42 protein-coding genes and 2 pseudogenes (1 of these 44 running past the window's edge) are annotated in these 57,671 nt (G+C 42.9%); 21 read left to right on the top strand and 23 right to left on the bottom strand.

Annotation, left to right across the window (positions count from 1 at the left end; translation table 11 throughout):
• The 5 genes from BGL89_RS16430 to BGL89_RS16410 all read right to left on the bottom strand — a co-directional run.
• Positions 1 to 3,167, bottom strand: the 5' portion of a protein-coding gene (locus tag BGL89_RS16430) for a beta-ketoacyl synthase N-terminal-like domain-containing protein (RefSeq protein WP_286826616.1). Its footprint begins 865 nt before the window's first position; only the first 3,167 of its 4,032 coding nucleotides appear in the window; it begins with the start codon at positions 3,165 to 3,167; its stop codon lies beyond the left edge, outside the window.
• Between the two features lie 40 nt (positions 3,168 to 3,207).
• Entirely contained in the window at positions 3,208 to 8,649 is a 5,442-nt protein-coding gene (locus tag BGL89_RS16425; RefSeq protein ID WP_286826615.1) for a type I polyketide synthase, read from the bottom strand.
• Positions 8,650 to 8,834: 185 nt separating this feature from the next.
• The gene (locus tag BGL89_RS16420) at positions 8,835 to 12,629 is read right to left on the bottom strand and encodes an AMP-binding protein (RefSeq protein ID WP_286826614.1); all 3,795 of its coding nucleotides are present in this window, start codon (positions 12,627 to 12,629) and stop codon (positions 8,835 to 8,837) included.
• A 93-nt stretch (positions 12,630 to 12,722) separates the two neighbouring features.
• The gene (locus tag BGL89_RS16415) at positions 12,723 to 13,382 is read right to left on the bottom strand and encodes a nitroreductase family protein (RefSeq protein WP_286826612.1); all 660 of its coding nucleotides are present in this window, start codon (positions 13,380 to 13,382) and stop codon (positions 12,723 to 12,725) included.
• Positions 13,383 to 13,416: 34 nt separating this feature from the next.
• Positions 13,417 to 14,346 (bottom strand): VOC family protein, encoded by a 930-nt coding sequence (locus BGL89_RS16410; RefSeq protein ID WP_286826611.1) that lies wholly within the window; start codon positions 14,344 to 14,346, stop codon positions 13,417 to 13,419.
• A gap of 254 nt (positions 14,347 to 14,600) precedes the next feature.
• Between BGL89_RS16410 and BGL89_RS16405 the strand changes: the two genes are divergently transcribed.
• Both BGL89_RS16405 and BGL89_RS16400 read left to right on the top strand, forming a co-directional pair.
• On the top strand, positions 14,601 to 15,023 hold the full coding sequence (locus BGL89_RS16405; RefSeq protein ID WP_286826610.1) for a hypothetical protein: 423 nt from the start codon (positions 14,601 to 14,603) through the stop codon (positions 15,021 to 15,023).
• Between the two features lie 45 nt (positions 15,024 to 15,068).
• Positions 15,069 to 16,511, top strand: coding sequence for an AAA-like domain-containing protein (locus BGL89_RS16400; RefSeq protein WP_024970310.1), 1,443 nt, complete (start codon positions 15,069 to 15,071; stop codon positions 16,509 to 16,511).
• On the opposite strand, the gene BGL89_RS16395 is transcribed toward BGL89_RS16400, so the two are convergent.
• Both BGL89_RS16395 and BGL89_RS16390 read right to left on the bottom strand, forming a co-directional pair.
• Positions 16,508 to 19,225, bottom strand: coding sequence for an AAA-like domain-containing protein (locus BGL89_RS16395; protein WP_286826609.1), 2,718 nt, complete (start codon positions 19,223 to 19,225; stop codon positions 16,508 to 16,510). The two genes, BGL89_RS16400 and BGL89_RS16395, sit on opposite strands and share 4 nt — an antisense overlap.
• 262 nt (positions 19,226 to 19,487) lie before the next feature.
• Positions 19,488 to 20,381, bottom strand: coding sequence for a helix-turn-helix domain-containing protein (locus BGL89_RS16390; protein WP_286826608.1), 894 nt, complete (start codon positions 20,379 to 20,381; stop codon positions 19,488 to 19,490).
• A 197-nt stretch (positions 20,382 to 20,578) separates the two neighbouring features.
• On the opposite strand from BGL89_RS16390, the gene carA reads away from it, so the two are divergent.
• The 5 genes from carA to BGL89_RS16365 all read left to right on the top strand — a co-directional run bounded on the left by carA (position 20,579) and on the right by BGL89_RS16365 (position 23,878).
• On the top strand, positions 20,579 to 21,727 hold the full coding sequence (gene carA / locus BGL89_RS16385; RefSeq protein WP_286826607.1) for a glutamine-hydrolyzing carbamoyl-phosphate synthase small subunit: 1,149 nt from the start codon (positions 20,579 to 20,581) through the stop codon (positions 21,725 to 21,727).
• A 74-nt stretch (positions 21,728 to 21,801) separates the two neighbouring features.
• Positions 21,802 to 22,152: an STAS domain-containing protein gene (locus BGL89_RS16380; RefSeq protein ID WP_286826606.1), complete on the top strand. Its 351-nt coding sequence runs from the start codon at positions 21,802 to 21,804 to the stop codon at positions 22,150 to 22,152.
• Positions 22,153 to 22,155: 3 nt separating this feature from the next.
• Positions 22,156 to 22,572, top strand: a complete 417-nt coding sequence (locus BGL89_RS16375; RefSeq protein WP_286826605.1) for a Mini-ribonuclease 3 — start codon at positions 22,156 to 22,158, stop codon at positions 22,570 to 22,572.
• Positions 22,573 to 22,603: 31 nt separating this feature from the next.
• Positions 22,604 to 23,470 (top strand): 23S rRNA (guanosine(2251)-2'-O)-methyltransferase RlmB, encoded by an 867-nt coding sequence (gene rlmB / locus BGL89_RS16370; RefSeq protein WP_286826604.1) that lies wholly within the window; start codon positions 22,604 to 22,606, stop codon positions 23,468 to 23,470.
• Positions 23,471 to 23,593: 123 nt separating this feature from the next.
• A complete protein-coding gene (locus BGL89_RS16365; protein WP_286826603.1) occupies positions 23,594 to 23,878 on the top strand; it encodes a DUF1816 domain-containing protein in 285 nt (94 codons plus the stop codon).
• 178 nt (positions 23,879 to 24,056) lie between these two features.
• Here the strand turns inward: BGL89_RS16365 and BGL89_RS16360 are convergent, their stop codons facing one another.
• Together BGL89_RS16360 and BGL89_RS16355 are read right to left on the bottom strand one after the other, a co-directional pair.
• Positions 24,057 to 25,490: a bifunctional orotidine-5'-phosphate decarboxylase/orotate phosphoribosyltransferase gene (locus BGL89_RS16360; RefSeq protein ID WP_286826602.1), complete on the bottom strand. Its 1,434-nt coding sequence runs from the start codon at positions 25,488 to 25,490 to the stop codon at positions 24,057 to 24,059.
• 12 nt (positions 25,491 to 25,502) lie between these two features.
• On the bottom strand, positions 25,503 to 26,507 hold the full coding sequence (locus tag BGL89_RS16355) for a CHAD domain-containing protein (RefSeq protein ID WP_286826601.1): 1,005 nt from the start codon (positions 26,505 to 26,507) through the stop codon (positions 25,503 to 25,505).
• A gap of 315 nt (positions 26,508 to 26,822) precedes the next feature.
• On the opposite strand from BGL89_RS16355, the gene BGL89_RS16350 reads away from it, so the two are divergent.
• On the top strand, positions 26,823 to 28,352 hold the full coding sequence (locus BGL89_RS16350) for a glycine betaine ABC transporter substrate-binding protein (RefSeq protein ID WP_286826600.1): 1,530 nt from the start codon (positions 26,823 to 26,825) through the stop codon (positions 28,350 to 28,352).
• On the opposite strand, the gene cysS is transcribed toward BGL89_RS16350, so the two are convergent.
• Complete coding sequence (gene cysS, locus BGL89_RS16345) at positions 28,335 to 29,777, bottom strand: cysteine--tRNA ligase (protein ID WP_286826599.1); 1,443 nt, start codon at positions 29,775 to 29,777, stop codon at positions 28,335 to 28,337. The two genes, BGL89_RS16350 and cysS, sit on opposite strands and share 18 nt — an antisense overlap.
• Positions 29,778 to 30,092: 315 nt before the next feature.
• Between cysS and BGL89_RS16340 the strand changes: the two genes are divergently transcribed.
• Positions 30,093 to 30,368, top strand: a complete 276-nt coding sequence (locus BGL89_RS16340) for a hypothetical protein (RefSeq protein ID WP_002768833.1) — start codon at positions 30,093 to 30,095, stop codon at positions 30,366 to 30,368.
• Between the two features lie 258 nt (positions 30,369 to 30,626).
• Here BGL89_RS16340 and BGL89_RS16335 read toward each other — a convergent pair whose 3' ends face one another.
• Positions 30,627 to 31,784, bottom strand: coding sequence for an NAD(P)/FAD-dependent oxidoreductase (locus tag BGL89_RS16335; RefSeq protein ID WP_286826598.1), 1,158 nt, complete (start codon positions 31,782 to 31,784; stop codon positions 30,627 to 30,629).
• A 108-nt stretch (positions 31,785 to 31,892) separates the two neighbouring features.
• Between BGL89_RS16335 and BGL89_RS16330 the strand changes: the two genes are divergently transcribed.
• On the top strand, positions 31,893 to 32,534 hold the full coding sequence (locus BGL89_RS16330) for a Uma2 family endonuclease (protein WP_286826597.1): 642 nt from the start codon (positions 31,893 to 31,895) through the stop codon (positions 32,532 to 32,534).
• Positions 32,535 to 32,537: 3 nt separating this feature from the next.
• Here the strand turns inward: BGL89_RS16330 and recN are convergent, their stop codons facing one another.
• The 3 genes from recN to BGL89_RS16315 form a co-directional block, all read right to left on the bottom strand.
• Positions 32,538 to 34,265: a DNA repair protein RecN gene (recN, locus tag BGL89_RS16325; RefSeq protein WP_286826596.1), complete on the bottom strand. Its 1,728-nt coding sequence runs from the start codon at positions 34,263 to 34,265 to the stop codon at positions 32,538 to 32,540.
• Positions 34,266 to 34,315: 50 nt separating this feature from the next.
• A complete protein-coding gene (rppA, locus tag BGL89_RS16320; protein WP_286826595.1) occupies positions 34,316 to 34,996 on the bottom strand; it encodes a two-component system response regulator RppA in 681 nt (226 codons plus the stop codon).
• A gap of 102 nt (positions 34,997 to 35,098) precedes the next feature.
• Entirely contained in the window at positions 35,099 to 36,157 is a 1,059-nt protein-coding gene (locus BGL89_RS16315) for a DUF2157 domain-containing protein (RefSeq protein WP_286826594.1), read from the bottom strand.
• A 234-nt stretch (positions 36,158 to 36,391) separates the two neighbouring features.
• On the opposite strand from BGL89_RS16315, the gene BGL89_RS16310 reads away from it, so the two are divergent.
• From BGL89_RS16310 to BGL89_RS16300, 3 genes are all read left to right on the top strand, one after another.
• Positions 36,392 to 36,862, top strand: coding sequence for a DUF29 domain-containing protein (locus BGL89_RS16310; protein ID WP_286826593.1), 471 nt, complete (start codon positions 36,392 to 36,394; stop codon positions 36,860 to 36,862).
• Positions 36,863 to 37,495: 633 nt separating this feature from the next.
• Positions 37,496 to 37,936: a Fur family transcriptional regulator gene (locus BGL89_RS16305; RefSeq protein WP_286826592.1), complete on the top strand. Its 441-nt coding sequence runs from the start codon at positions 37,496 to 37,498 to the stop codon at positions 37,934 to 37,936.
• A gap of 58 nt (positions 37,937 to 37,994) precedes the next feature.
• Positions 37,995 to 39,641 (top strand): DUF3685 domain-containing protein, encoded by a 1,647-nt coding sequence (locus BGL89_RS16300; RefSeq protein WP_286826591.1) that lies wholly within the window; start codon positions 37,995 to 37,997, stop codon positions 39,639 to 39,641.
• A 46-nt stretch (positions 39,642 to 39,687) separates the two neighbouring features.
• Here BGL89_RS16300 and lysS read toward each other — a convergent pair whose 3' ends face one another.
• Positions 39,688 to 41,409 carry a lysine--tRNA ligase gene (gene lysS / locus BGL89_RS16295; RefSeq protein ID WP_286826590.1) on the bottom strand — a complete coding sequence of 574 codons (1,722 nt, stop codon included), beginning with the start codon at positions 41,407 to 41,409 and terminating at the stop codon, positions 39,688 to 39,690.
• Between the two features lie 128 nt (positions 41,410 to 41,537).
• Complete coding sequence (locus BGL89_RS16290; protein WP_286826589.1) at positions 41,538 to 42,107, bottom strand: TIGR04376 family protein; 570 nt, start codon at positions 42,105 to 42,107, stop codon at positions 41,538 to 41,540.
• A gap of 416 nt (positions 42,108 to 42,523) precedes the next feature.
• Here BGL89_RS16290 and BGL89_RS16285 point away from each other — a divergent pair, with 416 nt between their 5' ends.
• The 4 genes and pseudogenes from BGL89_RS16285 to BGL89_RS16270 all read left to right on the top strand — a co-directional run.
• The gene (locus BGL89_RS16285; protein ID WP_286826588.1) at positions 42,524 to 43,438 is read left to right on the top strand and encodes an alpha/beta fold hydrolase; all 915 of its coding nucleotides are present in this window, start codon (positions 42,524 to 42,526) and stop codon (positions 43,436 to 43,438) included.
• Positions 43,439 to 43,472: 34 nt separating this feature from the next.
• Positions 43,473 to 44,693, top strand: coding sequence for a (E)-4-hydroxy-3-methylbut-2-enyl-diphosphate synthase (gene ispG / locus BGL89_RS16280; RefSeq protein ID WP_286826587.1), 1,221 nt, complete (start codon positions 43,473 to 43,475; stop codon positions 44,691 to 44,693).
• Positions 44,694 to 44,784: 91 nt separating this feature from the next.
• Positions 44,785 to 45,831, top strand: coding sequence for a histidinol-phosphate transaminase (hisC, locus tag BGL89_RS16275; protein WP_286826586.1), 1,047 nt, complete (start codon positions 44,785 to 44,787; stop codon positions 45,829 to 45,831).
• Positions 45,832 to 45,932: 101 nt separating this feature from the next.
• Positions 45,933 to 46,193, top strand: a pseudogene (locus BGL89_RS16270) (winged helix-turn-helix domain-containing protein); the annotation flags it as partial.
• Positions 46,194 to 46,379: 186 nt separating this feature from the next.
• Here BGL89_RS16270 and truB read toward each other — a convergent pair.
• The 3 genes from truB to BGL89_RS16255 all read right to left on the bottom strand — a co-directional run bounded on the left by truB (position 46,380) and on the right by BGL89_RS16255 (position 50,277).
• Positions 46,380 to 47,261: a tRNA pseudouridine(55) synthase TruB gene (gene truB, locus BGL89_RS16265; protein ID WP_286826584.1), complete on the bottom strand. Its 882-nt coding sequence runs from the start codon at positions 47,259 to 47,261 to the stop codon at positions 46,380 to 46,382.
• Between the two features lie 99 nt (positions 47,262 to 47,360).
• Complete coding sequence (tsaD, locus tag BGL89_RS16260; RefSeq protein ID WP_286826583.1) at positions 47,361 to 48,425, bottom strand: tRNA (adenosine(37)-N6)-threonylcarbamoyltransferase complex transferase subunit TsaD; 1,065 nt, start codon at positions 48,423 to 48,425, stop codon at positions 47,361 to 47,363.
• A 298-nt stretch (positions 48,426 to 48,723) separates the two neighbouring features.
• A complete protein-coding gene (locus BGL89_RS16255) occupies positions 48,724 to 50,277 on the bottom strand; it encodes a hydantoinase B/oxoprolinase family protein (RefSeq protein WP_286826581.1) in 1,554 nt (517 codons plus the stop codon).
• Positions 50,278 to 50,496: 219 nt separating this feature from the next.
• On the opposite strand from BGL89_RS16255, the gene BGL89_RS16250 reads away from it, so the two are divergent.
• Complete coding sequence (locus BGL89_RS16250; protein WP_002763844.1) at positions 50,497 to 50,679, top strand: hypothetical protein; 183 nt, start codon at positions 50,497 to 50,499, stop codon at positions 50,677 to 50,679.
• Here BGL89_RS16250 and BGL89_RS16245 read toward each other — a convergent pair.
• A pseudogene (locus tag BGL89_RS16245) lies at positions 50,680 to 50,932 on the bottom strand (response regulator); the annotation flags it as partial.
• A gap of 251 nt (positions 50,933 to 51,183) precedes the next feature.
• Here BGL89_RS16245 and BGL89_RS16240 point away from each other — a divergent pair.
• Both BGL89_RS16240 and BGL89_RS16235 read left to right on the top strand, forming a co-directional pair.
• Positions 51,184 to 51,765, top strand: coding sequence for a DUF1997 domain-containing protein (locus BGL89_RS16240; RefSeq protein WP_286826578.1), 582 nt, complete (start codon positions 51,184 to 51,186; stop codon positions 51,763 to 51,765).
• An 8-nt stretch (positions 51,766 to 51,773) separates the two neighbouring features.
• Entirely contained in the window at positions 51,774 to 52,124 is a 351-nt protein-coding gene (locus tag BGL89_RS16235) for a Rieske (2Fe-2S) protein (RefSeq protein ID WP_271974476.1), read from the top strand.
• A 564-nt stretch (positions 52,125 to 52,688) separates the two neighbouring features.
• Here BGL89_RS16235 and BGL89_RS16230 read toward each other — a convergent pair.
• The 3 genes from BGL89_RS16230 to BGL89_RS16220 all read right to left on the bottom strand — a co-directional run bounded on the left by BGL89_RS16230 (position 52,689) and on the right by BGL89_RS16220 (position 56,039).
• Positions 52,689 to 53,501, bottom strand: a complete 813-nt coding sequence (locus BGL89_RS16230; protein WP_286826576.1) for a DUF362 domain-containing protein — start codon at positions 53,499 to 53,501, stop codon at positions 52,689 to 52,691.
• A 15-nt stretch (positions 53,502 to 53,516) separates the two neighbouring features.
• Positions 53,517 to 54,512 carry a tRNA dihydrouridine(20/20a) synthase DusA gene (gene dusA / locus BGL89_RS16225; RefSeq protein ID WP_286826575.1) on the bottom strand — a complete coding sequence of 332 codons (996 nt, stop codon included), beginning with the start codon at positions 54,510 to 54,512 and terminating at the stop codon, positions 53,517 to 53,519.
• A gap of 162 nt (positions 54,513 to 54,674) precedes the next feature.
• Positions 54,675 to 56,039, bottom strand: a complete 1,365-nt coding sequence (locus BGL89_RS16220) for a collagen-like protein (RefSeq protein WP_286826625.1) — start codon at positions 56,037 to 56,039, stop codon at positions 54,675 to 54,677.
• A gap of 206 nt (positions 56,040 to 56,245) precedes the next feature.
• Here BGL89_RS16220 and BGL89_RS16215 point away from each other — a divergent pair, with 206 nt between their 5' ends.
• Positions 56,246 to 57,535, top strand: coding sequence for a glucose-1-phosphate adenylyltransferase (locus BGL89_RS16215; RefSeq protein ID WP_286826574.1), 1,290 nt, complete (start codon positions 56,246 to 56,248; stop codon positions 57,533 to 57,535).
• Positions 57,536 to 57,671: the final 136 nt, after the last annotated feature.

Raw genomic sequence — 57,671 nt, 5'->3', positions numbered from 1 at the left:
AATATTTGCGGTAAAAACTGCTCAATACTCAATCCCGTTAGGTATTCCACGGGAACAATAATTTTTAAATCCTCCTCTAGTTGACGTCGTAATTGACTGGACATGAGAGAATCTAAGCCTAAACTAGAGAGCGGTTGCTTGGTATGTAGCTTGACCATGGATAAACCGGTAATCTGTTCTAAAACACCGATAATGTAGGTTTCTAGTTGTTTAAGCTGTTGCTCTGCGGGTGTGGCCAAAAGAGAGTCAAGGGTAATTAGATGACCAGAAGATGATGCAGTGGTGGTTTTGACAACTTCTGGCGGTTGAGGAGGTGTTTCTAGGAGATATTTCGACAATTTAGGCAATAATTGCGCTTCTTCTGCGGTCAAGTCGCCTCGGTCCAATAACTGTTCAATTGAGGGGGAAGAATTGGTAATCAGGGTTAAAGGTAAAGTGTTTTCGCCTGTTTTTAGCCAATAACTACTTCTTTCAAAGGTGTAGGTCGGTAAGATACAGGGTTTACTGTCTTGATTGGCCGTTATCTCTTGCCAATTCAGGGCGAATCCCCGCAGATAAAGCTGACTGACACTCTCGAGGATCTGTTGTCGGTCAGAGGTTTGACGACGCAAACTGGGCAACCAAAGACAGGGATGATTTTTATCCACTACGCTGCCCATGGCCGATAAAACGGGATGGGGGCCGCATTCGACAAATACCTCATAACCGTTGTCCAGTAAGGTTTTTATCCCATCGGCAAAGCGAACAGAAGACCGGAGATGACGACACCAATAATCGGCAGTAGTGACCTCAAAATTGACTAAGTTGCCATTAAGGTTAGAAATTAAGGCTCGTTGGGGGGGATGATAGGTGATAGTTTCAGCAATTTGTCGGAACTCGTCTAAAATTTCCTCCATCAGAGGGGAATGAAAAGCTTGAGAGACATTTAACGGGGTAATTTTCAGATTTTTGACCTGAAGCTGTTTTACCAGGGTTTCTATGGTCTCTGCAGCACCGGAGAGGACAATATTATCCTGACCATTAATAGCGGCAATAGCTACCTGAGATTGATAGGGAACAATTAAGGGACTAATTTCAGCTTCACTAGCGGAGATAACGACCATTGAGCCACTTTTTCCCACAGAATCCATCAATTTAGCCCGATAGAAGACTAATTTTAAGGCATCTTCTAAACTAAAGACTCCAGCAACACAGGCGGCCACATATTCCCCTAAACTATGACCCATGACCCCATGGGGGGTAATTCCCCAGGATTCCCAGAGTTTAAAAAGGGCGTATTCGAGAGCAAATAGGGCAGGTTGGGTGTAAAAAGTTTGATTGAGATGATTTTCTTGGTCAATAATCTCCGTTAGGCAATAGTCCCCATATTGACGGAGAATTTGATCACAGCGATCGAGTGTTTGACGAAATAGAGGATAGGATTGGTATAGTTCCCTTCCCATACCCGGGTATTGAGAACCCTGTCCCGGAAAGAGAAAGGCAATTTTTGCCCGATTTTTGCCACTAAATTCACTTTTTTGGCGAAAAGAACTCGGTTCACCCTGAACGAAAGCGGTTAATTTTTCTTGAAGTTGGCAGTGACTAGAGACAATACAGGTGAAACGATGGGGTAATTGGGAGCGACTGCGATTGCTAGTAGCACAAATGGAGCTTAAAGCAATATTGTTAGCATTTTCTAGGTAATTTGCGTATTTTTGGGCTAGTTTGATTAAAGCCGATTCGGTCTTGGCTGAGAGGGTGAACAGATAGGGCGATGAATCAGCTGCCGCAGTCGTTTGAGGTTCGTAAGGGTATTCTTCGAGAATAATATGGGCATTAGTGCCATTTAAGCCAAAAGAACTAACTCCAGCTAAACGAGAAGAATTTTCACTAACCCATTCACGGTTTTTAGTCGGAACTTTCAGCGGCTGATTTTCCCAGTCTAGATGGGGTGTCGGTTGCTGGAAGTGGAGATGGGGGGTAATTTGTCGATGTTGCAAGCATAAAATCACTTTCATCAGTCCGGCAATACCAGCGGCCGCTTCTAGATGGCCGATATTAGTTTTGACGGAACCAACCCAAACCGGTTGGGAATTTTTAGCAAAAACTGTCGATAATGCGCCTAATTCAATGGGATCGCCCAAAGAAGTGCCAGTTCCATGGGCTTCAATATAGCTAATGTCCTCTGGCTTTACCTGAGCATTTTTTAAAGCCTGACGAATCAATTGTTCTTGACTAAGTTGATTGGGAACTGTTAAACCGCTACTCATACCGCCATGGTTAACGGCCGAACCTTTAATTAGTCCTAAAATCAAGTTATTATCCCGAATAGCCGCAGATAAAGACTTTAAAACTATAATACCGCCGCCTTCTCCCCGCACATAGCCATTTGCTGTTTTATCAAAGGTTTTACAACGACCGTCAGGAGACAACATCTGGGCGCGGGATTCCATGATAGTAACGAAGGGAGTTAACATTAGGTTGACTCCCCCGGCTAGGGCAACTTCACACTCGTTATTGCGTAAACTTTGGCAAGCTAAATGAACAGCGACTAAAGAGGAGGCACAAGCAGTATCAACCGTTAAAGTTGGGCCATGAAATCCAAAAAGATAGGATAAACGTCCTGAAGCTACACTTTTAGCATTTCCCGTTCCCGTATAGGCATCAATCAGATCGGGATGATGGCTAAAATGGGAGTAATCTTGAGTCATCATGCCTATAAATACCCCCGTTTGACTTCCTCGCCGATTTAAGGGTGATATTCCCGCATTTTCCAGAGCTTCCCAGGCTAGTTCCAGCAGTAACCGCTGTTGCGGATCCATTTGTGCCACTTCCCGGGGAGAAAGACCAAAAAAATCAGCGTCAAATTGATCTATCGGTTGATTTAAGAAGCCACCGTGACGGGTATAGACTTTTCCCCTCGCATCGGGTTTAGGATCGTAATAATTGTCAATATTCCAGCGTTGCGGCGGAATTTCGCTGATGGCATCGGTTCCTGATTGCAATAATTCCCAAAAAGTTTCCGGGGAATTAGCTCCCTGGGGAAAGCGACAGGACATACCAATAATTGCAATTGGTTCATTCTTGGCTTTTTCTAGGGTATGTAGCTTAGTTTTTAAGACCTTAATTTGATTTAAGGCATCTTTTATTAAGCTCAGTTGATCAGGTTTGGCAGGTATTTGTGTCATGGTAAACAGGTTATTTAGATAGGGTTTGAGGTCTGCTTTTCTAACTCAAGGAATTTAACTCCTGTAGCAGTAAATCGGACAATTCTTCTAGGGATAAATCTTCTTCGTTGAGCAAATCAAGATTACTATCTTGATTTGCTCCTATTGCTAAGGGTTTTAAACTAAAGTCAAGGTCAATAACTTCAGCTACCAGATAATCGACCAAACTGGTCACTGTTGGGTATTTAAAAGTGATAGTTGCCGCCAGAGATTTACCTAAATCCTTGGCTAAACAATTGCGTAATTCCACCGTCATTAAAGAATCCATTCCCAACTCAAAAAAACCTTGGTCAACTTTGGTAAATTCTCTAGCCGGAATACCGAGAATTTCCGCTACAATCCCTTGAACATGAGCAGTCAAAGCCGCAAAACGCTCCTCAATTGGTACTGTCATTAAGACATCAATAAAATTATTGTCTGGGGTTAATTTTGGGGCTGAAAAACTCTGGAAATCTCGTAATAAAGGTGGAATTTTTTGATTCTCGAAACTGTTAAAAAAGCTATTCCAATTGAGAGAAGCGACAGTTACCTGTGTCCGAGAAGTCTTCAGCAATGTTTCGAGGAGATGCAAACATTTTTGGGGATCAAGAGGGGTAAAACCCTGTTTAATTAGCCTTTTTTTCGCTTTTTCGCCTAAATTTTCGGCCATACCACCCTCTGCCCAGGGACCCCAATTAATGGTCAGGGCCGGCAGTCCTTGCGCTTGACGATAATGGGCTAGACTATCTAAAAAGGCATTAGCACTAGCATAATTACTCTGTCCAGAAGACCCTAACACCGAGGCCATCGAGGAAAAACTAATAAACCAGTCTAAATCAACTTCTTGACTGAGGAGATGCAAATTCCAAGCGCCGAGTATTTTGGGGGAAAAGACGCGCTCAAATTTCTCCCAAGTCTGTTTGGATAAGCTGGCATCCTCTAACACCCCGGCCGTGTGAATAATTCCTTTTAAGGGGGGTAACTGTTGCTCGATTATCTCAAAAGCCCGACGCATTTGGCCAAAGTCGCTAACGTCGGCGGCAAAAACTTCTACATTGGTTCCCTCTTGTCGCCATTGGTCTATAATTGGTTGGGTTTCTGGAGTTATTCCCCGGCGACTTAGTAAGACGAGGGATGTTGCTCCTTTTTTCCTTAACCAATTAGCCACTTGCTGCCCTAAAGCGCCTAGACCACCACTAATAAGATAGGTGGCATTTTCGGCAATTTCTCGGTTTTTTAGCGACGATTTCGGGATAAATCGCCCTAAACGAGCTACATAGCTCTGGCCTTGCCGCCAAACGATTTGATTTTCCTCCTCCGAACTTTGTAAAGATTGGAACACCTCTAGGGCTAAGGTGTGGCTATCCTGAAATTTATCTCCATCTAGACACAGACAGCGCAATTCTGGGTGTTCTAGGGCAATAGTCCGTCCTAATCCCCAGAGGGAACTTTGGGCAAGGGCAATCACTGTGGGCTGAGAAGGAATGTATTGAGCCGATTGGGTGACAATATAGAGCCGAGGAGAGTGATTAACCTCTATTTTGCCTAGTTCTTGCACTATTTCCAGCAAAGTTCCACAAATTCGCTCTTGAGTGGCCGCTAGGTTTTGATTATTTTCCAAAGCTTGGTCGTCATCGATTCCCCAGAGATAAATTAGACCTTGATAGGGTTTTTTGAGGAGATATTGCCAAGTCTGGCGATTGTTTTCGGTGATAAGTTGGCATCTATGCCCTTGTTGCGCCAATTTTTCGGCTAATTGTTGCCCTACTCCCTTTTTGTCAGCAAAAATTAACCAATCTCCTGTTTCTGTCCAATCTATTCCCGTCAAGTCCGTGGCTTGCCAAGTAATTTCGTATAAACTATCATTGAGGTGGTTGGTCTGGGAAAAGAGGGTTTCTGGCCGGGCCTGTTGAAAGGTTAATCCGTCAATTTGGCTAATTAATTGACCCGATTCGCTGAAAATAGTCAAATCAGCGATTAAGATGCCGTTTTCCCAATTGCTATGGCTGAAGCGACCATGACAGTATATAGAGGTGTCCTTAACTCCCGAAAAGGTCAATCGATCAATATTAGTGGGAAGATAGGTGGTATTCCCCGCAGGAAATAGTGCCGACATAGCGTGAAAGCAACCATCAAGTAAGACAGGATGTAGCTGGTAATCCACCGCTTGCGAGAGTAGATGGGAAGAAAGTTGAATTTTTGCGACAATTTCGGACTGATTGCGGTAAAGTTCCTGGATAACTCGAAAACTTTCCCCGTAGTTCACTCCTTTACTTGAACAGTCCTGATAATGCTGTGCAATTTCGATTTTTTGGTGACAACGGTTCCGGATATCTGTCCAATTGCAGCTGGGTAAGTCCTGGTTTTCATTGGTTAAATTACCCGATAGATGCAGTAGGGAAACTTCCCCTTCCCCAAGACTGAGAATCTGAAATTGTCCCCCCGCTAGTAAGCTTAACTGTACCTTTTTACTCTGGTTTTCTGAGAAAATTAAGGGTCGATTCAGACTCAATTGACCAATAGTAAACTGCTGATTGGGATATTGTTGACCGGCTGCCACTATAATCATCTCTAGATAGGCCGCAGCCGGGAAAACTACCTGGCCAAAAACTTGATGTTCTTGCAGATAGCTCGGATAGCACGGAGAAAGAGAGGATTGATAGTGAACATCCTTTGACCCCAATAGATGCAGCGGTTGCTGTAGGAGAGGGTGGAAAGCTGCTACTGTCGGGGTTTTTAGCTGAGAATCAATGTAATCTAACCAATAGCGTTTTCTTTGGAAGGGATAGGTCGGTAAGGGGATTTTTTCGCGTAAATAATCCAGGTCGAATCCATTCCAGTCAATTTTGACCCCTTTTACATAAAGGGTCGCTAAACTTTGGAGTAGGGTTTCCCAATTTGACTGTTTTGGCGATAAACTAGCTAACCAGAGACCTCGCTCAGGGAGATTTTGCTGACCTAGGCTAATTAAGGTGGTTTTTGGGCCAATTTCTAGGAATATTTCCGTATTTAACTCTCCTAATCTTTCTATACCCCGGGCAAACTCTACGGGAGAAAGTAGATGATTAACCCAATATTGGGAAGTTGCTATCTCTGCATCGATAACATCCCCAGTCAGATTAGAAATAAGGGGAAGATGCGGAGAATGATAGGTGATAGTTTCGGCAATCTTGGCAAATTCCCCCACCATACCCGTCATTAAGGGAGAATGGAAAGCATGGGAAACCGCTAAAGTCTGACTTTCAATGCCTCTCTGATTAAAGTTAGTGATTAAATGGTTAATAGCCTCAGTTTCACCAGAAATGACCGTATTTTCGCGACTATTGACCGCAGCAATGGTACAGATGCCCCTAATCTTCCTCAGATGATTGGTCACGGTGTCGGAATCGGTAAAAATTGCCGCCATTATGCCGTTTTTCGGTAATGTCTGCATTAAGCGTCCCCGATGGGCAATTAACTTCAAACCGTCTTCTAAGCTAAAGACTCCCGCTAAACAAGCGGCCACATATTCCCCTAAACTATGACCGATGAGAGCATCGGGTTTCACTCCCCAAGATAACCAGAGTTGGGCGAGGGCATATTCCAGAGAAAATAGGGTAATTTGACTGTAAAAAGTCTGATTAATCAACTGACTGGTTTTTTCGTCACCATATAACACTTGCAGTAAGGATTTCACCCCATAGCTCCGTAAAATTTCGTCACATTTCTCTAAAGTTTGGCGAAAAGTCGGTTGCGTTTCGTAGAGTTCCCTGGCCATTCCGGGATATTGTGAACCCTGTCCCGTACACATAAAAGCCAGTTTAGGGGCTTTTTTCGAGGTTAAAAGACTTTTTTGACCTGAAAAGCGATTTTCACCCCTAATAAAGTCTTTTAAAGCTTGCTCAAGCTGTTTTTGAGCCACAAAGGGAATAGCTAAACGATGCTCAAAATGCGATCGCCCAGTATTAGCGGTATAGGCCACATTTGCCATAACCGTCTGGGAATTTTGACCTAAAAAATCGTAGTAGCGTTGAGCTAATTCCCGTAAGGCCGGCTCACTTTTCGCCGAAAGGGTAATTAAATGACAAGGACGTTCTAAATGAGGTTTTTCGTCACCAAGCCGCTCAAAATTGCTTTCCTCAACGATTAAATGGACGTTAGTACCACTCATCCCAAAAGCGCTCACCCCAGCCCGTCGGACTCCTTCTCGGACCAACCAAGGGGTAAGAGTGGTGGGGATTTTGACCGGCAGCTTTTCCCAGGGAATATAGGGATTAGGGTTCTTAAAATGAAGATTAGGGGCGATTTGCTGATTTCGTAACTGTAAAACTGTCTTAATTAACGCCGCAATCCCCGCAGCTCCTTCCAGATGCCCCATATTAGTTTTCACGGTTCCCAAAATCAGGGGGTTATCTTGACTATGACCCTGGCCATAAATTTTCCCTAAGGATAAAACCTCGATGGGATCTCCTAAAGATGTACCTGTACCGTGAACTTCGACGTATTGCAGATCTTTAGGTTCAATTTTGGCTCTTTTGAGGGCTTGCCTCAGTAAAGCTTCCTGTGCCTGACCATTGGGGGCGGTTAAGCCATTACTTTTTCCATCGTGATTGACAGCCGAACCGCGAATTTGGGCGAAAATGAGATTGCCATCTCGGAGAGCATCACTGAGACGTTTTAAGACCACGACACCGCAACCTTCGCCCCGACCATAACCATCGGCCGAAGCATCAAAGGTTTTACTGCGACCCTGGGGAGAAACGGCTTTTAACTTACAATTACTAATCGCAGTGGCCGGGGTTAACATCAGATTTACCCCCCCCGCTAAAGCGAGATTACATTCTTGGCCGCGCAGACTTTGACAGGCCAAATGTACTGCCAAGAGGGAGGAGGAACAGGCCGTATCAATTTGCAGAGTCGGACCGTGAAACCCAAATAGATAAGAGATTCTGCCGACGGCAATAGCGCGACTGGTTCCTAAACTGTTGTAAGCATCAATGTGATTGACTACGCCTTGATGAAAACACAATTGGGCATAATCATCGCGAAAAATGCCCATAAATACGCCAGTTTGACTATTAATCAAACTTTCTGGCGCAATAGCCGCATTTTCTAGGGATTCCCAACAGACTTCTAACATTAACCGTTGTTGCGGATCCATGGCGGCGGCTTCCCGGGGTGAGATGCCGAAGAAAGCTGGGTCAAATTCGTCAACTTTGTCTAAAAATGCCCCTTCCCGACTATACATTTTACCCGGAACATCGGCATCTTGGTGATAATAATCAGCAATATTCCAACGTTCTAGAGGAATTTCCGTTACTGCATCGATGCCATTAACCAATAACTGCCAATAACTCTCGGAATCATTGACTCCTGCGGGAAAACGACAGCCTATCCCCACAATAGCGATGGGTTCGGTTTGCGCTTTGACCATTGCATCGAGGTGTTTGTATTGTTCTAAAAAAGCTTGTTTTTGTTGATTCATATTGCTAACAACTCTTGTTATGTCACTTTCATCTCAGGTTATGCGTGGGAAAAAGTCACGGATAAGCAGGAAAAACCTTGATACTGTCGGGATGGGAAAATTTAGTGGCATAGTCACAATTGTCCCCATGACTCTGAGGTGGGGGATAGGTCAAGGGAAATTAGCTATCCTATCCCCACCAGCGATTAACTAAAGAAGGCAGAGATTTCTTCTTCGGATATTTGGGGTAAAATTGCTAAAATTTCGCTTTTTTCTCGATTATTTGCCGATTCAGCTGCGATGTTGCTTTGATTAATCTGGTTAGCTAAATATTCTGCCAAACTATCAATAGTGGGATAATTCCAAACAATGGTGGCTTCGACGGGAATTCCCGACCAATCGGCCAGATCTTGGGCTAATTCCACGGCAAAAATTGAATCTAAGCCAAAATCAGCAAAAGACTGGCTGGTTTGGATAGTGGCTGGATTGACCTTTAATTTCTGGTGTAACCAATTACCTAACCACATTTCCACCTTTTCGGGAGTTTGTTGGCTAAGAAGGGACTTTTTCGGACTAGAGGGGATATTTACTCGGTCTTGCGGCGGTTGACTAGCAATTTCGACCAGAGAAGTTTCAGCTTGAGGATGAGTCTGTTTAGCTTCTGGTTCCAACATCAATAACTCGTCGAGTTGATAATCGGAACCGTCTAGACGTTGTTCGATATCATCAATAGATTGAGTATAATCGAGGATACGATCGCGGATAGTCGCCACCGAAGAAGCAAAGTTTTCTTCGGGTGTTCCCCGGAGAGCTTTCTGCACACATAAATCAAACTGCAATTGACTCCAAGCTAGGGCATGACTGTACTTTTCCCCGGGGTGAATTTGGGACATTTTCGCCGTTGTTGCTACTAAAGCGGCGTAACAACCCAATTCTCCGATTAAAGAATAAGCCCAAGCTAAGGCGGCAGAACGATCACCCCAGAGATTAGACTGGAGACAACGCTGATTAATAGATTGGGCAGTGCTGTGGAGTTGCAGGGCAATTTCGGGCGCTTCCAGAACTTTTGTCAGAAATTCGCCTAATTTGTCCGTATGGGTGATACTTTTGCCCAAAAAGATTTTCAAACTCTCGTTAGGACCTTCGCCAATTCGTAAAACTCTGGCATCCCGGAGAATTTGCGGGGCAAGATTAGTTTCCATGTAACCTCTACCCCCCAGCATCTGAACAAGACTATCGGCCGCTTCCCAGAGGTAATCAGCCCCCGTAATCTTGGCAATAACGGCCATTTCCCTGGGAACGGCAACTTTTTGGTCTAATGCGGTGGTAATACACTTTAAGAGACTGGACAAGGCCACAGTAGCCCCAGTTAAATGGTCAAAACGGGCTAAAGTAATCGGACTTTCTAGCAATTTACCGGTAGCGATCGAACGACGGCTGGCATAACGTAACATTAATTGTAAACAGCGTTTCATGCCGCCAACTCCCATCATGCCAATGCCTAAACGGGCATAAAGTAAAGCATCGTCGGCGGGTTCAGTGCCATTGCCCAATTCTCCCAGCAATTGCTCTTTAGTGACTAAAACATCCTCAAAATAGATGGCATTTTGCATAATTCCCCGTAATCCCATAGTTAGGGATTCAGGTCCCAAACGCAGACCGGGGGTACCTTGACGGACAAGAAAACCTGTCAAACCGTTATTCCCCGGTTCTTCCGAATCAAGCAAACGGACAAAAACATTAATCATTCCGGCCCAAGCGGAACCATTCCAACGCTTAATGCCGCGAATTCGCCATTTATCTCGACCATCTGGCACCGCAACGGTACTAATTGCCCCGATATTCGCTCCTGCTTCGGGTTCCGTCATGCCAAAGGAGGATAATTGTCTTCCTGTCGCTAAAAGAGGTAATAATTCTTGCTTGAGGGAAATAGTCCCGTAGTTGAGCAGCGGACGGATACCTAAGCTGTTATTGAGACTCACCATCGTCGCCAAGGTTAAATCAATGGCGGCTAATTGTTCCATCACCTGGAGAAAATTGCGATTATTAAGGGCTATTCCCCCGTATTCTTCAGGAATCTGCATTCCCATCAGTCCTTGATTGCCAAAATCCATGACAATATAGGGCGGCACACAACGACGGTCATCAATCAGATGGGAATTAATGCGAGTTTTGGCGTAATCTCGCAACCAAGTCAAGATTTGCTCGGTTTTTTCTTGACTAGCGGTTGTGGGGTCAGCTTGGTGACTGCTGAGGGGGGGGGTTAGCGTCGGCATAGGGGATGAAATTAGTGGAAGTTGCTGGTTTAAATACTGTTGACGGCAAGCGTGGCGTTGAATTTTGCCGCTAGAAGTTTTGGACAGAGATGCGGGTTTGATAAAAGCGATATCGTAAACTTGCAATTCGTGTTCTTGAAAAACGGCTCGACGAACTGCTTCTAGGGCTTTTTGCTGGTTAAAACGGCGAATTGCCGTTCTTTCTACCTCTTGAACTAGGACTAACTTTTCTTCTGCCTCGATTTCTACGGTAAAGGCGGCAGTTCCACTGGGGCAAAAGTCGGGATAGCATTGTTCTACGGTCTGTTCGATATCCTGGGGATAGTAGTTACCGCCGCGAATAATCATCAGGTCTTTCAAGCGTCCGGTGATGTATAGTTGACCCTGATGAATAAAACCTAAATCCCCTGTACGCAAATAAAAACCCTGTCCAGCATCGGCGATAACTGCTTGAAAAGTTTTTTCTGTAGCTTCGGGATGTTGCCAATAGCCTTGGGCAACGGTTTTGCCTTTCACCCAAATTTCTCCCACCTGCTGGGAGGTACAGCGTTGACAGGTTTCAGGATTAACAATGGCAATTTCTGTGTCGATTTCTGTTTGTCCACAACTGACTAAGGGTTGAGAATTTGGGCTTTTTTCCGTAAAAACGATTTGATGACGGTTTAAAGCGGCTTTTTCCACCCAGCAGATTTGAGGAACTTGATTTTTCCTGACAGCAGCAACTTTTAAGGTGGCCTCGGCTAAACCATAACCCGGACAAAAGGCGGCAAACTCAAAACCACAGGGGGCAAATTTACGAGCAAATTCGCTTAAAATTTCCATTCTTACGGTTTCTGCGCCATTTAAAGCCACTTTCCAACTGCTTAAGTCTAAATCCGTTAGCTGCTCCTCTTTAATCTTGTCAAGACAACGTTTATAGGCAAAATTAGGGGCGGCAGTGTGGGTGGCCTTGTATTTGCTGATGGCATTTAACCAACCGAAAGGACGTTGTAAAAAGGAAACCGGAGACATTAGATAACAGGGAAATCCTCGATAAAAAGGCAGTAAAATGCCATAAATTAGCCCCATATCATGAAAAGTTGGCAACCATGTCACCATAACGCTCTTTTCATCGTGTTCCCAGCCTAAATCTAAATCTCGGAGGTTGGTCAAAAGATTCTCGTGATTGACCATCACTCCTTTGGGAGTCCCCGTGGAACCAGAGGTGTATTGTAAAAAGGCTAAGGTATCTGCTTTTATCTGAGTGGGGTGGTCTTCGGCTAAACTTTTGCCGATTAAGCTATCCGTAGCTAGAAAGGGAATATCTCTGTCTAGTTGTGTTTTTAATTGGGCTAATTCCGATTGTGTGCTTAAAAGTAAGCTTGCTTGCGAATTATTAAGAATAGAAGTTAAGCGAGCCATCTTTTGGTTTTTCTTGGGCAAATTAACTGGAATTGCCACTACTCCTGCTAATAAACAGCCGAAAAACCCACTAATAAACTCTAATCCCGAAGGGTATGCTAATAAAACTCGTTCTCCCGGTAATAGAATCGATTGTAGAATATTTGCGATCGCTTGAGCTTCTCGAAATAATTCCCCGTAGGTAAGGCGTTTTTCTTCGGTTTCCCCATCGACTAAAAAGGTATAAGCAGTTTTTTGGGGTTGGTATTGGGCGCGATAACGAATAATTTCGACTAAATTGCTTATTTCTGACAAATTAAGCTTAGTATCTAAACAAAGGGTCATTGTTTCACTCCTCATTATTAAATGGAATCGAAGACAAAGATTTAATCCCCTCGCACCGAGACAAGTTTCTGGTGACGGAGAGCGAATGGAATTCTAGGGGTGATTTGGGCTTAAATTAAAGGTTTCTCCGTAAATTTCGCCATAGCAGAGCTTCTGAGTCCCAAAACGTCCCCCATACTCGCTCAAAGGTTCATCAGCGTATCCCAGGGCCAACAGACAACAGACATCGACCTTATCGGGAATTTGGAAATACTCGCGCAAGGGTTTAGCCACAAATCCTTCTAGGGGACAACTATCCACCCCCAAGCTTTGCGCCGCTATCATGAGATAAGTAACCGCAATCATAACTTGTCGGTTGCTCCAAGCTTCTGGAGACTGATAACAGGGTTTAAATTGGAAAAAAGGCGGAATGGCCATGTGCATGAACTTGGCCCGTTTTTCGGAAATCGTCCCCTCTTGCTTTCCTAACTCAATCACTTGATTAATGTAACCACGATGGTTAACTTGGCGATCGCCACAACAGATTAAAACCACGGGTGCATCGACCAATTTATCTTGTTCAAAGCCGAATTCTCGCAATTTTGCCTTATTTTCTGGTTCTCTAACCACAATAAATCGCCATGGTTGCAAATTATAACTAGAGGGTGCTTGGAATCCTAAACGAAAAATTTCCGCTAAAATTTCTTCGGGAATGGCATCGGTGCGAAATTTACGAGTAGAGCGTCTTTTTTGAAATATTTCAGCAATATTCATCATCTAACCCCTTTTATAAGACGTTTTCAACGGTTTAACCTAAAAAACTTTCGGGAATGGCCGGTCCCCATTGATAGAGAATATCTAACCCACCCGCGTGAAGTTCTGGCTCGGTAGTTTGCTCGAAAAGGTCTCCATCGGTAAAATGTTCAATGAGGCTACCGAAAGGATCTTGCCAATAGTCAAACACTTGACTTCCCAACAAATGGCGACCAATTCCCCACACAGGAGTCCATTCTTTTTCTCGTAACCAATCGTGGCCGATTTTAATAGAGTCAAAATCTTGCACCTCGAAGGCAGTATGATGGACTTTGGGGTGAGAACCTTGCAACATGGCGATGGTGTGATGATCAACCCATTCCTCTCCCCGTTGACAACGAAGAAAACCCCCGACTCGTAAACTGGGATGGCCGTAATAAATTAAATCTGTTGCTTTTAAGCCAAAAGTCTGCTGATACCAGTGATAGCTTTCCTCAAAGTCTTTGACATCAATAGCTAGATGACCTAGACGTAAAATAGGTGCGGGTTCTTTTTTCGGCCTTTGGGTGCGACCTAAACGGGTTTTCTGACTAGCGTGATTCCATTGCAAGGGTTCAGGAATCGGCAAAGGTTCCACTTCCTCGATACCGTAGACCAATTCTAGGTTAAAACCGTTGGGGTCAATAATTTTGATGCGCTGACCCCCACCAGGGGTGAACATCCTTTCCACAGGAGAAGCGGAGGCTAAAGTGGCTAGTTCATGTAAAACGGATTCTGATGTCGCTTCTAGGGCAAAACTGACAAATTTAGCTTCTTTTCCCCATTCTACGACATAGACAAACTGTTTTTTGCCTCTACCTCGCATATACAAGGCTGTATCGGTTTTAACCGCGGTAATCAGGCCAAAATCCGTCAAAAAACGTTCACAGAGGTCTAAATCCGGATGTTGATAGGTAACGTAGGCAATATCAGCAATTTTAGTCATACTCGGTCATCCAGTGGAATTGTCTAATTCGGCACAAAATAGCCAGGCAGATAGCGGTCAAAGTGCTGCCATAGCAAGGGTGAAAAGACTATAAGAAAATCTGAACCTTGTTGTGGTTGATTATTCCATTGTGGGTACACCCACAGTCAACGGCTAATTTTTCTTGCCCTCAATTGCTATCCCAGACTGGAGTTTGAGTAACTTGGGGGTGGAGAAAAACCTTGGGGAACTTCGGGGTTTTGCGGAAAATTTTTTTGAGAGATGTGGTCAAGGTTGTCTACCTCGCATCAATTGGACTTATTGAGAAAATATTCGCACCAATTGAGAATAAACAAAGGTTTCATAAGGGTTTCAGGCGGTGCAATGCTGAAGTAAATCTATTTTTTGAGGTACCCTCTAGAAAAATCCGCTATCGTTCGAGTAAGCAAGTCAGAGAATATTGGGATCAGTGGCAGCGGCAAAGATTATTTCTGTTTCCACTGCCCAAATCTTCCTCCGCAATGAATCTTGTTACACCTGAATGGCATCAATTGAAAACTTGCGAACTGGCAGGTCAAATTTTTCCCGAACGGTTGGATTTAGCATCGCCGTTAAACAAGGGATCGAAGCTTGCACTCAAAAAGGAGGATAGGAAACTCACTGTTTTAAGTTTATTCCCTAACCAAATCATTACTTAAATTTCTCAATTACCAACAAAGTCCTTAATTACTAAACTTGAGATCATGTCTAGAAAAGTTACTTATGGGGATATTCCCAGGCAAAGAACCAAATATCTGCTTAATGCTCTGTTAAAGTTTGCTAACTACGAGGTTGATAATTGTGAAAATCTGGCTATTAAATTTAGCTGGATTAATGAGAAAAAATTGAAAATTCAAGCCGAACTTAATGCTTTAGAAATGCTGACAGAAAAATGTGGTCAAAGGCTGGAGTTATGGCAAATTCGGGATGCTTTGACGGAATATCTTAACGAAAAATTTTTAGGTATTTTGGAAGATCATCGTCTCAATAATCAAGGAAAAATTCGTACTTTTCAAATTACTTTTTGGCAACGGGGTCATGATATTTTAACTAACCTAAGGAGCTTTGATCAAGAGTGGGCAAACAAAAGTAAACATCAATCTCCCGCAATTGCTGCTATTTTCTCCTCTTTAGATGAGGAAAAACAACAGGATTACCAGACCTATATTAAAGATTATGTAAAACGTCCACCTCTGGAGGAAAATTGTCTCAAAGTTCTTCAGCAAGAACAATCGTTGCTAAGAATTCGCGCACCTCATAATAGTGGCAAAACCCGTTTAGTTAATTGGTTAGTCCATCATCTCAAACAAGATAATTATCAACCAGTTATCATTGATTGTGAGGAGGAAAAAGCTACTATTGCCCTTAGTTGTGAAGACTTGCTGCTGTCGATTTGTCGTACCATTACCCAAGAATTAAAGATTAACGAATCTCTTCTCGATAAATTTTGGTCTCGTCCCGGAACTCCTGCCCACAAAACTCGACGATATTTAGAGGAATATGTTCTCCAACCCAGCGCTAATCCGCTGGTTTTTGTCTTTGAAAAATTTGATACAATTTTGGAAACTGAAACCCTCGGTAATGAAATTTGTGGTATTCTCAGAAGTTGGCATGAAAGACGTTCCCCACCTTGGCGGAAACTGCGCTTAATTATTATTCATTCAACGGAATTTTATAGCAACTACGATTTTTATGCCTCTCCCTTAATTGGTGTAGGTTATGTGGCTAGTTTATCGGATTTTAATGCGGAACAAGTTCTCTCTTTCGCTCAAGTTAATGGCATTAATTGGACGTTATCAGATGTTAACAAGGTCATGAACTTAGTGGGAGGTAATCCTTATTTAATTAAGTTAATCTTGGTAAAATTGCAAGAAGGGAATTCTCTAGAAAAGGTTCTAGATGATGCCTTGCAGGGACGAGAGCCATTTCAAAGTCATTTTTTCCTACTGATGAGATATCTGAAAAGTAATGCTAACCTACGGAATACTTTTAGGCAAATTCTTCAGAAAAAAGCTCTGACTCCGGCTCAAATGAAAGGAGAATCTGTCCAATTTTTGGAACGATTGGGACTGATCGACAAAAATTATGATACCCTAGAGGTGCGTTGCAATTTGTATCAAGTATATTTTGACGACTTGCTTGATTAGTCTCGTTGAGATTCCAAGTGAAACTGAATTGAGTTTTCAAGTTTTGCTTCTAACTTACTCTTAACCCTCACAGTAATTGGTTCTCGATTAGATTCGGATTCATTATCTACAAACCTGAGGGAATTCCCTGAGGTGAAACTGGCCGAAAGATTGAGGTTTTCTAAATATTCTTGTATCAACTCTGAAGAAATTTTATTCTGGGATTGCAAGGCTCTAATAGCAGCTATAAATGATTGGGCCGCATCATAACTGGTAGCGGTTCGCCAGCTAATATCTTCTTTCCATAAAGCTTGAGCATCTCTGACAAAATTTTGGGACTTAATTAGATGGGAAAACCAAGGCACAGCCAAAACTAAATTATCAATAAATTTACCGCTATCAACCAACATTTCATGTTCATACATGGAATGACTCCCTAAAAGAACTAGCTTATTTTTCAGATCTAGAGTGGTGCTGGTGTTCAACTGTTCAAGAGTATGGGATAATTCTACTAGCACAGAAGCTGATTCCAAACTGGGAAATAAGACAATTCCTCTAACTTGATCTTGGGAGAATGCTTTTAAAACTTCTGCGTCAATATCTAGGGAAGATGCTAAATCAATTACTTTAGTGATTTTACCGCCTTTTGTTTGGAAAGCTTGACGAAACTCTTGAGTAAGTTCTTGGCTATCAATCTGGTTAGAATTATTAAAAATAATTACCTTATCTAGATCATGTTTGCTGGCGTAATTAGCTAAAGTTTCACCAATTTTTTCATTGGTGATAACGGTTCTAAAAAAGTATTCACTCTCAATTACATTCGAGGAACTTGTAGAAGAAATTAAAGTAATTTTGGCTCTTTCATAGATAGGTAAAGCCGCTAAGGTGGCTTCACTAGAATAATGTCCAATTACTCCAATAACTTTGGGGTCTTTAACGATTTCCTTAGCGACTATCTTAGCAACTTTTTCATCATTATTATCATTGGCAATAACGATATTTAAAAATAAGTTATTCGCATTTGTCGGTAATTGGCTATTAAATAAATATTGTGCTTGAGCAATACCTTTAAGGATTTCTTGGGAAATTTCATTTTTTTTGCCACTGGGAATAACCACCGCCAAAGTCACATAATTATTACTTAAATAAGCGATAGCATTATTATAATAAATCAAGATTTCTGCATCTTCAGGATGAGCAAGATAGGCTTTTTTGAATAACTGTTTAGCTTCCAAATAATTAGCATCTTGAAAAGCCAAAATACCCCGATCTTTATAAAAATTTTCCTGTTTGATAAGTAGCTTTTTTTCGCCTTGGCTAAATAGTTGAGGCTCCTTAGTATAGGGGATTTTATAAAAGTAAGGTAGCAGCCATGACTGGTAAAATCCCAACCCAAGTAAACCTGTAACAATGGTAGTAAATATTCCCGCTGCCACCATAAATAAACGAGATTGTTTTTGACGAGTAATGCTTTCAGATGCGGCTAAAAAACGATAATCGACACTATCTAATTCTTTATCTTCTTGCCATTTTTTAGATTCTTCTAACTTTTTCCCTGTCAGTAAACAACTTGTATCGGTAAAATTTGAGTCTTCCCACTTAGCAATTTCCGATTGATAAGGACGACTAGCTGCTAATACATTATATAACCATTTTTGATTAAAAATTGCCTGATAAATAGCATTAGCTACTCTAAGATAGCCCTGATTATCGACGATAACTAATCCAGATAGTAATAATTCATCATGTTCTGGTGTGTTACTCGCTTTCACCAATTTACCTTTTAAAACATTAGCATAAACCCTTAGTAAATACCCTTGGTCAGGATGATAAATAAGTCGCTCTCTTATACTTGATAAAAAAGCAGGTTCATCTTTTTTTTCCCAGTTATCAATAATGTGTTTATAAACAAAATCTCGCATCCAAGCTGATAAGAGAGACCGAGGTATTTGAACTTTAAACTTGGCCATTAAATAACACAATTTTTGAGTTAGAAAAGGTTGACCATTAGTCCAGCTAAAAATTTCTTGTAGAATTTTTTGAGGGGAAACACTCAACCCTTCTAGTCCTTCCATCAAGGGTTGACAGTTATCTTCTAACGACAGTCCATTTAATTCAATTGCTTTACCAATATTGAAAGGAGTTCTTTGACTATCCTGAATTAATTGATTGGGGGTAGCCGTGCCAATTAAAACAAATGAAATACGATTAAAATCTGAATTAACAACTCGCTTTTCATGACAAGACCTAATGTAAGCAAAAAAGTCATCAGTAGCAAAAGGTAGTTTTCTAACCACATCAATTTCATCAATAAAAATAACAATGCTGGTTGAAATTTTTCTCAATAAAATTTCTTTAATAAATTGTCTAAGTAACCCAACATTAGAAACAGATTGACTGGCGATCCAAGATTCTAAATCCGCCATGTTTAGTTTTAATTGTTCGGCAATTTCAAGAATTAAGGACTGATACCAGCTAGATTGATCTACTGATGTCCCTAATTCATTTAAATCTATACGGGAACAGGCAACTCCTTGGACTTCAATTTGAGTTTGGATGCGTACCGTCAAACTTGACTTGCCCATTTTGCGAGAATTGAAAATATAACAATACTGACTGTTCATCAGAGCTTGGTACAATTCCAGATCAGCCCTTCTATCCACATAGCTGGGATCGGAAGGAGATAGGGTACTAGAAAACTTATAAATAGTCTCTGTGGTTCCGTTTTCTTGCATATTTCGCTATTTTATTGATCAGATAACCAAAACTTGGGTAAGTAATACCAGTTTGAACTACACTAACCCCGGTGATAAATCCAGAAAAAAACCGCGCTCACTCATAGCCAATTATTGGTAAGCTAGTTCTACTCTGAATGAGATTAAAATATTTTCTTAGGGTAAACTCATCTAAGCTGAATTCTCTCAACGAACCCGCGCGAGTCTCCACCCTCAGCAACGAGTTCGGGGGAGACTGAAAAGTCTCCTATCCCCTAATTCCCTACTCTAAAGCGTAGATACGACCATCCATGAGCAGACGGGTGATCCCTTTAGCTTCCAGTTGAGCGTGAGCTTTTTCGATCAGGCGACCGTCGGGAACTTTAATCACTTTTTCCTTGCGCTTGGAGAAACGACGAGCGATGCGATGACTTTCAAAGATGGGGAGGGTGCGCTGCTGGATTTCCTGAGGGGGAACCTTACCCAATTCGGCAAAATCCTTGAGGGGACGGGTGATTAATTCGGCAGCGCGATCAATGACCAAGTAACAGGTTTTGGGAAAAGCCGCCGCCGATAGGGGTAATATCTGTAATTGGGCTGTTTTAACGATAGTCGGGCCTAAATAGCTGCCCGCTAGTTCCTCCTCCTCCTCGTCTTCATCTTCATCTTCATCTTCATCCTCCTCTTCATCCCAATCCTCGTCAAGCTCATCTTCCTCCTCCTCTTCCTCGATAGCTTCGACGAAAAACTCGTTTAAATTAGCGTTTTCTAGAGGCTTATCGCCATTAATTTCTGTATCTTCCGAATTATCTGCTTCTGGCGGGTAAGAGGTATCCATTAACAGGGTTAATTGTTCCACAGAAGCGATCGGTTGCTCAAAATCACACTCATCCTTAGCTTCGATGTGCGCTGCCCGAAAACTAATCACCTCGATCGCTTTTTCCGATAAATCCGCGGCTGCTCCCTCCTCCTCGAAACCACGAGGATTGCGGGCCAAGCGTTTTTTCTGGATTAATTGCTCGTATTCCTCGCTAGAAAAAGAATTTTTGAGAAAACGACTGACCGTAGAACTACTCACGCCATAACGCTCGGCTAAGGTGGAAGTGGTGGCCTCCGTTTCCCGATAAAGCTTAAGAATTTCTTTTTTCGTGGCATCAGTCAGTTTTCTTGGACTCATATTACTTATATAGTTATTTTTTAAGCGATAGGATCTTGCCGATGGCTAGTCAGGGGAAACTGTTGTCCTTGAGCGGATGTACTCTTAATCATAAAACGCTCTAGCCAATTAAAACTAAGCAATTCGTTTTCTAGTCCCTGTTCTAGTCTATCCTTGACTTCTGTTTCTCACCACTACTCAAGATTAAAAAATTGACGATGATATCAAGTGCTGCTAGTCAAAAAGCCTTATTAGTTCTGGCCGATGGTACGGTTTACGAGGGTTATTCCTTCGGGTCCAAGGGAACCACCGTCGGCGAAGTTGTCTTTAACACGGGGATGACTGGTTATCAGGAAGTCCTCACCGATCCCAGTTATGCTGGTCAAATCGTCACTTTTACCTATCCAGAATTGGGAAATACGGGGGTTAACCCCGAGGATGAGGAGTCAATTCGTCCCCAGGTGAAAGGAGCGATCGCCAAAAATATCTGCCACCGGCCCAGTAATTGGCGTTCTACCCAATCCCTACCGGATTATCTGGCCGCTCATCATGTTATTGGCATCTATGGCATCGATACCCGGTCTTTGACCCGCAAAATTCGCTCGGTTGGGGCGATGAATGGGGCAATTTCTACGGAAATACTGGATTATCACGATTTACTGCGGCTGGTGCAGGCAGCCCCCAGTATGGCGGGGTTAAATCTCGTTAAAGAAGTTACCACGAAGGAAGTGTACGAATGGACGACTCCCACCCCGTCCGCCTGGGAATTTGCACCAATTGATAGTGATCAAGAACCGTTAACGGTGGTGGCGATCGATTTTGGCATCAAACGCAATATTCTCCGGCGTTTAGCCAGCTACGGTTGTCGGGTGATCGTGGTTCCCGCCGACACTCCCCCGGAAAAAATCGCCGCATATAATCCCGATGGTATTTTCTTTTCTAACGGACCGGGAGATCCGGCGGCTGTCACCGAAGGTATTGCCCTAGCCAAGCAACTTTTGCAAGGGGAAAAACCCACTTTTGGCATCTGTATGGGTCATCAAATTTTGGGGCTATCCCTAGGGGCAGAAACCTTTAAACTGAAATTTGGCCATCGCGGGTTAAATCAACCCTGTGGACTGCGGCAACAGGTGGAAATTACCAGTCAGAATCACGGTTTTGCGGTGCAGGAAGCCTCTTTAAATCCGCAAGTGGAGATTACCCATCTCAACCTCAATGATCGCACCGTAGCGGGTTTAAAACACAAGTCTCTGCCCTTTTTCTCGGTACAATACCACCCCGAAGCCAGTCCCGGCCCCCACGATGCCGATTATCTGTTCGCCAAATTTGTTGATTTAATGCGGGAAGCAAAAAAGGATCGGTCGTAAATTTTTAGGATATACTAAGGTTTTGATTTTTACGGCTCTAGAGCTAGGAGGCGATTATTCCAGAAGCAATTAACTTGACCGTCAGCTTGCGAGGTACGCGTGAGGTCAGAGATAAGTACCAAATTTTCCGTTTGACGGGTCTTTTAGATGCCTTTTCCGAACCGACTTTTTGTAAGGTGATCGAAGGCTATGTGGAGCAAGGTCCCAAGGATGTGATTATTAGCCTCGCTCAGATTGATTTTATCGATAGCTCCGGTTTAGGGGCTTTAGTAAAATTGGTGAAAAAGGCCAAAACCGAAGGAGGCAGTTTACAAATTGTTACCAATGCGCGGGTAACTCAAACCGTAAAACTGGTGCGATTGGAGCAGTTTTTTTCCCTGCAACCCACCCTAGAAGCTGCGATCGAATATCTGGAAAAAGCGTAAATCGTGGAATCTCCTCTCGAAAAAATTCGCTTACAGCTAAGTGGCGAGGGGTCACAACTCCTAGAGGGTCTTGACCGATTATCGCCCGCTTCCCTGGCCTATCTGGGGGATGCTGTTTATGAATTATACATCCGCACCTATTATTTACTGCCGCCCCAGCGTCTGGGAGACTATCACGCTCAGGTGGTGGGCAAAGTCAGGGCCGAACAACAGGCTTTAGATTTAGAACAACTGCAGCCCTATCTGACAGACCAAGAAAAAGAAATTCTGCGCCGGGGACGCAATGCGGTCACGGGAAAACGCCGTCGTCTGACAGCCCAAGTCTATCAGCAGGCCAGCAGTTTAGAAACCCTGTTCGGCTATCTTTATCTGCAAGACCCCTCCAGATTACATCAACTATTAGAAAAACTAGAATTATAGCCCCGACCCCCTTTTATTAATCCATCCAATCATGAGCGATCGACCATTTCGTGGCAAGTCCGATAATAGTAATTTTCGCCGGCCTTCGCGGCCGAAAACCGGGCCAATTCTGGCTAAATCCCCGGCAGTAACTCCAGAAAACCAAGAAGCTGATGATCTGCTCTACGGTCGCCGGGTGGTTTTAACGGCCATGGAGGAGGAGCGCCAACTGAATCGGATTTGGGTGGTCAATCGACTCCGTTACGATCCCCGTTATCATACCCTCTTAGAAAAAGCGAAAGCCAACGGCACGGTAATTGATGAGGTGGATGATCTGCGTCTCGATCAGATTACCAATAAGGCCAATCATCAGGGGATTGCCGCCCAGATGTCTCCCTATGAGTATATAGAATTAGCCGATCTGATCGAGAAAGCTAAGGGCAAAAGTCGTCACCCCGTCATCGTCATCGCTGAAGGTATTACGGATCCCCATAACCTTGGGGCAATTATTCGCACCGCCGAAGCCATGGGTTGTCAGGGGGTAGTTATTCCCCAACGTCGCGCCGCCGGGGTGACATCGACGGTGATGAAAGTGGCGGCGGGGGCCTTGGAATATTTACCTGTAGCCAGAGTGGTCAATCTCAATCGTGCTTTAGAGGAATTAAAAGCGGCGGGTTTTTGGCTCTACGGCACGGCGGCAAAAAGTGGTAAATCCTTACACACAATTAATTTAACGGGTGCGATAGGATTGGTGGTAGGTTCGGAGGGAGAGGGTTTGAGTCTGTTGACCCAAAAGTCCTGCGATGAGTTGGTATCTATCCCCTTGGCAGGCAAAACCCCCAGTCTCAATGCTTCGGTGGCGGCGGCTATGGCTCTTTACGAGGTTTACCGTCAACGCTGGCAAAATTCCCCCGACTGAAAATCTGTATTTTTCGACACCCCAATAGCCAAAAGGAAAAAGTACAAATAGAATAGGAAGGAAGTTTGCGAAATGTAAACGAACGTAACAAAACCACCAGAGTAGATTGAGACGGGGAACAAAATGAAAGAATTTTTGATTAGCTTACTCGAAAGGTTCGGATTAGCCTACTGGGTCGAGATTAAAACCGACTATCCCAGATGTACTTATTATTTCGGTCCTTTTCTCGCTAAAGACGAGGCTGAAGTCGCTCAAGCTGGTTACGAAGAAGATTTGAAAACAGAAGGAGCGCAGGGAATTAAATTGCATATAAAACGTTGTCAACCCGAAGATTTAACTATTTTTGAGGAAAAAGAAGAAATCAAGCCCCTGAATCCCCTAAAGGTCTTACGCAGTCAAGCTTCTTAACGACTTTCAGTGATCAGTAATCAGTAATCAGTAATCAGTAAACAGTGATCAGTAAACAGTAATCAGTGATCAGTAAACAGTGAAAAGACAGCGGAAAACTGCCATTTAATAATGCACACTTAATACCGATAACTGGTAACTGATAACCGATAACTGATTCAAGGCTGATAGTCAAATATCAATGGGAGCGATTTAAAAAACAGCTATATTGTGCTTCTGTCAGCCTTCCCGCTTCGTAGAGAGTATCGGTAATTTCTGCCAGGGTTAAAACCGAATAAGCTTGATAACCATGGCTACGAAGTTTATCTTTAACAAGTCCACCATGATCGATAAAAACCACGATATCATTAACTAATAATCCCGCCGATTTAATCTTTGCTGCCCCCTCGATCGCACTTTTGCCAGAAATTAAAATATCGTCCACCACTACCACGGTTTCCCCCACTTGAAAATTACCTTCAATTAATCTTCTTGTGCCGTGAGCTTTTACTTCTTTGCGGGGGAAAATCATCGGATGATTTAATAATAAAGATAAACCGGTAGCTGTGGGTAAAGAACCGTAGGGGATACCAGCAATGCGGTCAAATGTCAAGGTTTTTAATATTTCTCCATAGGCTTCAATTACCTGCTGAAAAATATTAGGATTAGAGATAATTTTTCTCAGATCAATATAATAGGAAAAAGTTTCTCCCGATGCTTGCACATAATCGCCAAACATCAAGCAACCAATATCAAATAATTGTAGAATTAAATCCTGATGAGGATGTTGTTTTAAAAGACAAACGTTAGCAGTCCAAATATCATCTTTGCTCGATTCTTGCCTTTGATTTTGTTTAATTCTGTTGACTTCCTCTCGTAAATCCTTGACTTTTGCTCCCAAATCGGGTTGAGATAAAAAGTCTTGGGGGACAGGAATTAATAAACCCTCGCCATGACTATTTAAACCCACAGTAATTAACTCGGAGAATTTGCTTTTGTCTTCCCAAATACTGCGTAATAAAATCAATCTTTCGGGGGCAAAATTGCGAATCTTTTTCAAAATCTCCGGTTGAGTGGTTCCCACTTCTAAAAACACTTGTTCGGGAGTTCCCCAAGTACAAGCTTCTTTGACAACTTGCAGATAAAAAGGATTGTCGCGACTGGGGAATTCTTGCAGATTAATCGCGCCTTGATTGGAAGTATGACAGAGGATAAAAGCGCCATGCTCGGGGTAAACTAAAAAAGGAGCAACGTGATCCTGTCCGGAGTAGGGATTGAGAGTAACCGCGTCCACCTGCCAAGTTTTAAAGATAGTCTCGGCTAAAATACTGCTAGTATTAATATCGCCGTGTTTAGCATCCAAAATTACAGGGATATGATCGGGAATTGCCGTTAAAATTCGCTGTAATAATTCTAACCCGGCTGCTCCCAAAGCTTGATAAAAGCCTAAAGTTGGTTTGTAGGCACAGACAAAAGGGGCAGTTTCATCGATAATAAACTTGAGCCACTGTTCTAAATTAACGATTAATTCTCCCGGGGTGGAGGGCATCATTTCGGGGTTAGCATCTAAACCGAGGACAAGCAGACTCTGGTTTTGACTAATGGCGTGGTTTAACTTTTGAAAAAAATTCATCGGTTCCTAATCTCAGGATTCTGGATTAGCTTCTAATTCTACACTGTTTTGCCAAAAAATAGGCTGTAAAATTGTCTGGTGCAGACTTTTTCTTGTGTCAGCGTCAAGGAATTTCTTTTGTAGCGGTTGCCATTCTTGCCATTTTTGGTGACGGATATTTTGGAAAATTTCTAGTAAGGTGGGCATTTCCTTGGCAAGACAATTGGGGAAAATTTGGCTAAGAAAATCCGAGAGAACACAACAATCCTGCATTTCTCCGAGAATACTTTGAAGGTTTTTAATATCTTCTAGATACTCTTGATATTTGTCGCCATAAAACTGAGTGAATAACTCCATATTATAGCGGGAACGCTTGGCTTCTTTGCGGAGATCGTGCAGTAATAATCCTTCTTTTTCCAATAAGTCATCAATTTCTTGACTAGAAAACTCTCTTACTTTTTGATTTTCCTCTAAATTTACCCCAACTAACCAGCCTTCGTGCAGTAAAAATCGACTCGCTTGGGGTAATAATAAGTCCGGTAAAACCGTGGCAATATCTAATTTTCCAATCGGTTGATAGGTAGGATTATCCAACCAACGGGCAAAATCTGCCTTAAAATTGAGAAATTTATCGGACTTCAACAGCTTTTCTACCTTAGCAAAAGCCTTCTCCCTTCGGTGTTCGAGAACTTGTAAAACTTTCTTCAGTAAATCCTGTTCTTTCGGGGGTAAAATTGGCTGATAATGACCGACAAAAGCCTCTTTTAACACATCTAAATCCCGCAATTCTCCTAAAATTCTGCCCAGATTACCCACCCGTTTTTGATCGGCAGATTTCGGCATGGTTAAAGCGGGGGCAAAACCGGTTAAGGTACTGCGGAGACGGCGCATTCCCACACGAATTTGATGTAATTCTTCCGTATCCTGATCGAGTAAAACCCCAGCTTCGTGTTTAAGAACTTTATGAAAATGTTTATCAATACCGATATAGGCCCAATCGGCAACAGTTTTAGCCCGAGGATTAAATTTGTTAGTCATTTGTCTTTAGGGAGGAAATAATGTCAAGATGATGATAGAATCTTTAAATCAAGACTGGAACTAATAGATACTATTTAGGGTCTGCTGAATAATGGTAAAACCCTTTTAAAATAAAGCTTTTGACCTGTTCTTTCAAAAACCTTGCATTATCCTTCTTGTAGTACATCGCTTGGTACAAAAAACAAGGGCAACAAAGCCTGAAACGACCGGCTACTGACTCGGAGACTCCTGACTCCTACCCCCACCGAAAAACTTTTTCAGCAGACCCTATTTATTCTATACAATAGGATGAAGCGGCAGCTTTAAGAGAAGTTTATGGATAGTTTTTGGCTAGATTATGCGGGGGAAATCGCTTTTCGCACCGGAGAACATCTTTTCTTGACGGGAATAGCCATGGCTATGGGTAGCTTAATCGGGATTCCTCTAGGTATTTTAATTAGTCGTCAAGCTATTCTCGCTCAACCAATTATAGCGATCGTTAACACCCTACAGACTATCCCCAGTTTAGCCCTATTTGGCTTTTTAATTTCTGTGCCTTTTTTGGGAGGAATCGGCAAAATACCCGCTATTGTTGCCCTAACTCTCTATACTTTACTGCCAATTGTTTTAAATACCTATTTGGGCATCACAAAAGTTGATCCCGAATTAAAATTAGCCGGGTTATCCCTAGGTATGACCGACGGGCAAATCCTGCGCTATATCGAATTACCCCTGGCCAGGGCGATGATTTTAGGAGGAGTGAGAATTGCGACGGTGATTGCTATCGGTGTGGCCACGATCGCAGCTGCCATCGGTGGCGGTGGTTTGGGAGTGTTTATTTTTCGCGGTATTGCCACGGTCAACAATCAGTTAATTTTGGCGGGGGCAATTCCTGCCGCTTTTTTAGCCCTTGTGGCCGATTGGAGTCTCGGTTGGCTAGAAAATACCTTTTCCCCTTCGCAACGCCCGCAAAAGCCCTCTAAATGGCAATGGGGATTAGGTTTAATCGGGTTAGCCTTGCTATCTTTCCTGTTGACTCAAATTTTCCATTCATCCCCCGGCACAGTGGTGATCGGTTCCAAAAATTTTACCGAACAGGTGATTTTAGGGGAAATTTTGGCACAGGAGATCGAAAAAGAGACGAATTTACGGGTCGAACGTCAATTTAATCTCGGTGGTACTCTGATCTGTCATGAAGCGGTGAAAGCGGGTAAAATCGATGGTTATGTGGAGTATTCTGGCACGGCTTTCACGGGAATTTTGCGAGAAAAACCCCTGAACGATGCCCGATTAGTCTCTGAAAAGCTGCAAGAGATTTATCCGGAAAAATTTAATCTAGAAGTGTTTCCCAGTTTAGGATTTGAGAATAATTTCGCCATTGTTATCCGGGGAGAAACCGCCAGTCAATACAATCTTAAAACTCTCTCGCAAGCGGCTAAATATACTCCCAATTGGCAAGCGGGTTTTGGTTATGAATTTTTGGAAAGGGAAGACGGTTACAAGGGATTAGCGAAGACCTATGGCCTAACTTTTGCCCAACCCCCGAAAGTGATGGATTTAGGGTTAATGTACCGCGCTTTAGCCGAAAAACAAGTGGATTTAGTGGCGGGAAATTCCACCGATGGCTTAATTCCCGTGCTAGATTTAGTCATCCTAGAAGATGATCGACGCTATTTTCCTCCCTACGAAGCGGTACCGATTTTTAACCGGGATAGTTTGCGAAAATATCCGCAATTGCGACAGGTTTTAGCCAAACTCACCGGCAAAATTACCTCCACAGCTATGCAGAAATTAAACTATCAGGTGGATGGCAGCAATCGCAGGGTGGAGGAAGTGGTCAAAGAATTTCTAGTCTCCCTCTCTTAACCATTTAGTCACTCCCCCGGGTTGATCGATTAAACTAATGCCTTGGGCTTTTAATTGTGCGCGAATGCGATCGCTTTCGGCGTAATTTTTCGCTTTTTTTGCCTCTGTCCGTTGTTGGATCAGATTTTCGATTTCCGCTGCACTAATTCCCTCAGAAACCGGGGTTTCTCCTTGGTCGGCGGCAATTTCTAGGCCCAAAACCCTAGACAATTTCACCAAAGTATGCCATTTTACCGCTAATTGGGCCAGATTGCTGTCTGTCTTACCCGCATGGGTTAAATTATTACCCTCCTTGCGTAATTCCTTAGCGATTTCAAATAACACCGCTAAACCACCGGCAAAGTTAAAATCGTGATTTACCGCCTCTTGAAAGCGATTTTCTAGCTCTTGGTCAGTAATTCCAGGATTATCTTGCTGAAGATGCTTATAACCAAAGGATAAACCCTCTTGTAAAGTATGCCAGCCATTAGTGGCCGCCTGTAATCCCTCATCGGAAAAATCAATCGGTTTGCGGTATTGGGCTCCTAAAATTAATAATCTCACGGCTAAGGGGTCATATTTTGCCAATAACTCGCGAATAGTGATGAAATTACCGAGGGATTTCGACATTTTTTCCCCTGCCACCTTAACCATGCCATTATGTAACCAATAGTGGGCTAGAGGTTTACCCGTAGCCGCTTCACTTTGGGCGATTTCGTTTTCGTGGTGGGGAAAAATTAGATCACTTCCCCCCACATGAATATCGATAGTTTCTCCCAATTGTTCTTTGACCATGGCCGAACATTCAATATGCCACCCCGGACGACCTTGACCCCAGGGAGAATCCCAACTAGGTTCCCCCGGTTTTGCACCCTTCCAGAGGGCAAAATCAAAGGGGTCTTGTTTCTTGATTGCTTCCGGGTCGTCGGTTTCTACCCGGCCGCTGGCCCCCGCTTGCAAATCATCCAGTTTTCGCCCTGATAGTTTGCCATAATCAGAAAAACGACGGACGGAATAGTAAACATCGCCATCGCTGGGGTAAGCATAGCCTTTTTGTTCTAATTCATAGACTAGGCGCTTGATACCGTCGAGGGTATGAGTGGCCCGGGGATAAGCGTCCGCCGGTCTGACTCCTAATTTTGCCATATCTTCAAAGTAGGCCTGGATAAATCTCTCGGCCACGGCTGCCATGGTGGTATGTTCATTTTTAGCCCGATTGAGAATTTTATCGTCAATATCGGTGAAATTCTGAATATAGCGCACTTTATAACCGAGATACTCCAAATAACGCCGCACCACATCCCAAACCACACAGGTACGCGCATGACCCAAGTGGCAATAATCATAGACGGTAATGCCGCAGCAATACATGGAGACAATGCCGGGGATGAGGGGGGTAAAGGGTTCTTCGCAACGACTGAGGGTGTTGTAGAGGATTAAGGTCATGGATGGGGAAATTTTTTTCTGGGGAAAAAGGCTAGTCCAATTTTATAGCAGCTATCAGTGATCAGTGATCAGTTATCAGTTATCAGTTATCAGTGATCAGTTATCACTTTCCCTGATTTACTTACTATATTTTGTGTTTTTTGTCAAGAGGTTTTTAGGGTTTTAGTAAAGATGTGACGGTAAAATTCGAGAAGATAGGACTGTTTTGATGACAGCTATTATTGATAGAATCAATAGAATAACGAGAGGAAAGCTTGATTGTTTGCCTCAACCGACAATTTTTAATTGTTAATAAACTTTGACCAGACCCTAACTATGAATGAACCACCTAATAGCGCTGGCGATGAAATCCAATTACCCCGGGGAGAAAGAGTTGACCAGCTAAGAAATCTCATCGAAACCCTACGCATTGCCGATGAAGTGGCCAATCGAGGTTATTTGATTACCAGCGCCGAAGTGGCCGATTTAATGGATATTAATCCAGGGGCCGTTACCAGTCGAGGCGACCATTGGCCGTGGCGAAATTGGGTAATCTCCCGGGTCAGACGCGAGGGAAACCAAATTCTTTGGCAGTTGGAAAAAGTCGATTAGAATTAATTGCAATCATCAGTTAATTTCTCTCTTGACTTTTGTAAATTAGTAATTAGGGTTTGCTGAATAAATCTAAAAACCTTGTTGGGTAAGACTTTTAGACTTTTTGTCAATCAAAAAGTCCCAGATATGGGAGGGATCGGGGGGAAAATTCAGGGACTTTTTCCCTGAAAATTAGGTAATTTACCAGATGAAAATGGGTAAAAACCTACACCCCACACCCCACACCCCACACCCCACACCCCACGAAAAACTTTTTCAGCAAACCCTAATTATCTCGTCAATTTCCCCCAGCAGATGACGCGCGAAACGTCGGGCCAGGGGCGGAGCCGATACAAGTGTACTGGTGAAGCCAGAAAATACCTGCAATCCCACTTTATCGGCGATCGCTCCCACTAGAGGCCGTCCCGAGGGGGCAAAGGCCACTAGGCAATGATGACAGCTTCCGGGGAGAGAGGCTAAAGAGGGCAGCAATGTCCCCACGGCGGCGCGTATTGCTTTTTCCCCCGCCAGAGGGTTTAAAATCCCGCTAGGATCGGTGATAATGGCGCTAATTTGCCCTAGATAAAGGCTTTGATCCCGGAATTGTACCGCCCCCGTTTCTAAAACACTGGTAATTATTTCTGGGGTTTCTCTCTGCCAAATGCCCTGATTTTCTAGTTGGGTAATTTTTTGCTCTAATACCAATCTAGCAGGAATTGCGGGCATAACTAGGGTGTTTAATTTGATCTCGCTGGGGGGAATTTTGATCACCTGGGCATGGGTAAAATAGACGGAAGCAGTAATACCAGATTTTTGCAGTAAAGACCGGGTTAATCCCCCCGCACAAACGATAGTTTCCCCGGCATAATAATTATTTTTAGGAGTTTTTACGCCGGTAATTCTCGATGCAGTTTCAATTAATTCGATGACAGCTTCCCGAATAATCGTGCCTCCCAGACGCAGAAAAGCTTGTTGATAGGCAAGATTAGTTTTTTCGGCATTGATGTGACCGTGGGGCAGTCGTAAAACTCCCGAAATAGCTGCGGGATTTAATAGAGGTTCTAAAGCGATCGCTGCTTGCGGATCGAGAATTTCGGGAGTAATAGCAAAGATAGCAAATTTTTCGGCCACAGTGGCCGGATCATCTTCGGGGTTGACGGTGAGAATTAGATCTATGTCCCGGTATTCGTTATCTATGCCCAATTCCTGCGATAAATTGCGCTGAATTTCTCGACCTTCTTGATATAATTTTCTCTGGATTTCTGTGGTGGCCGACCAATAGGCTAAACCCCCGTAACTGTAGAAAGTGGCGTTGAGGGGATGGGTTTCTTTTTCTAATAAGAGGACTCGACTGCCTAGGTTAGCTAGTTCATAGCTTAAGGCGGAACCGGTGATACCACCACCGATAATTATATAATCATAAGTTGTGGTCATAATTGGGCTAATTTTTACTTAATTAATCTATTCTATCATTTCCTAGTTTCTGATTTGATCAATAATTGCTATAATTACAGAAAAAGTTCAAAGCGGGATAGGATAACTATGCAACAGCTAGAAACTAGGGGGATAACTGACTCATGGATTAAAGGTAGTTGGGAAGAATACTTAGCAGCAATTAACAACTTCCCAGAAAATAAAGGGAAAAGTTATTATTACAATGGCTATTATCGATTAGAAATGACTCCTATTGGATTTGAACACGCTAGAGATCATCACGTTGTCTTTTTGGGGGTGAGTCTCTACGCTATCCTCAAAGAAATTCCTTTTCAAGGACTCCCTACTTGTTCCTATCGCAAAAGAGGAATTAGAGAAGTGCAGCCAGATATATCTTACTATCTAGGAGAGAAAGCGAATCTGATACCAAATGGGACTTCGATTATTGATTTAAATCAGTATCCCCCACCAGATTTAGTCATTGAAATCTCCAAATCTACCCTCAATGATGACTTAGGTAATAAACGCTTACTCTACGAAGAATTAGGGGTTAGTGAATACTGGAGTGTTAAGGTAGATGATCCTCAAATATTTGCTTTTGAAATAATCGATCGAGGTAGCCAAAGAATTGATATATCAAAGGTTTTACCTAATTTAAAAATTGCGGTTTTAGAGTCAGCTTTACAACAGGCGCGCAGCAAGGATCAAAGTCAGGTGGGACGTTGGTTAATCAGTCAATTTCAAGGTTAAATCTTACTGTTTTTTGGCAGCCGCTTTCTCCAATAAAGACTCGGCAAAAGCGAGGGCATCTGCTGCCGAATTTCCTCCCGTTAATTGTGCCAATTCTTCCCTTCTCGTCTGACGATTATCGAGAGAAGTAACCCGGACAACCGTGCGAATTTCCGAGAGATTAGTGGGATTATCTTCGGCAATCATTTGTTTATAAACTCGAAAATGGTGATCAGCTAAAGCAGCCACTAAGGGTTGATGAGTAACGCACAAAACTTGATATTGTTGACCTAATTGATCTAATTTATCGGCAATTGCCTGGGCAACTTTTCCCGATACTCCCGCATCAATTTCATCAAAAATTAGGGTTGCCGCTGCCGATTGGGATTGGGAAAAACAGGACTTTAACGCTAGGAGAAAACGACTCATTTCTCCTCCAGAAGCAGTACTGGATAAAGGTTGGATTTTTTCCCCCGGATTGGGACTAAAATAAAATACCACTTGATCGACTCCCAGACTGCTAGGATTACCCAGGGCAATCCGACAGACAAAAATCACCTTTTCCATGGCTAAAGGTTTTAATTCCTGTACCAATTGTTTTTCTAGTTGACTAGCGGTTTCTTGTCGCAAAAAGGTCAACTGGGTGCTAGTTTCTCGATAGATTTTTTCCTGTTGCTGACAAATTTTTTCTAATTCTTCAATGGATTGTCCTTCTCCCGTCAACTCCGCTAATTCTTGCTGTAATTTCTGATAATAATCGATCGCTTCGGCTAAACTTGGGCCATACTTGCGACAAATGCGCTTAAGTTGGACAATTCTCTCTTCTATCTCGTTCAATCTCTCGGGATCTGCTTCTAGACTATCCCCATAGACGTTGATTTCCTGTCCCGCTTCCACCACCTGATTTAATGCCGATCGCACCATCTCTAAAATTGGCTCTAAACTTCTATCATAAACCATCATATTTGTCAAGATATTTTCAGCTTTTCCTAACAAATCAGCGACGGCGGGTTGATCGCGATCATTTTGGTAGAGTAGTTGATAGACTTGATAGCTGGAATTTTGCAAATCGACACCGTGGGAGAGTCGGTTTCTTTCCTGTTCCAACTGTTCCAACTCGTCAGCGTCAGTTAAATTGGCTGATTCTAGTTCTTTTAGTTGATATTCTAATAAATCTAATCTTTGTAGGCGATTTTGTTCCGATTGCAATCTATTATTTAAAATATTCTTGCTTTCTTGCCAGTTAAGGTAGGCTGTCGCTACTTTTTCCCGCTGCCGCAGCAGCGATTCACCCCCGTAGAGATCTAATAATTCTCTCTGTCGATTAGCGTCCATTAACTGAACTGTTTGACCTTGAGCGGTGATTTCTACCAAAAAATCTCTTATTTGCGCCATTTGTTGGCGATTAGAGACGACTCCGTTAATCCGAGAACGAGAACGCAAGGAATTATTAGTAATCACTAATTCCCGGCTGATTGTTAGACTATTATCTTCTAATAGGTCAATTTCCTGACTTTCTAGCCAAGCAATTAATTCTGGAGTTAGAGAAAAAGTCGCTTCTAGGGTTGATTGTTGGCTTCCCTGACGGATGACGCGATGATTGACTTTACCACCGAGAACAATATCGATCGCGTCTAATATAATCGATTTTCCTGCCCCCGTCTCACCGGTCAGTACATTTAATCCGCTGCCGAAAGTTAATTCTAAGCGATCGATGAGGGTAAAATTTTCAATTTGTAGGCAGGATAACATATATCAGTAATCAGTAATCAGTTGGTATTCTCATTATCTTTCAGCATTCCCTAATTTTCCCCGAAACGGTAGCCCTTCCCATAGACAGTATTAATGAGAGGTGTTTCTCCGTCCGCTTCGATTTTACGACGCAGTAAGCGCATCAGGGCAGGAACTACGTTACTATTAGGTTGCTCTCCTTCTGACCAGAGATGCTGATAAATTTGTTCATGGGTGAGAAGTTGACCCGGATGGGTCATAAATAAAGTCAACAATTGTACTTCTTTGACTGATAAACTAATCGTGCGACCGTGACGATAGGCCACTTGATTTTCGCTATCGAGTTCCAAATCAGCAGATTTTAATTTACTGCTATTACTAGCTTCAAAATTGGGAGAACGACGCAATAAAGCGCGGACTCTCGCTAATAATTCTCGCAGTTGAAAGGGTTTGACTAAATAATCATCAGCACCGGCATCTAATCCCGCCACTCGATCGTCTATGGTATCCTTAGCGGTTAGAAATAAAACGGGAGTGGTGTCCCCTTGATTGCGTAAATATTGACAGATTTGTAATCCGGATTGCTGGGGTAACATCCAATCGAGAATTAAGAGGTCATAATTATTCTGTTGGGCCAATTCTAACCCCGTCCGACCATTATTAGCAATATCAACGTCATAGCCTTCTTGAGCAAGAATTTGTTCTAAGGGTTCGGTTAATTCTTTTTCATCGTCAACGATAAGTATTTTCATAAAAGTAAAAAAGATGGTGTTGGGTGTTGGGGTGTTGGGGTTTTGGTTTTTTTAGTTGAATCTCCCCATATCCCCATGTCCCCATATCCCCATTTCTCCTAATTATCTATCTTTGGGTAATAAATTGCGCCATTCGAGAGGGATATAACTTTCAATAAATCTAGCCAGGGTTGGGTAATGACGCTGATACAAAACTCCCATATAGATAATACCAAGTCCCAAGACGGTTAGAGCAAAGGGAAAGAAAATTGAATCGGCAAAGAGACGATAGGAGAGATAGGAAAGATACGCAAATACTCCGATACCTCCAAAAACCACAAATAATCTTCTTTTTAGCAGGACGGATAATAACATCAATCCCAAGTTAATTAGACAGTACAAAAATCGTTGTGCTTCATTATCATCGATGAGGAGAGATAGACTAAACCAAAACATAATTAATCCGAATAGGTATAGCCAAAAAGCAAAATCTCCCCGACTGCGACGCTGACGTACATCAATTAAATAGGCAGTTATTAAACAGGCAATTCCAAACCAAAAGGATACCCACATTCGCAGTCTCCATGTGTATTCGTTCTCTCCAAATAGTAAAGGAGTTAAGTCCATTGACATATACCACAGACTAAAAGCGATCGGTGCAGTTAAAAAAGGAAATTTAACAAATCTCAAGGTTATTAATCCTGCGATAATCGTGCCTAATTCCATTAAAAACCAACTACCTTTAATCCATGTATGAAAATCTCGATAGATGCCCGGATAGCCAGCTTGCCAGTATCCTGTCCAGCGTTGTAAACCGTAGATTGCTAAGGGAGTCATTGCCACTGCCATGGTAAATAAAAGGCCGCCGGGGATTTTGAGATTTTGCTGAAAATAGAGATTTTTTCCCGTAAAAATAAAACAAATTGCATAAAACAGGGCGATAAAAAATAGGCCTGCACCGCCGAAACTCTCCCAAGCTTCGTTCATAAACCACCCTAGGGCGGAAATAACAATTAATGCCCCAAAATAATAGGACACATTGGCAAAATTAAAACGAGGGCGATTAACTTCATCTTCTTGGGGATAACGGGATAAAAAAGCCGTCCATAAATTTTCAGCTTGGCTGGCAGTAATTAGGTTTTGTTGTACCGCCCAATCAAAATCTTCTCTTTCTAGTCTCATAATATTCTCTAGTCCTTAAGCTAAGATGTATTTTAACCGCCTATCTCTTTACTGTTGCAAGAGTGCCTCTTACCTGTTAAATGCTTAATTAACAGCTTATCCTAATGATAAGGGAATAGGGAATAGGTGCAAATGTTAAATCCTGTAATAAAACTTAACATTTACCGCTAGAAACATCCGAAATCTGCAAAATAGAGTATAATTCAGTCTAGATTAACTATTATCGAAGCAATTATGATAACTAAATCAGAACTCTATGAACAAGATTTTCAATTATGGCTGATCACAACAATAGGTCAGTTGGAACAAGGAGATTTTCAGGCATTAGATGTATCTCATTTAGTTGAGGAGTTGAAAGAATTGGGTAAATCAGATAAAAATGCCTTGGAAGGAAATTTAATGATTTTGCTGGCTCATTTACTGAAATTACAAGTACAATCCTCCGCTCCTGAAAGCATGAAATCTAGCTGGTATAGCTCCATTGTCGAACATAGGGAACGAGTTATCGCCTTACTAGAAAACACCCCTTCTTTGAAATCTCATGTAGCAATCGCCATCGATAAAACCTATCCTAAAGGTCGTAAAATTGCCATCAAGGAAAGTAAATTGGCTGACTTTGGCATTGCGATTCCTCCAGAGGAAGCATATCCCTTAGACTGCCCTTTTTCCTTAGAACAAATTCTTGACGAAGATTTCTATGGCTGATAATTCAAAATGCTGCTAAAAAGTCTTCAAATCTCAAAAACTGGGAAGCTATACAAGTCACATCTGTCTCCCGATACTAACCGATTCGACTGACCTTAAATAGAGCTTACAAGCTTTTTTGCCCAACCCTAGTTAATCAGCCTTCACGCATAAGTAAAAATTATAAAATTTAAGATAAACAATTAAAATATTTAAATATTTGGGGCGATTAGTTAAATGTAACAAGTAAGTTACAAGGAGAGTGTTTTTCCCGAATTTGCCAAAATTTAGCTGAAAATCGGGGTTGCCTACATTTACTAATATGTTATGATCGTGGTATGCTGTGGGCTTAGTTTAAGCATTAAATCTCAAATCAACGCAAAACCAAGACAATCAGGGTACTGTATCGATCCTCTTGCCCAAAAAAAGCCCCTAATGGTGACATTTCTTTATGTGACAATTTTTTAAGTTTTGTAAAGGCTATTGACTTAGAACCAGAATTGTGTAATGTGGATCGAGAAATAGTCTTGAGTATTGACAAAAAAAACCATTACCTGTAGGTAAGGGGTTGGGGGGACAATGTGGACATCGATCGAAAGACTAAGCTAAACTGGTAATGAGTATGTATTAGGGCGGAGGTCAAGGGAAACAACGATGGACAATGTGGAGGTAAAACAAAAACCGATCCGGTGTTTAGAAGATGCGATCGAAAGGTGTCAAACATTAGGAATGCGGGTTAGTCGTCAGCGTCGCTATATTTTAGAATTGCTATGGCAAGCGCGGGAACACCTATCAGCGCGAGAAATTTACGATCGTCTCAATCTGCAAGGAAAGAACATCGGTCATACCTCAGTGTACCAAAACCTAGAAGCCCTATCCGGTCAGGGCATTATCGAATCTGTGGAACGCTGGGACGGCAGACTCTACGGTAACATCAGCGATTCCCACAGTCACGTCAATTGTCTGGACAGTCAACAAATAATCGATGTGCATATCGAACTTCCCCCGGAATTAATTAAACAGATCGAGGAATCGACAGGGGTAAAAATTACCGATTATCGCATCGATTTTTATGGCTATAAACAAAACAAATGAGCCAGATAACTGTATAATTGCCCCTGTGAATAGTATCCGTTGACAGACGGCAACTCTTGTGATCGATCGCCCTCTCACCCTAATTATCATCGATAATGACCCGATTTTTCGCTTGGGTCTGGTGCAGGCCTTGTCGCAGATAGAAAATATTACTATCGTCACCGAAGGGGATTTAGAAACAATTTTCGCTTTGACTCTTAATCCGGCCCCCGAAATTATCCTTATCGATCCTCTTTTTGATTGGTCTTACTGTGAAATTCTCCACTCTCGCTATCCCGAAAGTAAAATTGTTCTATTAACCTTTCCTCTCGATTCCAGACAGCAACTAATCGCCAGAGAATTAGGCATCGCCGGTTATATTCCCAAAGGCACAAACCTAGAGCAATTTATCACTATTTTAGGGCAAATTTCCCGGGATGAAACCCACGATGTCGCCCCTTCCCCTCTCACCATTGCTACTCGTCCAAGTTTAGCCCCTAGCCATTGGTTAATCACTGCTGGAAAAACGGGATTAAATCGCATCGAAAGTGAATTACATTTAATTGATCTCCACCTCAATCAACAGTCTTTATCCGGCTTTGATCGCTTTTACTGGCAGGGGAGAAAACGAGAACTTTTAGCGGCTCTATGGCTAGTGAGAAAACTAATTCCTCTCGAAGGGAGCTATTACAATTCAGCTTCAGTGACACCCTCGGTAATAATTAACAATATCGATCGGGAATTACCAATTTTAAGCCGCGAGCGTCCCCTCTGTGTTTCGGCAGTTTTTGAATCGACTTTAGCGGTCATTCGATCGCCTTTAATTAATAGAACAAAGATTAGTTTTGAAATTGATGTTTTACAGGATAATCGGCAACGGGAATTATTGTATTTAGTTCTCGATGAAATTCGGAAAAACGTCGATGAAATGAGATATTTACAGATTAGCAGCGGGGAATTAACCAGTCGCTTAAATCTGATTATTTACGATATCTGGGAGAAAGTTACCCGTAAATTTTTAGAAATTAATGCCTCGGTTTCTGACGAAATTAGTAAAAGCAGACTTAACGAAATTATTCTGGAAGAAAGAGAGGCAATTCAAACAGAAATCCTCAATAAAATTCCTTTTACTCTTGACTTATTTTCCTATTTATTGTACGAAAATAGTTTAACTATTGACGGAGTAGAATACCGGGCTAATGCTCCTGAAACCATCGCCAGAGCCGAAATTCTGCTGCAAAATCTCATTCATAATATTGCCAATGCAGTGACAGTAATTATTCTCAATAACTTCTCGGAATCGGAAAGAGTCAAACAAAAACTTTACCGTTCAGAATTTCTCATCGCCAGAAAATTAGCTAAAATCCGCAATGAATTATCTTGGAAATACCGACGGAAAAAATATTGGCAAGAACCCAAAGATATCTTTGAAAGTCAATATCAATTATTTCACTATAGCGAGGGACAAATCAAATCTCTAGCCATTTATTCCCCCCGACAGGAAGAATTAAATAGTTTAACAGGCATACCCTGGTTAGTTTCGATCGCCTTAGAATTAAGAGACTCTTTATCTCCGCGTTTACGCGCTTTTTTTCGGGTGGTGGGTAAGGGAGTAGTCTATATTCTTATCCAAGTTATCGGTCGCGGTATTGGGTTAGTAATTCGCGGGGTTTTACAGGGAGTCGGTAACACTTGGCAGGAAGTCAAAGGTAAAAAGGAATTATGAATTATGACTGATAACTGATAACTGATAACTGAAGTAGTCCTAACTTTTACAATTCCTTATCAAAACTGTATTTATCGCGAATTTGTCCGACAAAAAACTGTCCTTTCGATGGTGCAGACTGAAAATCTTTATATACTGCCAAAGGTAGATCATGATAAAGATAGATACCACCGTGATTAAATTCCACTTTCAGAATTTTTTTTTCCTGATCGTAGTCAAAAGATTTAATCGCTGTACTTTGACTTTTTAATAAGGGGAAAGCAATCACATCGCGAATACTGGCAGAATCGGTTAATAACATGATCAGGCGATCGATGCCAATTCCTAGGCCTCCCGTGGGGGGCATTCCGTATTCTAAAGCGGTTAAAAAGTCCTCATCAACTCCCTGCGCTTCCAAATCTCCAGCCGCTTTTTTGAGTGCCTGTGCTTCTAATCTTTGCCGTTGATCGATGGGATCGGTTAACTCAGAAAAACTATTAGCTAATTCCCGTCCAACCACATATAATTCAAATCTTTCTACGAGGTCAGTTTTTGAGCGATGGGGTTTAGCTAAAGGCGAAATTTCCACGGGAAAATCTAGCACAAAAGTGGGCTGTATTAGGGTTTCTTCGACTTTTTGTTCAAAAGCTTCATTTAGGAGCTTACCGATGGTTTTACAGTCCTCTGGAACGCCAATGCTGGCATTTTCTGCGGCAATACGAGCCGAATCGAAATCATCAAAACTATTAAAGTCAACCCCGGTTATTTCTTGGACTAATTCGTGCATAGTCACTCGTCGCCAAGGGGGAGTTAGGTCAATTTCCGTGTCTTGATAGGTGATTTTCAGCGTACCTAAAACATCTTGTGCGGCCTTAACAATAATGTTTTCGGTTAACTCCATCATGTCATAATAATCGGCGTAGGCCTGATAGATTTCGATGGAAGTAAACTCAGGGTTGTGTTTAGTAGAAACCCCTTCATTGCGAAAAATTCTGCCTAACTCGAAGACTTTTTCAAAACCACCCACTATTAATCTTTTTAGATGTAACTCGGTGGCAATGCGGAGATATAACTCCATCTCCAGCGTATTATGATAGGTGATAAACGGTCTAGCATCGGCTCCTCCCGCTTCACTTTGTAGCACGGGAGTTTCAATTTCAATAAAACCTTCTTGGTCTAAATATCTGCGAATGGCAGCGGTAATTTGGGCGCGACGGCGAAAAGTTTGTCGCACTTCTGGATTAACAATTAAATCCACATATCTTTGTCGATAACGTTTTTCTACATCGGTTAAACCGTGCCATTTATCTGGTAGAGGTAAGAGGGATTTGGTGAGAATTTCGTACTCGTTTACATAGATAGATAATTCCCCGCGTTCTGTGCGTTTAATTGTGCCTTTTGCTCCTAAAATATCGCCCGTATCGGTCAGTTTAATCACCGTGTTAAAGGCATTCGGCACGGCGGCCATGGTTTCACTAATGCGTTTTTTATCGAGGTATAATTGAATCGTTCCCGTTTCATCTTGCAGGTTAAAAAAGGCTAGTTTACCCATAATTCTTCGGGCAATAATCCGACCAGCAATGGCTACTTCGACGCTAATTTCTTCCCCCGGTGCTAAGTCAGCGTACTGCTCTTGTAATTGTTGAGCGTGAGCGGTAGATTTCCACTGGTAAGCGTAGGGATTTACGCCAGCTTTTTGCAATCCTGCCACTTTTTCTAAACGAGCGGCCCGGATTTCTTCGAGGGTAGAGGAGGGTTGATTTTCAGGATTTTGTGCTTGAGATGCCATCATTTTCTAAGAGGAACAATTCTGGGGAATTTTTAGGTGTTGGGTGTTGGGGTTTTAGGGATTTCAGTGATCAGTTATCAGATGTGAGTTATCAGTTTACTGTTTACTGTTCACTGCTCACTGAAAAATTATCGTCCCATTTCTCGCTTTAATTTTTTCAATTCTTCTTCCATTTCCCATTCTTTAAATTTTAGATCGAGATTATCGTAGTTCGAGCGCTGATAGTCCGATTCTTGGGGTTGATCCCAAAAACTGGTTTCCCAGTCACGGGACTGATTTTTAGGGGATTTTTCGGCTTTAATTTGCACTTCTTGACGACGTTGTTGGACTTGTTGCAGTAACTCTTGGGATTGACTCAGACGTTTTTTCACCCCTTCCATCCGTCCCCAAAGTTGATTACCCTGACGAAATAGGGCCGCCTCGCGTTCACTAGCAGCCTGAACCAAGTCCTGCCGTCCAGCGGCCTTAGCCTTATCGATTCTAGCGTGCCAAGTTTGGATATCTTGGGCAGTGGCCAAAATTTGCTGTTCGAGACGTTGACGCTCATTTTCTAGGGCGCTAATCAGTTTAGCAGTATCGCGCTCCTGTTCGCGCAGTTGTTCCACCAGCGCCTGTAATTCTAACTGGGGATGACTTCTGAGAAATTCTTCCAGTTGGGTTTCAAGAAAGCGACTGACATCATCAAATAGATTGCCCATCGGTGCAATATCCTAAATTTTCAATTAAAGTCTAGGAGCGATTGATTTTAATCCCCCTCTTTTTAGCATAGGCTAGATCAACCCTAGGTTTAAATAGGGTTTGCGGCAAAAAGTTTTTCGGTGGGGGTAGGGTGTGGGGTGTGGGGTTTTACCGATTTTGAGGGGCTCAATTACCTAATTTTCAGGGAAAAAGTCCAGGAATTTTCCCCCTGAACACTCCCAGACGAGGCACTTTTGGATTTCAAAAAGGTCTAAAAGTCTTATCCAACAAGGTTTTTAGATTTATTCAGCAAGCTCTAAATATATTTGGGAAAAGTAGTACAAAAATGTTATTCGGCTGCGGGTCAGGGACGGGGAAACCAGTATAATAAAACCAGGGTAATATTTCCTGAAAACCTCTTAATTGTTTGACTTAAGTGACAACTTCACCAGCTTGGACAGAACGCATCGGTTATCAACGGGATTGGGTGTGGCGCGGTTGGCAAATTCGTTATAGTTTTATGCCGGCAAAAAACCCCCAAGATGCCGATAATCCCCCTTTAATTTTACTGCATGGATTTGGAGCGGCGATCGAACATTGGCGCCATAATATTCCTATTCTCAGCCAAAATCATCGAGTTTACGCAGTAGATTTATTAGGTTTTGGTGGTTCGCGCAAAGTACAGGTTCCCTATACCGTTAATCTCTGGGTGGAACAAATACACGATTTCTGGCAAACTGTTATTAACAGACCCGTGGTATTAGTGGGCAATTCGATCGGTTCTTTAGTTAGTATGGCCCTAGCGGGTAAATATCCGGAAATGGTAGCCGGATTAGTTATGCTCAGTTTACCCGATGTCAGCCGTCGGCGGGAAATGATCGCCGATTGGTTATTAAATATCGTCACTCCTATCGAAAAATTTTTCACTTCTCCTTGGCTATTAAAACCGATTTTTTACTATCTGCGTCGTCCGCAAGTCTTGAAAAAATGGGCAGGAATCGCCTACGAAGACAAGAAAGCAGTCAGCGAGGAATTAGTACAAATTATCGCCGCCCCAACCCTAGATGAGGGGGCAGCCGAGGCCTTTATTTCCCTAGCACAAGCTGTCAATCATCCCGAATATTGTCCACCAGCAAAGTTAATTTTACCACGCTTAGAAATCCCGATTTTATTGTGTTGGGGAAAGCAAGATCGGATGGTTCCCGTCCAGTTAGCCCAGGGTTTTGTCTCCCTTAATCCTAGGATTAAATATGTAGAATTTGAACAGGCCGGTCATTGTTTACAGGATGAATGTCCCGACCGTTTTAATCCAATTTTATTAGAGTGGCTAGAATCTGTTCCTGTTCTTTGAGAGAATAGGGAGAGTGATTGTTGGTGATAGTCCTATGCAAACCTTGGAATCGACGCTCAAACCTCCCGCAACTGCCTCCGAATTCGACACCACGATTCACCGACGCAAAACCCGTCCCGTCAAGGTAGGTAGCGTTACCATCGGTGGTGGTCATCCCGTGGTCGTGCAGTCGATGATTAACGAGGATACCCTTGATATAGATGGTTCCGTGGCCGGTATCCGTCGCCTCCATGAAGTCGGTTGTGAAATTGTCCGCGTCACCGTGCCGAGTCTGGCCCACGCCACCGCTTTGGCTAAAATTAGGGAAAAACTGCTGGCCACCTATCAACCCGTGCCGTTAGTAGCCGATGTGCATCACAACGGTATGAAAATCGCCCTAGAAGTGGCCAAGCACGTCGATAAAGTGCGAATTAACCCCGGTTTGTACGTTTTCGAGAAACCGAAAGCCGACCGCGGCGAGTATAGTCAAGCAGAATTTGATGAAATTGGCGAAAAAATTGCCGAAACCCTGAAACCTTTGGTAGTTTCCCTGCGAGATCAAGGTAAAGCGATGCGAATCGGCGTTAACCACGGTTCTCTGGCCGAAAGAATGCTCTTTACCTACGGCGACACCCCCGAAGGAATGGTACAGTCGGCTTTAGAATTTATCCGCATCTGCGAATCCCTCGATTTTCGCAATCTGGTCATTTCCCTAAAAGCTTCCCGCGTGCCAGTTATGGTAGCCGCCTATCGTCTCATGGTTAAGCGCATGGACGAGTTAGGTATGGATTATCCCCTGCATTTGGGGGTTACTGAGGCAGGAGATGGGGAATACGGACGCATTAAATCCACTGCCGGGATTGCCACTCTGTTAGCGGACGGTATTGGTGATACGATTCGCGTTTCTCTGACGGAAGCTCCCGAAAAGGAAATTCCCGTCTGTTACAGCATTCTCCAGGCCCTGGGACTGCGGAAAACCATGGTCGAATACGTTGCCTGTCCTTCCTGTGGTCGCACTCTTTTTAATTTAGAAGATGTCCTGCAGCAAGTGCGCGCAGCGACTCAACACCTCACCGGACTCGATATCGCCGTTATGGGTTGTATTGTCAACGGACCGGGAGAAATGGCCGACGCAGACTATGGTTATGTAGGGAAACAGGCCGGTTATATCTCCCTTTATCGCGGTCGCGAGGAAATTAAACGCGTCCCCGAAAATGAAGGTGTAAGCGAGTTGATTAATTTAATTAAAGCCGATGGCCGTTGGGTAGAACCTTAATTAGTTTTACCGGTAGGGGTTGAACCTATTTCAACCCCTGATAATCAGCTATAATAAAAAGCTTGCTAGAAATTGCCGCCCCAGAGAGTTCATGCTACCTACACGCGATTGTGTTCGTCAAACCCCCGCCTACACTCCGGGAGAACAGCCCCAAACTGCGGGATTTACCAAACTTAACACCAATGAGAATCCCTATCCCCCACTGGCGGAAATTTTTGCCCACCTGCCAGAGCAATTAGAGAAAGTCCGACTCTATCCCGATCCTATCTCCAAAGAGTTACGGCAAACGGCGGCGGAATTATACGGCATAACAGCCGATCAGATAATCGCGGGTAATGGCTCCGATGATATCCTTAATATCGCCCTGCGAACTTTTGTTAACCCTTGCGAAAGCGTCGCTTTTTTAGATTTAACCTATTCCCTTTACGAGACAATTGCCCGGGTACACGGGGCAAATATTATCGAATTTCCCACTAATGATAAATTTGCATTGGAAGGACCGATTATTTGTCCAGAAGCGAAATTAATTTTTCTAGCTTCTCCTAATCCTCCCGTCGGTAAACATCTTGATCGCGACTATTTAGAAGCAACCTGTGCTAATGCCTCGGGATTGGTATTAATTGATGAAGCTTATGTGGATTTTAGTGATGACAATCATCTCGATTTTCTCTCCCGTTACGATAATGTCATTATTAGTCGCACTATGTCGAAAAGTTATAGTTTAGCGGGGTTAAGAGTCGGTTTCGGTTTTGCTTCCAGGGCCATTATCGAACAGATGGATAAGGTGCGTGATTCCTATAATTTAGATCGCATCGCTCAAACTTTAGCCACAGCAGCTTTAAAACACCATAATTATTTTGAGGAAGTTTGGCAAAAAGTCCGTCAAACACGCGGCCGTTTAATTACTTCTCTGCGCGAGTTGGGATTTATTGTTTTTGACTCGGAAGCTAATTTTATCCTCGCTTCTCCCCCCCAGATTAGTGCCAGTGAGTTATATAATCAACTCAAAGAGCGTCAGATATTAGTGCGATACTTTAAACATCCTCGCATTCAGAATTATGTGCGGATTTCGATCGGGACTGATGGGGAGATTGATCGCCTTTTATCCGCTATTCAAGAGATTATGGGAACAAATTAATCTCTATTTCCGTCAAGACTTTATTAGCACTTTAAACCCTAATAACTTATCGAAAAAAAGGCTAGATCGAGCGGAACAAAGCAGCGACAAACAATGGTCTAATAGCCTGTTGTTTCTCCCGATTACTAGCCTTGGCTATCAAGATTATTAGTCCGACAAAAGGACTAAATACTACCGCACAAATTTTTGAACTTATGCAAGTTTATCCCCAAGGAATCACAGTTCAAGAATTGAGCAATCGCTTAAATCGTCCCGTTTCTATGCTCAATCTTTGTCTAAAATCTTTGGTCGCTTCTAAAAAAATCCTGGCCAGAAAAAATCATAATCAGTGGGTTTATACTGTTAATAATACTAAATCCTGTTTAAAAGGTATAGGAGAGTGGGAAGTGGGAAGTGGGAAGTGGGAAGTGGGGGGAAACAATCCATAACTGGGTTTTTAAAGATCGATTGGGAGTTAATCATACTATTAAAAACGGATTTGGTATAAAAAAGCTTAGTTTGTCCAGATAAGCATACTTAATATCTAGAAAAAGTGTTTATTATTAACCCTATTGCTGAATAACTATTTTAGGCTGTAGGTAGTATTCATCTTCTATAACAACTATCTCACCAATGCCGAGAAATTCAGCTTCTAAAGACTCCACAGCAACCAGAGAACCGAGTATAACATTTGTATCGGTGAGATTAATTTTTCTGCCGTGAAACCAATCGATAACTCTCTCTGGTGTGAAAGAAATCCAGTCTAGATGTGCCAAGGCAATGCGAGGCGAAATTAAACCCTCGGAATTAGCCATTAAAGCTTCCAGATTAATACTATCGGCCAACTGAAAACCACAGCTTTCCGTGCGAGTTAGACTGGCTAAAGTGCCACCCACAGCTAACACCTTCCCCAAATCTCTGGCCAGGGAACGAATATAAGTCCCCGATCCACAGTGAATATCTAGCTCTATTTGCGGAAATTCGCCCTCTAACCAGTCTAAAACCGTAATTTGGTCAATTTTGACCTGACGAGGCTCCACTGCGATTATTTCCCCTTTGCGCGCCAATTCGTAGAGACGACGACCATCCTTGTGAATAGCACTATACATTGGCGGAATCTGGGCAATATTGCCGATAAATTCCGCTAAATGGGGCTTAACTGCCTCTAAAGTTAAATCGGCACAGGGACAAGCAGCGATCGCTTTTCCCGTAATATCATCGGTATCGGTGCTGAGTCCTAACTGGATTTTTGCCCGATAAGCCTTATTTTCGGGTAAATAGGCCAGTAATCGGGTGGCAGCCCCGACGGCGATCGGTAAAACTCCCGTAGCCATAGGATCTAAAGTTCCCCCATGGCCGACTCGTTTAGTCTTAAGAATTTTTCGGACTTTGGCTACGCAATCGTGAGAAGTCCAATCGGGGGGTTTATTGAGATTTAAAAAGCCAAACATTTTAAGTAGTCGTGGAAAATTAATTTCCTAGTCGAGACAGGAGACAGGAGACAGGAGACAGGAGACAGGAGATGGGGAGAATAGATAAAAGCAATCTCCTCAATTCTGAATACTGACGGCTGAATCTGACGTATTATATAATTGCATAACTTCGCTTAAAGGTAAACGGGAACGAACACCGAGGGAAAGGTCAGAAAAATGACCAAGATCATAATGATCAACAGCAGCGCGAGCAATCATAGCGGCGTTATCGGTACAGAGTTTAAGCGGCGGAAAATAGACGGTTAAATGATGATTTTTGGCGGCAGTTTCCAGATGATTTCTTAAGGCACTATTGGCCGCCACTCCTCCACCGATTGCGATAGTTTTTAAGCCATAATCTAAGGCACAATTGATTGTCCTACGGGTTAAACTTCTGGCTACCGTATCTTGAAAACTAGCGGCTATATCAGCTACAGGTAAATTATCTGGCTCGAATTTCTCTACTAAGCGCAAAACAGCAGTTTTTAAACCACTAAAACTGGAATCGTAGGCATGAAAACCGCCGGTTGGTAAAGATATTTTACCTTCAGGAAAGGGAAAAGCTTGGGGATTACCATCTTTGGCCATGCGATCGATTATCGGACCACCGGGATAACTTAAGTTTAATAATCGTGCCACTTTATCAAAAGCTTCTCCGGCTGCATCATCTCTAGTGGTTCCTAATTGTTGATATTTTCCGCAGGCCTGCACATGGATTAAACTGGTATGACCCCCAGAGACTAAAAGAGATAAAAAAGGAGGTTTAAGATCAGATTCAGCGAGATAGGAAGCATAGATATGACCTTCGAGATGATGAATGCCGATAAAGGGTTTATCGTGGACAATAGCCAGGGTTTTGGCCGCCGTCATTCCCACCATTAAAGCACCTACTAAACCGGGGGCAACTGTGGCGGCTATTCCATCAATTTCTGACCAATTTAACCCCGTTTCTTGCCAAGCTTTTTCTAGACAAAAATTAATGGTTTCTAGGTGTTGTCGGGAGGCCATTTCCGGCACAACACCGCCATAGAGACGATGGAGATCAATTTGAGAAGAAACCACACTACTCAACACCAGGTTATTGTTAACAATAGCCACAGCCGTTTCATCGCAACTGGTTTCGATCGCTAAGATAATTGTCATGAATTAATAAGTAATAGGACAAAATTAACTTTTTGGTTAGGATAGGCAAAAGGCAATGGGCAAAAGGTAGTTAGATATGTGTAATTAATTTTGCTTAGGTACTTAATTAGGGCTTGCTGAATAATGGTAAAACCCTTTTAAAATAAAGCTTTTGACCTGTTAAAGTCCGATGTTAGTGCTGCGAAAATAGGATNNNNCAAGGGCAACAAAGCCTGAAACGACCGGCTACTGACTCCTGACTCCTGACTCCTACCCCCACCGAAAAACTTTTTCAGCAGACCCTAATTAAAGTTATCGTTCAGCAATTTCCATAGCCACCACCGCCGGGGGTTTCAATAATAAAAATATCACCAAGGTTCATTTCTACAGTCGCAGTACCGGGCAATTCTTCGATAGTTCCATCGTTTCTTTCCACGGCATTACGTCCTATTTTACCAGCTTTTCCTCCCGCCAGTCCAAAGGGGGGAATCAGGCGATTACTCGACAGAATATTGGCGGTCATAGCCTCTTGAAATTTAATTCTTCTAATCACACCATCACCTCCATAATATTGTCCCCTGCCGCCACTATCGGGGCGAATGCTAAAACTTTCTACTAACACAGGATAGCGCATTTCTAATACTTCTGGATCGGTGAGACGGGAATTAGTCATCTGGGTTTGCACGGCAGCGGTTCCCGCAAAATTTGCCCCCGCACCGGAACCGCCACAAATAGTCTCATAATATTGATATTCTTGATTGCCAAAAGTGAAATTATTCATCGTCCCTTGGCTGGCTGCTTGAATGCCTAAAGCACCGTATAAAGCATTAACTATTGCCTGGGAAGTTTCCACATTTCCAGCTACCACGGCCGCCGGATAAACGGGATTAAGAAAACAGCCAGACGGGATAATTAAATGGAGGGGTTTGAAACAGCCAGCATTTAAAGGAATTGCCTCCTCCACAAGGGTACGAAAAACGTATAAAACCGCCGCTCTTGTCACTGCTAGGGGTGCATTAAAGTTATTATTTAACTGGTCAGATGTGCCAGTAAAATCAATAGTTGCTTGACAATTATCAATATCTATGCTAATTCTGACCTTGATGACAGCACCGTTATCCAGATAATAAGTAAATTCACCATCTTTCAGGACAGATATAGCTTTTCTAACCGCTAATTCCGCATTATCTTGAACAAACTGTTGATAGGCTTTAACCATAGCTAATCCGTAGCGATCAACCAGATTATGTAATTCTCTTTCCCCCTTGGCATTAGCGGCTATTTGTGCTTGAAAATCGGCAATATTTTGGGCGATATTGCGTGCTGGAAAAGGACTATTAGTTAAGTGATTAATTAATTCTTGTTCCCGAAACTGTCCCCCCGCTACCAGCAAAAAATTATCGAATAAAATTCCTTCTTCGCTAATATGAACAGAATGGGGAGGCATAGAACCGGGGGTAATTCCACCGATATCAGCTTGATGTCCCCGGGAGGCAAGATAAAATAATATTTCCTGATTTTGGCGGTCAAAAATAGGACTAATTACTGTGACATCTGGCAGGTGAGTACCGCCATTATAAGGATTATTAGCCAGATAAACATTCCCTGGACGAATCGTCTCACCTTTATCCTGAATTAAGCTTTTAACACTATCGGCCATGGAGCCTAAATGGACGGGAATATGAGGAGCATTAGCGATTAAATTTCCCATCTCATCAAAGATAGCACAGGAGAAGTCTAGGCGCTCTTTAATATTGACACTTGCTGCCGTATTTTGGAGAGTAATCCCCATTTCTTCGGCAATAAATTGATAGAGATTTTTAAAGATTTCTAGATAAATAGGATCGGCAATGTGAGAATTGAGAGGGGACATAGGAAAGTCAGTTATCAGTTATCAGTTATCAGTTAGCTGTCTCTTGTCTTTTTTCTCCTCCTGTCTCGGAGTTTACTGTCTGCTCACCCAAGAGAAGATTTTTGATTTTTGCGGGAGCTCTAGTTACCAGTGATCACTGACTGTTCACTGTTCACCGATCACTGTTCACTGATATGGGCTGACTGATATATAATCGCAGTCAGTACCAGAGGGTGAATTATGGATAAAACCAGCTTGATCGATAAAGTGCAACAAATGGCCAATAAACGGGATTATTTACTGCAATTGCGCGATAAACCCGACATTGGGGGTCTGAGATTAGATGTTAATCAAGCTCTTGAGGAGTTGGATGAATTACTCGATGAGTTTCAAGCAACTTTTCCTGAAGAAAAACTTAGTTAACTATCCGACCCGACGGAATTGAGATTTGTCCGATTGTGCTAATTTTCCCAAGTCATCGATCGCTTTGATCAGAGCTTGGGAAGATATATCTTTAGGGTAGTATAGGTCAAAAACTGTAGTTTGATTATTTTTTTTCTATTGGAAGCTTTGCCAAGAAACTATAGGCAATAATGGGGATATGAGGGGCGAACTGTTTGATTTCAATAGCGGCGCTCTGTCCATTTAAGAAAGGCATCCGTACATCTAAAATAACTTCCCAACGTGATATTATTTCACCATATCATATCACTGTACAAACTGTCAAGGGTGGTGGAAACTAATTATTTTAATACTCGCAGGGCTGAGTTTAATCCCGTTGAAAACCAAGACTAAGATTGAATATTAGCCGTGCTTCGCTGTTTATATGCTGGTCAGCTTTTCATCTCCGAGGTGAAACCGAGGGTTCCTTCAAGCTGACATTCAAGGTAAAATTAATAAGGGAGACAAATTTAAGATAGCCAACTTATGGAAGTAACTTTTAGCGCTGCCGAATCCCTAGAAATTGTTGTTGCTGAACAAACAATCCCGATTCAGCATTATCTGCGCCAACCGCAAAGATTAGTACAGGCTATCGTTGAGACTAGCTTAACAGAAAACTTGTCTGAGAATCGGTTTCGACTGAAAATGCGTCCCCTCAACTTCTTGAATTTGTACTATTTTCAGCCCACGGTTATTCTCAATGTCTGGGCCACTTCTGGGGGGACGATATTTTTGCAATCAGAAGACTGTCAGATCAAAGGTATTGATTATATCAACGATCGCTTTAGCCTCAATGTTAAAGGCAAACTCGCTCCTGTGGAAAAAAATAATCAAACCTATCTAGCGGGGAAAGCCAATCTTGAGGTGAAAGTTGCCCTACCACCACCATTATGGTTAACCCCGCGTCCACTGTTAGAAATCGCCGGCAATAGTCTCTTAAAAGGGGTTTTATTGCGGATTAAACAGCGTTTAATGAGTCAATTGTTGCAAGATTACCAACAATGGGCCAAACAGGACATTATTGCCCAAAATTACCCCGAAACAATTCTCGATCTCTCCCTTGGTTAAATAAAAATATGAGTTGGACAAAAGTATTATCTGTAGATTCCCTTGCCCCCGGCGCCCGTCAAGTGGTAAAAGTGGGGGACAGTTCCATTCTCTTGATTAACAATAACGGTCAATTCCACGCCGTTGGCAATCTTTGTCCTCATTTAAAATTATCGATGACGAAAGGCAAAATTACCGAGGACGGCGCGATCGTTTGTCCCTGGCATCGTAGTTCTTTTGATCTCTGTAGTGGTGCTGTCAAAGACTGGATTACCTGGCCTCCTGTGGTTAACAAAGCGATGGCGGCAGTTTCTCAACCCCAAGCTTTACCCGTTTATCCCCTTCGCATCGAAGACGGCAGCATCTGGATAGACGCTTGACATCTTCACCGACGGGGGTTTTGGGCAACCTAAAGAATAGTTCACTCGACAATGGGGTAATCTTGGAGAATGCCAAACCCTACCTCGCTCGTTTCCGTAAAAACCCAGTTATCGAAAATTTGGGTTAAAACCCCGTCGTTTTACGACGGCTTTAAGCTACAATGGAAAAAGCGATAATGGCCGGAGGGCATTCGGACACTCAAAATGGACGGGTCGGAAAGCGTAAGACTTCTGTTAAAGAAGCAGCATCCCGTGAAGCGTCAACCCCGTTGACGCGACCACCCTAAAAAAGTGGCGTGGTGAGGAATCGCCGTCCGTTTTACGGCGGCGAGGATGTCAAGGATTGTTCCCCTACCCCGCTTCTAGGGTTGATTCAAGGTAGGGTTGATTCATGAATCAACCCTACCCCGCTCTGGTGATCCCCACTCTCCTATACTTTTTAAACAGGATTTAGTATAAAATACCGTCATGTCAGCCTAGGATCGGAAGGCTTTGCAGTAGAAATAATAAGCCAGATATTATTTAATACAAGTGTTTGCCTATTTTAGCCAAGAATTATTAAGCCTAATTGGTTCCGTTCAAAAGTTGAGAACGAAGCAAATCGATCGCCTCTAAATAACTTGGCATTGGTTCATCACCTAACAGACAAGCACTACGATCCACGCTAATCATATCATCACCCCAAAACACTTGACCCAGAGGAATAGATTTTCCTCGATCCGGTCGCCAATTGCTACTAAAATATTTGAGATTAGCGTCCACCACTGCCCCATCAAAAAGATGACCGATACAAAAATAGACATCCTGTAAAATTAGCGGTACGGAGGGGCGATGTAATTGCCCCCGCGAGTTAGGACTACGGGCCTGATAATGACTACGGGGAAAGAGTCCATAGAGATTTTTTAAAGAAGCAGAAATCAGGGGTTTATCCTTTAAATGGGTGCGTTTTAAGGTTCCAATCGTGATCCGACAATCCACTTCTTCGATAATTTTAGGAGCAAACATCGAGGGAAAACGGACAGGAAAAGGGGAAAGATTCGGATATTCTTGCTGGGGTAAACTATCAGCATCAAGAATGGTTATTCCGGGAGCGAGAATAGATTTTACTCCCAAAATATCGATAATTTCTCTCAAAGAAATAGCCGAACAAACTCCCTCTACCAAGATAATTTCTGCTCCAGGATTTACCCCTCTCAATCCCCGCAAAACTTGACTTAATACCGGCAGACTAACCGTTACTGGGGGAGGCACAGGATAACCTAAATTAGGTTTAATTAAAATACGTTTAGCTGTGATAGCTGCCGGGGGAGGTTGATAAACAAAATCCACCATAGCTGAATTTTTTACCCCGGCAGTAATTGAGGATTGGGTAATCATAGAAAAGAAAATAAATCAATGGGAAGCTGAAAGATTAGCCAGATCATTGAGGGAATTTACCTGCTGTAAAGCTTGCCAGATTACCCCAGAATCGGCCCCAGTAAAATGGCTATTTTCACTAATATAACGCTTCCAGGCCTTAGTTCCGGGCTGACCGGCAAAAAGCTGTAGAAGATGTTTGCTGATCTGGTGTAGTTTATAACCTTTACTCACCCACTCATCGATGTAGGGAAGCATTTTTTTGATTACTTCTTCCCGGGTAGGAGGAGTAACCGATTCCCCATAAAAATCTCGATCGACTGTGGCAAATAAATAGGGATTATCGTAGGCTGCCCGACCAATCATAACTGCATCTACTAATTGTAAATGTTGTCTAGCCTGTTCTAAATCAATGATACCGCCGTTAATTTCAATAAACAAATGGGGAAAGTGATTTTTTAGTCGATAAACATCATCGTAACGCAAAGGGGGGACGGTGCGATTTTCCTTGGGACTTAATCCCTGTAACCAAGCTTTGCGCGCATGGATGGTAAAACGTTGACAACCCGCATCCGCGACAATACGGACAAAATTCGCCATATTTTCGTAACTATCTTGATGATCAATGCCAATTCTCTGTTTTACAGTCACGGGAATCGATACAGCTTGATTCATTGCCGATATTCCCCTCGCGACTAATTCCGGGTTAGCCATCAAACAAGCGCCGAAATTGCCCTCTTTTACCCTGGAACTAGGACAACCCACATTGAGATTTACCTCGTCATAACCCATATCTTCGGCTATTTTAGCGCATTCTGCCAAGAGATAGGGATTATCACCCCCTAACTGCAAAGCTAGAGGTTTTTCTGCTAGGGAGAACCCCAGCAACTTATAGCGATCGCCGTGTTTAATCGCCATCGTCGTGATCATTTCCGTGTAGAGAAGGGGACGACGGCTAATTTGTCGCCAAAAATAGCGAAAATGGCGATCGGTATAATCCATCATCGGCGCCACACTTAAAATATTGCCCATCTTTCCCTTTAACATTGGTTCTAAACTATCGGGACATTCCCTAGGTAAACCGACAGAAGAACCAGTCTTCCTCCCAAGATATTTTAAAGCCTTTTGGTAAGTTGACTATCTAAATTACTCGTTAAGACTGCACTGGAGAAAAGAGAAGGGAGCTTTTTTGACTTACCTCCGTGGGATATTTGCCCCTTTAATCGTGTCGCGAATGACGATTTTTTGTTCTTTGGAATAACCGGCAAAAGAACGAGTAGCCAGTAACTCGATTTCTACCCCCGTACCCGATCGTAAAGATTCCACAGGTAAGGGTAATTGACCGATATCTAGAATAAATTGATTGCCCTCCTGTCGGACCAAATTAGCAGGCATATCTCCTTCGTAGCGAGTGACAAAATCGGTTCTGGGACTGGTTTGTAGGTCGTCTGCTTGCCAACGAGTGACGCGATAACGCACTTTAAATTTAGTGCCGATTAAATTCGATTGGGAAGCTTTATCTTCGAGAAAAAGCCTTAAATCAGTACCATTTCCTGTAATACCTTTTGCTTCTAATTGGGTGACATCTCGTTCAAAAACAGCATTATAAACGACAAATTCCGTAACATTATTGCGTTTTTGAGTGGTTCCCTCGATCCAGAGTTCACTGGGGATAGTTACCCTCAGTTCCTTTTGATCATCGAGGGTTAAAGTAAAACGCTGATTAGTAAACCGGTTAAACTCTTGGGGCGCATTCCAAATTAAAATAAAAGAACGTTCCGATCGATCTACTAAAATCCGATATTGATCATCGATCAGGGAACCGGGGGCAAATAAAGACATTGCCCCGGTGCGAGTTTCCCAAGTATTTTTAGATAGAATATAACCCCGTTCTTTTAACTCCGAAAGGAGAACAGTTGCGCTCGGTTGATCGGCAGTTAAAGGGCGATCGATTTGAATTAAAGTTAACTGTCCCAAACGCCCTTCGCGACCGTTACGACCACTATTACCCGTCGCCCCATCGAGACCATCCTGACAGCTAAATTCTCTGGTGGTACAGCTATAATTGGCATCACCCGGCCTACCGCTACAGGTTTGAATTGTCCAAAAAGGTTGGGAACAGCGACAACCTTTACCTCCTTGGCCTCCCTGACCCCCAAAACCCCCAGCGCCTCCGGCCGCATTGACCGTTACTTGTCTTAAAAAATCTAAATTAGTGGCATAGAGGGTTAAAGCGCCGCCATTGCCCCCATCACCACCATTACCCCCATTGCCACCGTTGCCACCACCGGCCGCCTGGAGATTTCGTGTTACATTGCCCGGTTGACCGCTACAGTTGCCATCGCTGCCATTGCTGCCATTTTCACCATCGACCCCTTTTTGTCCTGAAATATCGAGTTTTAGGGGAGAACTATCGAGAAAGAGGGTTAAACTATCACTATTTCTGCCTTGGCCGCCGACCTTGCCAGCTTTCCCGCTTTGGCCTTGTTTACCGAAAGTCTGTACATCGGAACCTTGGGCTAACCAAGAACAGCGATCGCCCGTCACCGTGGCGGGCATTAGGTACGGTAAAGGGATAAAAAAGGTGAATATTAATGATTTAGCCCAAAAATTCATGATTTTAGCGAATTTATCCGCAAAGACTCCGATCAATTCCCTCTTGATGACTTTTAGATTGAGATTTTTGTTTCCCCTCTATCAATAAGGTGCGCTATCATCCTACACTTACTTTGAGAAGGAAACAGCCAATCGCGAGGGTTACGCGCGTGAAAAAAGTATTAGCTATTATCTTGGGTGGCGGGGCTGGAACTCGCCTTTATCCGTTAACGAAACTGCGGGCAAAACCTGCCGTCCCCCTAGCGGGAAAATATCGCTTAATCGATATTCCCGTCAGCAATTGTATTAACTCCCAGATTGACAAAATCTATGTGTTGACGCAATTTAATTCCGCTTCCCTCAATCGTCACCTCAATCGTACCTATAATTTTACGGGTTTTAGTGATGGTTTCGTGGAAGTTTTGGCCGCTCAACAAACCATGGAGAATCCTCAATGGTTCCAAGGCACGGCCGACGCAGTACGACAATATATCTGGACGATGAAGGATTGGGATATCGATGAATATCTAATTCTCTCGGGAGATCATCTCTATCGCATGGACTACAGCAAGTTCATCGAACGCCATCGGGAAACCAACGCCGATATCACTTTATCGGTGGTTCCCATCGATGAACGTCGCGCCTCCGCTTTTGGGGTGATGAAAATTAATGATTCGGGGCGAATTGTCGATTTTTATGAGAAACCCAAAGGGGCAGAATTGGAAAGAATGCGGGTAGATACGACGATTTTAGGCTTAAATCCTGACCAAGCCCGTCAAAATCCCTACATCGCCTCCATGGGAATTTATGTCTTTAAAAAGAATGTTTTAATCGATCTGCTCGATGCCAATAAAGAACAGACCGATTTCGGTAAGGAAATTATTCCCTCGGCGGCTAAAGACTACAATCTTCAGGCTTATTTATTTAAAGGTTACTGGGAAGATATCGGCACGATTGAAGCCTTTTATGAGTCTAATCTCGCCTTGACCCAACAACCAAATCCCGCCTTTAGTTTCTACGACGAAAAAGCCCCCATCTATACCCGTTCTCGCTATCTGCCACCGACAAAAATGCTCAATTGTACGGTGACAGAATCGATGATTTCTGAAGGTTGTATTCTCAAAGAATGTCGCATCCATCACTCGATTTTAGGTATTCGTAGTCGAGTCGGCAAAGACTGCTCGATCGAGGATACAATGCTGATGGGATCGGACTTTTATGAGTCTTTCCCCGAACGGGAAAGTCTCGCCCGAAATGGCAAAGTTCCCATGGGTATCGGCCCTGATTCGACTATTCGTCGGGCAATTGTGGACAAAAATGCTCGCATTGGTGCCAATGTTTTAATTGTTAACAAAGATCGTGTGGAAGAAGCTAATCGCGAAGATTTAGGTTTCTATGTTCGCAGCGGTATCGTGGTTATTTTCAAAAATGCCACTATTCCCGACGGGACGGTGATTTAATCTATCAGTTATCAGTTATCAGTTACCAATTTAAATGTTGAACAGGTTTTGACATCCTCACCGCCGTAAACGGACGGTGATTCCCAAACCTCACGATTTAGGTTTCTGCTTCTTTCCCTTGCGGGGTTTCGCACCT

This window comes from Microcystis sp. LSC13-02, from assembly GCA_002282935.1.
Lineage (GTDB): Bacteria > Cyanobacteriota > Cyanobacteriia > Cyanobacteriales > Microcystaceae > Microcystis.
Note: the sequence above shows the minus strand (reverse complement) of the source record. Positions and strands in the feature narration are given on the sequence as shown.

Bases quoted from the DNA above. Each gene is read 5' to 3' on its own strand.
- BGL89_RS16425 (WP_286826615.1), bottom strand. From the start codon at position 8,649: ATGAATCAACAAAAACAAGCTTTTTTAGAACAATACAAACACCTCGAT.
- BGL89_RS16420 (WP_286826614.1), bottom strand. From the start codon at position 12,629: ATGACCCTTTGTTTAGATACTAAGCTTAATTTGTCAGAAATAAGCAAT.
- BGL89_RS16415 (WP_286826612.1), bottom strand. From the start codon at position 13,382: ATGAATATTGCTGAAATATTTCAAAAAAGACGCTCTACTCGTAAATTT.
- BGL89_RS16410 (WP_286826611.1), bottom strand. From the start codon at position 14,346: ATGACTAAAATTGCTGATATTGCCTACGTTACCTATCAACATCCGGAT.
- BGL89_RS16400 (WP_024970310.1), top strand. From the start codon at position 15,069: ATGTCTAGAAAAGTTACTTATGGGGATATTCCCAGGCAAAGAACCAAA.
- BGL89_RS16395 (WP_286826609.1), bottom strand. From the start codon at position 19,225: ATGCAAGAAAACGGAACCACAGAGACTATTTATAAGTTTTCTAGTACC.
- BGL89_RS16390 (WP_286826608.1), bottom strand. From the start codon at position 20,381: ATGAGTCCAAGAAAACTGACTGATGCCACGAAAAAAGAAATTCTTAAG.
- carA (WP_286826607.1), top strand. From the start codon at position 20,579: ATGATATCAAGTGCTGCTAGTCAAAAAGCCTTATTAGTTCTGGCCGAT.
- rlmB (WP_286826604.1), top strand. From the start codon at position 22,604: ATGAGCGATCGACCATTTCGTGGCAAGTCCGATAATAGTAATTTTCGC.
- BGL89_RS16365 (WP_286826603.1), top strand. From the start codon at position 23,594: ATGAAAGAATTTTTGATTAGCTTACTCGAAAGGTTCGGATTAGCCTAC.
- BGL89_RS16360 (WP_286826602.1), bottom strand. From the start codon at position 25,490: ATGAATTTTTTTCAAAAGTTAAACCACGCCATTAGTCAAAACCAGAGT.
- BGL89_RS16355 (WP_286826601.1), bottom strand. From the start codon at position 26,507: ATGACTAACAAATTTAATCCTCGGGCTAAAACTGTTGCCGATTGGGCC.
- BGL89_RS16350 (WP_286826600.1), top strand. From the start codon at position 26,823: ATGGATAGTTTTTGGCTAGATTATGCGGGGGAAATCGCTTTTCGCACC.
- cysS (WP_286826599.1), bottom strand. From the start codon at position 29,777: ATGACCTTAATCCTCTACAACACCCTCAGTCGTTGCGAAGAACCCTTT.
- BGL89_RS16340 (WP_002768833.1), top strand. From the start codon at position 30,093: ATGAATGAACCACCTAATAGCGCTGGCGATGAAATCCAATTACCCCGG.
- BGL89_RS16335 (WP_286826598.1), bottom strand. From the start codon at position 31,784: ATGACCACAACTTATGATTATATAATTATCGGTGGTGGTATCACCGGT.
- BGL89_RS16330 (WP_286826597.1), top strand. From the start codon at position 31,893: ATGCAACAGCTAGAAACTAGGGGGATAACTGACTCATGGATTAAAGGT.
- recN (WP_286826596.1), bottom strand. From the start codon at position 34,265: ATGTTATCCTGCCTACAAATTGAAAATTTTACCCTCATCGATCGCTTA.
- rppA (WP_286826595.1), bottom strand. From the start codon at position 34,996: ATGAAAATACTTATCGTTGACGATGAAAAAGAATTAACCGAACCCTTA.
- BGL89_RS16315 (WP_286826594.1), bottom strand. From the start codon at position 36,157: ATGAGACTAGAAAGAGAAGATTTTGATTGGGCGGTACAACAAAACCTA.
- BGL89_RS16310 (WP_286826593.1), top strand. From the start codon at position 36,392: ATGATAACTAAATCAGAACTCTATGAACAAGATTTTCAATTATGGCTG.
- BGL89_RS16305 (WP_286826592.1), top strand. From the start codon at position 37,496: ATGGACAATGTGGAGGTAAAACAAAAACCGATCCGGTGTTTAGAAGAT.
- lysS (WP_286826590.1), bottom strand. From the start codon at position 41,409: ATGGCATCTCAAGCACAAAATCCTGAAAATCAACCCTCCTCTACCCTC.
- BGL89_RS16290 (WP_286826589.1), bottom strand. From the start codon at position 42,107: ATGGGCAATCTATTTGATGATGTCAGTCGCTTTCTTGAAACCCAACTG.
- ispG (WP_286826587.1), top strand. From the start codon at position 43,473: ATGCAAACCTTGGAATCGACGCTCAAACCTCCCGCAACTGCCTCCGAA.
- hisC (WP_286826586.1), top strand. From the start codon at position 44,785: ATGCTACCTACACGCGATTGTGTTCGTCAAACCCCCGCCTACACTCCG.
- truB (WP_286826584.1), bottom strand. From the start codon at position 47,261: ATGTTTGGCTTTTTAAATCTCAATAAACCCCCCGATTGGACTTCTCAC.
- tsaD (WP_286826583.1), bottom strand. From the start codon at position 48,425: ATGACAATTATCTTAGCGATCGAAACCAGTTGCGATGAAACGGCTGTG.
- BGL89_RS16255 (WP_286826581.1), bottom strand. From the start codon at position 50,277: ATGTCCCCTCTCAATTCTCACATTGCCGATCCTATTTATCTAGAAATC.
- BGL89_RS16250 (WP_002763844.1), top strand. From the start codon at position 50,497: ATGGATAAAACCAGCTTGATCGATAAAGTGCAACAAATGGCCAATAAA.
- BGL89_RS16240 (WP_286826578.1), top strand. From the start codon at position 51,184: ATGGAAGTAACTTTTAGCGCTGCCGAATCCCTAGAAATTGTTGTTGCT.
- BGL89_RS16235 (WP_271974476.1), top strand. From the start codon at position 51,774: ATGAGTTGGACAAAAGTATTATCTGTAGATTCCCTTGCCCCCGGCGCC.
- BGL89_RS16230 (WP_286826576.1), bottom strand. From the start codon at position 53,501: ATGATTACCCAATCCTCAATTACTGCCGGGGTAAAAAATTCAGCTATG.
- dusA (WP_286826575.1), bottom strand. From the start codon at position 54,512: ATGGGCAATATTTTAAGTGTGGCGCCGATGATGGATTATACCGATCGC.
- BGL89_RS16220 (WP_286826625.1), bottom strand. From the start codon at position 56,039: ATGCCCGCCACGGTGACGGGCGATCGCTGTTCTTGGTTAGCCCAAGGT.